Source organism: Alsobacter sp. R-9, from assembly GCF_054612375.1.
The window spans coordinates 275,438-331,956 of record NZ_JBTSWJ010000004.1; the positions used below are offsets into that span (position 1 = coordinate 275,438).

49 protein-coding genes (2 of these 49 running past the window's edge) are annotated in these 56,519 nt (G+C 70.5%); 29 read left to right on the plus strand and 20 right to left on the minus strand.

Annotated features, from left to right (window positions below; all coding sequences use genetic code 11):
• The 3 genes from ACX9GQ_RS09355 to bchJ form a co-directional block, all read right to left on the minus strand.
• Positions 1–1,079 carry the 5' portion of a methyltransferase gene (locus tag ACX9GQ_RS09355; RefSeq protein WP_459629251.1) on the minus strand. It extends 64 nt beyond the left edge of the window, so 1,079 of the gene's 1,143 nt are visible here — the first part of the coding sequence; the start codon lies at positions 1,077–1,079; the stop codon falls past the left edge of the window.
• A 7-nt stretch (positions 1,080–1,086) separates the two neighbouring features.
• Positions 1,087–1,956 carry a polyprenyl synthetase family protein gene (locus ACX9GQ_RS09360; protein WP_459629252.1) on the minus strand — a complete coding sequence of 290 codons (870 nt, stop codon included), beginning with the start codon at positions 1,954–1,956 and terminating at the stop codon, positions 1,087–1,089.
• A 75-nt stretch (positions 1,957–2,031) separates the two neighbouring features.
• On the minus strand, positions 2,032–2,637 hold the full coding sequence (gene bchJ / locus ACX9GQ_RS09365) for a bacteriochlorophyll 4-vinyl reductase (protein WP_459629253.1): 606 nt from the start codon (positions 2,635–2,637) through the stop codon (positions 2,032–2,034).
• A 158-nt stretch (positions 2,638–2,795) separates the two neighbouring features.
• Between bchJ and crtD the strand changes: the two genes are divergently transcribed.
• Both crtD and ACX9GQ_RS09375 read left to right on the plus strand, forming a co-directional pair.
• Positions 2,796–4,334 (plus strand): 1-hydroxycarotenoid 3,4-desaturase CrtD, encoded by a 1,539-nt coding sequence (gene crtD, locus ACX9GQ_RS09370; protein WP_459629254.1) that lies wholly within the window; start codon positions 2,796–2,798, stop codon positions 4,332–4,334.
• Positions 4,335–4,381: 47 nt separating this feature from the next.
• Entirely contained in the window at positions 4,382–5,191 is an 810-nt protein-coding gene (locus ACX9GQ_RS09375) for a hydratase (RefSeq protein WP_459629255.1), read from the plus strand.
• On the opposite strand, the gene ada is transcribed toward ACX9GQ_RS09375, so the two are convergent.
• Positions 5,169–6,281, minus strand: a complete 1,113-nt coding sequence (gene ada / locus ACX9GQ_RS09380) for a bifunctional DNA-binding transcriptional regulator/O6-methylguanine-DNA methyltransferase Ada (protein WP_459629256.1) — start codon at positions 6,279–6,281, stop codon at positions 5,169–5,171. The genes ACX9GQ_RS09375 and ada overlap by 23 nt on opposite strands.
• A gap of 304 nt (positions 6,282–6,585) precedes the next feature.
• Between ada and ACX9GQ_RS09385 the strand changes: the two genes are divergently transcribed.
• Genes ACX9GQ_RS09385 through ybaK form a run of 3 tightly spaced genes read left to right on the plus strand, consistent with a single transcriptional unit; the run spans position 6,586 to position 10,824 of the window.
• Entirely contained in the window at positions 6,586–8,715 is a 2,130-nt protein-coding gene (locus ACX9GQ_RS09385) for a hydantoinase/oxoprolinase family protein (RefSeq protein WP_459629257.1), read from the plus strand.
• Positions 8,712–10,343 (plus strand): hydantoinase B/oxoprolinase family protein, encoded by a 1,632-nt coding sequence (locus ACX9GQ_RS09390; protein ID WP_459629258.1) that lies wholly within the window; start codon positions 8,712–8,714, stop codon positions 10,341–10,343. Before ACX9GQ_RS09385 ends, ACX9GQ_RS09390 begins: the two co-directional genes overlap by 4 nt.
• A 7-nt stretch (positions 10,344–10,350) precedes the next feature.
• Positions 10,351–10,824 carry a Cys-tRNA(Pro) deacylase gene (gene ybaK, locus ACX9GQ_RS09395; protein ID WP_459629318.1) on the plus strand — a complete coding sequence of 158 codons (474 nt, stop codon included), beginning with the start codon at positions 10,351–10,353 and terminating at the stop codon, positions 10,822–10,824.
• 313 nt (positions 10,825–11,137) lie between these two features.
• Here the strand turns inward: ybaK and ACX9GQ_RS09400 are convergent, their stop codons facing one another.
• Positions 11,138–11,530, minus strand: a complete 393-nt coding sequence (locus ACX9GQ_RS09400) for a c-type cytochrome (RefSeq protein WP_459629259.1) — start codon at positions 11,528–11,530, stop codon at positions 11,138–11,140.
• A 238-nt stretch (positions 11,531–11,768) separates the two neighbouring features.
• Between ACX9GQ_RS09400 and bchI the strand changes: the two genes are divergently transcribed.
• The 5 genes from bchI to ACX9GQ_RS09425 are packed head-to-tail and all read left to right on the plus strand — an operon-like array spanning position 11,769 to position 17,390.
• Positions 11,769–12,791, plus strand: coding sequence for a magnesium chelatase ATPase subunit I (gene bchI / locus ACX9GQ_RS09405; protein WP_459629260.1), 1,023 nt, complete (start codon positions 11,769–11,771; stop codon positions 12,789–12,791).
• Positions 12,788–14,524, plus strand: coding sequence for a magnesium chelatase subunit D (locus ACX9GQ_RS09410; RefSeq protein ID WP_459629261.1), 1,737 nt, complete (start codon positions 12,788–12,790; stop codon positions 14,522–14,524). Before bchI ends, ACX9GQ_RS09410 begins: the two co-directional genes overlap by 4 nt.
• A 51-nt stretch (positions 14,525–14,575) precedes the next feature.
• Positions 14,576–16,108: a phytoene desaturase gene (locus ACX9GQ_RS09415; protein ID WP_459629262.1), complete on the plus strand. Its 1,533-nt coding sequence runs from the start codon at positions 14,576–14,578 to the stop codon at positions 16,106–16,108.
• Complete coding sequence (locus ACX9GQ_RS09420) at positions 16,089–17,177, plus strand: phytoene/squalene synthase family protein (RefSeq protein WP_459629263.1); 1,089 nt, start codon at positions 16,089–16,091, stop codon at positions 17,175–17,177. The genes ACX9GQ_RS09415 and ACX9GQ_RS09420 overlap by 20 nt, the downstream gene beginning before the upstream one ends.
• 48 nt (positions 17,178–17,225) lie before the next feature.
• Positions 17,226–17,390 carry a hypothetical protein gene (locus ACX9GQ_RS09425; RefSeq protein WP_459629264.1) on the plus strand — a complete coding sequence of 55 codons (165 nt, stop codon included), beginning with the start codon at positions 17,226–17,228 and terminating at the stop codon, positions 17,388–17,390.
• 3 nt (positions 17,391–17,393) lie between these two features.
• Here the strand turns inward: ACX9GQ_RS09425 and ACX9GQ_RS09430 are convergent, their stop codons facing one another.
• The 3 genes from ACX9GQ_RS09430 to ACX9GQ_RS09440 all read right to left on the minus strand — a co-directional run bounded on the left by ACX9GQ_RS09430 (position 17,394) and on the right by ACX9GQ_RS09440 (position 19,472).
• Positions 17,394–18,281 carry a DMT family transporter gene (locus tag ACX9GQ_RS09430; RefSeq protein ID WP_459629265.1) on the minus strand — a complete coding sequence of 296 codons (888 nt, stop codon included), beginning with the start codon at positions 18,279–18,281 and terminating at the stop codon, positions 17,394–17,396.
• Positions 18,278–18,784: an N-acetyltransferase family protein gene (locus ACX9GQ_RS09435; RefSeq protein WP_459629266.1), complete on the minus strand. Its 507-nt coding sequence runs from the start codon at positions 18,782–18,784 to the stop codon at positions 18,278–18,280. Before ACX9GQ_RS09435 ends, ACX9GQ_RS09430 begins: the two co-directional genes overlap by 4 nt.
• Positions 18,785–18,893: 109 nt before the next feature.
• A complete protein-coding gene (locus ACX9GQ_RS09440; protein WP_459629267.1) occupies positions 18,894–19,472 on the minus strand; it encodes a protein phosphatase CheZ in 579 nt (192 codons plus the stop codon).
• Positions 19,473–19,689: 217 nt separating this feature from the next.
• Here ACX9GQ_RS09440 and ACX9GQ_RS09445 point away from each other — a divergent pair, with 217 nt between their 5' ends.
• Positions 19,690–20,394 carry a L,D-transpeptidase gene (locus ACX9GQ_RS09445; protein WP_459629268.1) on the plus strand — a complete coding sequence of 235 codons (705 nt, stop codon included), beginning with the start codon at positions 19,690–19,692 and terminating at the stop codon, positions 20,392–20,394.
• A 7-nt stretch (positions 20,395–20,401) separates the two neighbouring features.
• Here ACX9GQ_RS09445 and ACX9GQ_RS09450 read toward each other — a convergent pair whose 3' ends face one another.
• From ACX9GQ_RS09450 to ACX9GQ_RS09460, 3 genes are all read right to left on the minus strand, one after another.
• Positions 20,402–21,187, minus strand: coding sequence for an LOG family protein (locus tag ACX9GQ_RS09450; RefSeq protein ID WP_459629269.1), 786 nt, complete (start codon positions 21,185–21,187; stop codon positions 20,402–20,404).
• A gap of 12 nt (positions 21,188–21,199) precedes the next feature.
• Positions 21,200–21,964, minus strand: a complete 765-nt coding sequence (locus tag ACX9GQ_RS09455) for a DUF2076 domain-containing protein (protein ID WP_459629270.1) — start codon at positions 21,962–21,964, stop codon at positions 21,200–21,202.
• A gap of 146 nt (positions 21,965–22,110) precedes the next feature.
• Positions 22,111–24,807: a methyl-accepting chemotaxis protein gene (locus tag ACX9GQ_RS09460; RefSeq protein WP_459629271.1), complete on the minus strand. Its 2,697-nt coding sequence runs from the start codon at positions 24,805–24,807 to the stop codon at positions 22,111–22,113.
• A 276-nt stretch (positions 24,808–25,083) separates the two neighbouring features.
• Here ACX9GQ_RS09460 and ACX9GQ_RS09465 point away from each other — a divergent pair, with 276 nt between their 5' ends.
• The 3 genes from ACX9GQ_RS09465 (at position 25,084) to ACX9GQ_RS09475 (ending at position 26,726) form a co-directional block, all read left to right on the plus strand.
• A complete protein-coding gene (locus ACX9GQ_RS09465) occupies positions 25,084–25,626 on the plus strand; it encodes a response regulator (RefSeq protein ID WP_459629272.1) in 543 nt (180 codons plus the stop codon).
• Between the two features lie 5 nt (positions 25,627–25,631).
• Positions 25,632–26,201 carry a hypothetical protein gene (locus ACX9GQ_RS09470; RefSeq protein ID WP_459629273.1) on the plus strand — a complete coding sequence of 190 codons (570 nt, stop codon included), beginning with the start codon at positions 25,632–25,634 and terminating at the stop codon, positions 26,199–26,201.
• A 144-nt stretch (positions 26,202–26,345) separates the two neighbouring features.
• A complete protein-coding gene (locus ACX9GQ_RS09475; protein WP_459629274.1) occupies positions 26,346–26,726 on the plus strand; it encodes a response regulator in 381 nt (126 codons plus the stop codon).
• Positions 26,727–26,742: 16 nt separating this feature from the next.
• On the opposite strand, the gene ACX9GQ_RS09480 is transcribed toward ACX9GQ_RS09475, so the two are convergent.
• From ACX9GQ_RS09480 to ACX9GQ_RS09495, 4 genes are all read right to left on the minus strand, one after another.
• Positions 26,743–27,228 carry a chemotaxis protein CheW gene (locus ACX9GQ_RS09480; protein WP_459629275.1) on the minus strand — a complete coding sequence of 162 codons (486 nt, stop codon included), beginning with the start codon at positions 27,226–27,228 and terminating at the stop codon, positions 26,743–26,745.
• A gap of 32 nt (positions 27,229–27,260) precedes the next feature.
• Positions 27,261–27,620 (minus strand): response regulator, encoded by a 360-nt coding sequence (locus tag ACX9GQ_RS09485; protein ID WP_459629276.1) that lies wholly within the window; start codon positions 27,618–27,620, stop codon positions 27,261–27,263.
• 203 nt (positions 27,621–27,823) lie between these two features.
• Positions 27,824–28,846 (minus strand): flagellar motor switch protein FliG, encoded by a 1,023-nt coding sequence (gene fliG, locus ACX9GQ_RS09490; RefSeq protein ID WP_459629277.1) that lies wholly within the window; start codon positions 28,844–28,846, stop codon positions 27,824–27,826.
• A 117-nt stretch (positions 28,847–28,963) separates the two neighbouring features.
• A complete protein-coding gene (locus ACX9GQ_RS09495; RefSeq protein WP_459629278.1) occupies positions 28,964–30,730 on the minus strand; it encodes a methyl-accepting chemotaxis protein in 1,767 nt (588 codons plus the stop codon).
• Positions 30,731–30,989: 259 nt separating this feature from the next.
• Between ACX9GQ_RS09495 and aceB the strand changes: the two genes are divergently transcribed.
• Positions 30,990–32,585 carry a malate synthase A gene (gene aceB / locus ACX9GQ_RS09500; protein ID WP_459629279.1) on the plus strand — a complete coding sequence of 532 codons (1,596 nt, stop codon included), beginning with the start codon at positions 30,990–30,992 and terminating at the stop codon, positions 32,583–32,585.
• A gap of 24 nt (positions 32,586–32,609) precedes the next feature.
• On the plus strand, positions 32,610–33,179 hold the full coding sequence (locus tag ACX9GQ_RS09505; protein ID WP_459629280.1) for an NUDIX hydrolase: 570 nt from the start codon (positions 32,610–32,612) through the stop codon (positions 33,177–33,179).
• An 84-nt stretch (positions 33,180–33,263) separates the two neighbouring features.
• Here the strand turns inward: ACX9GQ_RS09505 and ACX9GQ_RS09510 are convergent, their stop codons facing one another.
• The 4 genes from ACX9GQ_RS09510 to ACX9GQ_RS09525 all read right to left on the minus strand — a co-directional run bounded on the left by ACX9GQ_RS09510 (position 33,264) and on the right by ACX9GQ_RS09525 (position 37,951).
• Positions 33,264–33,791 (minus strand): hypothetical protein, encoded by a 528-nt coding sequence (locus ACX9GQ_RS09510; protein ID WP_459629281.1) that lies wholly within the window; start codon positions 33,789–33,791, stop codon positions 33,264–33,266.
• Between the two features lie 97 nt (positions 33,792–33,888).
• Entirely contained in the window at positions 33,889–35,253 is a 1,365-nt protein-coding gene (gene glcF, locus ACX9GQ_RS09515) for a glycolate oxidase subunit GlcF (RefSeq protein ID WP_459629282.1), read from the minus strand.
• Positions 35,254–35,268: 15 nt separating this feature from the next.
• A complete protein-coding gene (gene glcE / locus ACX9GQ_RS09520; RefSeq protein ID WP_459629283.1) occupies positions 35,269–36,456 on the minus strand; it encodes a glycolate oxidase subunit GlcE in 1,188 nt (395 codons plus the stop codon).
• Between the two features lie 43 nt (positions 36,457–36,499).
• Positions 36,500–37,951 (minus strand): FAD-binding oxidoreductase, encoded by a 1,452-nt coding sequence (locus ACX9GQ_RS09525; RefSeq protein ID WP_459629284.1) that lies wholly within the window; start codon positions 37,949–37,951, stop codon positions 36,500–36,502.
• A 144-nt stretch (positions 37,952–38,095) separates the two neighbouring features.
• On the opposite strand from ACX9GQ_RS09525, the gene ACX9GQ_RS09530 reads away from it, so the two are divergent.
• From ACX9GQ_RS09530 to ACX9GQ_RS09540, 3 genes are all read left to right on the plus strand, one after another.
• On the plus strand, positions 38,096–39,016 hold the full coding sequence (locus tag ACX9GQ_RS09530; RefSeq protein WP_459629285.1) for a LysR family transcriptional regulator: 921 nt from the start codon (positions 38,096–38,098) through the stop codon (positions 39,014–39,016).
• A gap of 216 nt (positions 39,017–39,232) precedes the next feature.
• Entirely contained in the window at positions 39,233–39,628 is a 396-nt protein-coding gene (locus ACX9GQ_RS09535; RefSeq protein WP_459629286.1) for a c-type cytochrome, read from the plus strand.
• A gap of 165 nt (positions 39,629–39,793) precedes the next feature.
• A complete protein-coding gene (locus ACX9GQ_RS09540; RefSeq protein ID WP_459629287.1) occupies positions 39,794–42,502 on the plus strand; it encodes a bifunctional acetate--CoA ligase family protein/GNAT family N-acetyltransferase in 2,709 nt (902 codons plus the stop codon).
• Between the two features lie 4 nt (positions 42,503–42,506).
• On the opposite strand, the gene ACX9GQ_RS09545 is transcribed toward ACX9GQ_RS09540, so the two are convergent.
• Positions 42,507–43,787 (minus strand): DUF3422 family protein, encoded by a 1,281-nt coding sequence (locus tag ACX9GQ_RS09545; protein WP_459629319.1) that lies wholly within the window; start codon positions 43,785–43,787, stop codon positions 42,507–42,509.
• A gap of 335 nt (positions 43,788–44,122) precedes the next feature.
• On the opposite strand from ACX9GQ_RS09545, the gene ACX9GQ_RS09550 reads away from it, so the two are divergent.
• The 10 genes from ACX9GQ_RS09550 to ACX9GQ_RS09595 form a co-directional block, all read left to right on the plus strand.
• Positions 44,123–44,932, plus strand: coding sequence for a (Fe-S)-binding protein (locus tag ACX9GQ_RS09550; RefSeq protein ID WP_459629288.1), 810 nt, complete (start codon positions 44,123–44,125; stop codon positions 44,930–44,932).
• Between the two features lie 61 nt (positions 44,933–44,993).
• Positions 44,994–46,424: a LutB/LldF family L-lactate oxidation iron-sulfur protein gene (locus ACX9GQ_RS09555; RefSeq protein WP_459629289.1), complete on the plus strand. Its 1,431-nt coding sequence runs from the start codon at positions 44,994–44,996 to the stop codon at positions 46,422–46,424.
• Entirely contained in the window at positions 46,424–47,089 is a 666-nt protein-coding gene (locus tag ACX9GQ_RS09560) for a LutC/YkgG family protein (RefSeq protein ID WP_459629290.1), read from the plus strand. The genes ACX9GQ_RS09555 and ACX9GQ_RS09560 overlap by 1 nt, the downstream gene beginning before the upstream one ends.
• A gap of 85 nt (positions 47,090–47,174) precedes the next feature.
• Positions 47,175–48,569: a L,D-transpeptidase family protein gene (locus ACX9GQ_RS09565; protein WP_459629291.1), complete on the plus strand. Its 1,395-nt coding sequence runs from the start codon at positions 47,175–47,177 to the stop codon at positions 48,567–48,569.
• A gap of 232 nt (positions 48,570–48,801) precedes the next feature.
• Positions 48,802–49,908 (plus strand): NAD-dependent epimerase/dehydratase family protein, encoded by a 1,107-nt coding sequence (locus tag ACX9GQ_RS09570; RefSeq protein WP_459629292.1) that lies wholly within the window; start codon positions 48,802–48,804, stop codon positions 49,906–49,908.
• The gene (locus ACX9GQ_RS09575) at positions 49,905–51,953 is read left to right on the plus strand and encodes an NAD-dependent epimerase/dehydratase family protein (RefSeq protein ID WP_459629293.1); all 2,049 of its coding nucleotides are present in this window, start codon (positions 49,905–49,907) and stop codon (positions 51,951–51,953) included. Before ACX9GQ_RS09570 ends, ACX9GQ_RS09575 begins: the two co-directional genes overlap by 4 nt.
• Positions 51,950–53,251 (plus strand): TIGR04295 family B12-binding domain-containing radical SAM protein, encoded by a 1,302-nt coding sequence (locus tag ACX9GQ_RS09580; RefSeq protein ID WP_459629294.1) that lies wholly within the window; start codon positions 51,950–51,952, stop codon positions 53,249–53,251. Before ACX9GQ_RS09575 ends, ACX9GQ_RS09580 begins: the two co-directional genes overlap by 4 nt.
• Complete coding sequence (locus ACX9GQ_RS09585; protein WP_459629295.1) at positions 53,248–54,324, plus strand: glycosyltransferase family 4 protein; 1,077 nt, start codon at positions 53,248–53,250, stop codon at positions 54,322–54,324. The genes ACX9GQ_RS09580 and ACX9GQ_RS09585 overlap by 4 nt, the downstream gene beginning before the upstream one ends.
• Positions 54,325–54,333: 9 nt before the next feature.
• Positions 54,334–55,461, plus strand: a complete 1,128-nt coding sequence (locus ACX9GQ_RS09590) for a CgeB family protein (RefSeq protein ID WP_459629296.1) — start codon at positions 54,334–54,336, stop codon at positions 55,459–55,461.
• A protein-coding gene (locus ACX9GQ_RS09595; RefSeq protein WP_459629297.1) for a CgeB family protein crosses the window boundary here: on the plus strand, positions 55,458–56,519 show its 5' portion. It continues 36 nt past the right edge of the window; only the first 1,062 of its 1,098 coding nucleotides appear in the window; it begins with the start codon at positions 55,458–55,460; its stop codon lies off the right edge, out of view. Before ACX9GQ_RS09590 ends, ACX9GQ_RS09595 begins: the two co-directional genes overlap by 4 nt.

Consider the following 56,519-nt stretch of genomic DNA (forward strand, 5'->3'; position numbering starts at 1 on the left):
CTGAAGCCGGCCTGTCGGAGCAGTCCAGCGAGGGCGTCGGGGCTCCGCGACTCGCCGCCTTTCATCGCCATGAGGTAGAAGCCGAAATAGGCGGCTCCGACCGTCTCTGCGCCGGGCGTGGCGGCCATCGGCTCGGCCACGATCAGGGTTCCCCCGGGTGCCAATGCGGCGCGCGTCGCCTTCAGCAACGTGAGCACGCGGTCGTCGGGATGGTCGTAGAGGACGCGCACGAGGCTGACGAGGTCGGCGCCCTGCGGCAGCGGATCGGTGAACATGTTGCCGCCGAAGGCCCGGGCCCGCTGCGCGAGACCGTCGGCCGCGAAGGCCGCGGTCGCCCGGTCCGCGACGGGCGGGACGTCGAAGAGCATGCACTCGAGCGCCGGCGCACGTCGTGCAGCCGCACGAATGAATGCCCCCTCGCCGCCCCCGACGTCGAGAAGGCGACGGTGGCCCGCGACGGGATAGGCGTCGAGAACCTCGCCTGCGATGAACTGCTGCGAGGCGGCCATCAGGCGGCTGTAGTCCGCCACCTTGTCGGCGGTGAGCGTGGCGGGATCCTGCGTGGCGTACGCCCAGTAGGCCGAGAGCTTCGTCGGCCGCGACGGGTCCCGCAGGAGGCCCACGGGATCCTGCAAGTCTTCGTAGAGAATCGCGTGGTGCTCGACCATCGCGAGCACGCCGGCATTGCCGAGCAGCGCTGCGCCGAGGTCCCCCAGCCCGTAGCCTCCCCCGCGCTCCTGCAGGAGGCGAAGGGCTGCGGCGCCGGCGCAGAGCTTGCGGGCCGATGACAGCGGAAGGCCGGTCGCGGCGGCGATGGCACCGAGGTCGACGGGCCCTGCCGCAACGGTCTCCAGAACCTTAAGCTTCACAACGGCATGGAGGATCTGCGCGTACACGAAGCCCGCGACGAGATCGAAGCTCTCTCGGGCTCGGCGGCGCGCGATCCACCGCGTCAGCGGGAAGGCCGCGGCCCGGCGCTGGAAGACAGGATCGCGCAGCAGACGGTCGCGCAGGCGGTACCAGCGCTCCGCGAGGGAGGCGGGCGGCGCCAGGGGCGGCACGGCCGGAATGGTCGTCATGGCGCGGTCAGGCGGCGGCGTGCGCCAGCTCCTTCGGCACGAGGCGCTTGGCCTCGCTGAGAATCAGGGCTTCGAGCTCGCTGGCCCGCGGACAGTCCGGGATCGAGGCGATCGCCGCCCCGACGATCTCGCGAAGATGCGCGAGCGCCGTCGTCGTGCCGAGCGCCGCCACGGCGTTGGGCCTGTGATGGGCGGCATCCTGACCGACGGGCTTGCCGATGTCCGCGGCGCTGCCGACGGCATCGCGCAGGTCGTCGGCCACCTGGTAGGCCTCGCCGAGCCGCTCCCCGAATGCCCGCCAGGGGTTCGGGTCGGCACCGGCCGCGATGGCCCCGGCCATGGCCGCGCCGACGAAGAGCGACCCGGTCTTGGTGCGGTGGTAGGTCCGCATGTCGATGTCAGGCTCCACCTCCCACGCCTGTCCGGCGACGATCCCGAGCGGGAGACCGACGGAACTCGCGACGGTGGTGACGAGACGTGCGAGACGCGCGGGCGCGGCCACCGCCTCGAGGGCGATGGTCTCAAAGGCAAGGACGATGAGCGCATCACCGACGAGGAGTGCCAGGGGCTCGCCGTAGAGAGCGTGCACCGACGGCCGTCCACGACGGGTTGCGGCATCGTCGAAGCAGGGCATGTCGTCATGGACGAGGGAGGCGCAGTGGAGCAGTTCCACCGCAGCGCAGGCCGCGTCTGACAGCGCGGGGGCGTCATCGCCGCAGGCTCCCGCGACGGCGAGGCAGAGCCTGGGCCTCACGCGGGCGCCGCCGGGAAACACCGCATGGCGGGTGGCCTCTGCGATGGCGGGTGGGGCCTTGGCGGCACAGGCCCGGCCGACGGCCTTCTCGAGGGCGGCTTCGATGCGCGACCTGATGTCCATCGGTCTCTCCGGTGCCATGACGGCGTCAATAGAGTTTGACAGTTTGACTGTCTTGTCAACTTGACAGTGGCGCTGTCAGCCGCGCCAGTCCAACCGTGCCCGCCACGTCACGGGCCATCCCTGGGACGCCGTCTCGACGTGTGACCGGTTGTGGACGAGCGACCGGAACAACCCCTCGAACGTGGCAGCGTAGAAGGCCCCAAGTCGTCCTCCGGCCAGCCGAGAGCGGCAGAGAGAGCAACCGGTGAGCGACAGGGCCACGGGTGGGCCCGCGTGGGCCTCGAACCGGGCGCTGCCGGCGAAGGTCCACGCGTGCCGCCGGATCGCGGCCAGCAGGAGCGGTCCCGCCAGCCGCGCGGGAAGCCAGCGCAGGAGCCGGCGCGCGGGCGCGGGAATGCGATGGGCGAGCAGATAGGCAGCCGTTCGCGTGCCGGCCTCGCGCGACACGGACTCGGCCTCGTCGGCTCCCAGTTCGTGGCCGAGGGCAGCGTGGAGCCGTGCGACCTCCCGCTCGGGAACCATGGTGGCCGGCAGGGCGTCGAGGTAGTGCGCGAGCCGCGCCCTGACGAAGACGCTGTCAAGCGCCTGCACGCCGTGTCGCTCGCGCAGCACGGCCGCGATCTGGATGATGGCGTTGGGTCCGATGCGAGGATCGCTCCTGTCGTCGTTCCGCTGCTGCATCGGGAGCCTCCGGCCTTGAGCCGAGGAAAGCGCGGGCGCGACGGGCAGCCATTGATCCGCGTCAACATGTGTCCAGTTTATTTGACACTCGCTTTGTCATCCCGTTTGGACGTAGAGTGAAGAGGCGTCCGCGCAAGGGCGCAGAGGGAGAACGTTCCGTGCGGACAGAGCGGGTCCTCGTCGTCGGCGCCGGCATCGGCGGCCTGTCGGCGGCCGTCGATCTGGCCGCGCGCGGCACCGACGTGACGGTTCTGGAGCGGGCCGCCGCGCCGGGCGGCAAGATGCGCGAGATCCCGGTCGGCCCCGCGAGGATCGACGGCGGACCGAGCGTGTTCACGATGCGCTGGGTCTTCGAGGAGCTCTTCGAGGCCGCCGGAACCACGCTCGGCTCGGAGGTCGCTCTCGAACCGGCCAACCTTCTGGCCCGTCATGCGTGGAGCGCCGACGAGCGGCTCGACCTGTTCGCGGACATGGCGCAGTCGCAGGATGCCATCGCCGCGTTCGCAGGCCCCGAGGAGGGCCGGCGCTACCGCGCGTTCTGCGAGCGGACGCGCGACATCTACCAGACGCTCGAGCGCCCGTTCCTGCGCGACTCGCGGCCGAACCCCGTGTCGCTCACCACCCGCGTCGGATTCAACCGGCTCGACGCCCTGATGCGGCTGAAGCCCTTCAGCACGATGTGGTCCGCGCTCGGAGAGAGTTTCCGGGATCCCCGGCTGCGCCAGCTCTACGGCCGATACTCCACCTATTGCGGCTCCTCGCCCTTCGCCGCCCCGGCGACGCTGATGCTGGTCGCCCATGTCGAGCAGGAAGGTGTCTGGTACGTCCGTGGCGGCATGTACCGGTTGGCCGAGGCGCTCGCCCGCACCGCCGGCCGGCTGGGCGCCGAAATCCGCTGCGGAGCGGAGGTCGCGGAGGTGACGACCAGGGCCGGCCGCATCGACGGGGTGCGCCTGGCGACCGGAGAGCACCTGCGCGCCGACGCTGTCGTCGTCAACGCCGACGCTGGCGCCGTCGGGGCAGGCCTGCTCGGCCCCGGCCCTGCCAGGGCCGTCTCGCGTGTGCCGGTGCGGGCGCGTTCTCTTTCGGCGGTCGTCTGGACGGCCGTGGCACGCACGCGCGGCTTTCCCCTCGTGCGGCACAACGTGTTCTTCTCCCGCGACTACCCCGACGAATTCGACCGCATCTTCCGGCGGGGGCAGTTGCCGGATGAGCCGACCGTCTACGTATGCGCGCAGGATCGAGGCGATGAGCCCCTTGCGGGTGACGCCCCCGAGCGCCTCCTCATCCTCGTCAATGCCCCGGCCGTCGGCGACGTCCGCGCTTTCGAACCCCCGGAGATCGGCGCATGCCAGGACCGCATGACACGCCTGCTCGACCGCTGCGGCCTGAGCGTGGAGATGGACCCGCGGCGCTGCGTGACGAGCACGCCGGAGACGTTCGGACGGCTGTTCCCGGGGACGGGGGGAGCCCTCTACGGCCGGGCCTCGCACGGCTGGTGGGCCTCGTTCCAGAGGCCGGACTCGCGGACCCGGGTGCCGGGGCTCTATCTCGCGGGCGGGAGCGTCCACCCCGGGCCGGGAGTGCCGATGGCGGCGCTGTCGGGGCGGCTGGCCGCCCGCTCGGTGCTGTCGGACCTCGCTTCGACCAGGCCGTCCCGCCAGGTGGCTATGTCTGGTGGTACTGTGACGCCCTGAGCGACGACGGGCGCTTCGGCCTGAGCGTCATCGTCTTCGTCGGCTCGGTGTTCTCGCCCTACTACCACTGGGCCGGGCGGCGCGAGCCGGAGGATCATTGCGCCGTCAACGTGGCGCTCTACGGTCCCGGCGTCGGGCGCTGGAGCATGACCGAGCGCGGACGCTCCCGCGTTTGGCGCGACAGCCGCACGCTGGCGATCGGGCCGAGCGTGCTGCGCCGCGACGGCGACGCCTTCGTCATCGACGTCTGCGAGTGGGCCGTTCCCGTGCCGCGGCGCCTGCGCGGGACGATCCGGCTCGTCCCCCACGCGCTCACCGAGCGCGCCTTCGCCATCGACGCCGCCGGCCGGCACCGCTGGATGCCCCTCGCCCCCTCGTGCACGGCCGAGGTCGACTTCAGCGAGCCGGGGTGCCGCTGGACCGGCCACGGCTACGTCGACACCAACGCCGGAGACGAGCCGGTGGAGAACACGTTCGACGTCTGGGACTGGTCGCGCGCCGACCTCGGCCGAGACGGATCGGCCGTGCTCTACGACGTCGTGGAGCGGGACGGCACGACCCGCTCCATTGCCGCTCGCTACGACCGGCACGGGGCCTGCGAGGACTTCACCCCGCCGCCGCGTGTCCAGCTGCCGCGCACGCGCTGGTTGCTCCGCCGCCGCACGCAGGCGGAACCGGGCGGCCCGGTGAAGGTCGTCCGGACGCTCGAGGACACGCCGTTCTACGCGCGGTCCGAGCTCGAGACCCGGCTCTTCGGACGACAGGTGGCCGCGGTGCACGAGAGCCTCTCTGTCTCGCGCCTCGACACGTCCCTGGTGCGGCTGATGTTGCCGTTCAGGATGCCGCGCCGGCGCTGACGGCATCGTCGACAGCCTCCCGGTCGAGCAGGGCCCTCTTCCGCTCGACGCCCCAGCGGTAGCCGGAGAGGCTGCCGTCGGTCCGCACGACACGGTGGCAGGGAATGGCGACCGCCGCGGGGTTCGCGGCGCAGGCCTGCGCCACGGCGCGCACGGCCGCTGGTCGGCCGACGCGCGCGGCGATCTCCGCATAGGTCGCGGTCCGTCCTGGTGGAATCTCCCGCAGGGCCTGCCACACGCGCTCCTGGAACGCGGTGCCCCGGACGTCGAGAGGCAGGTCGACGCGGCGCTGCGGGTCTTCGACCAGCCCCACCACCAGCGCCACCGTGCGCTCGAAATCGGGGTCGGCACCGACGAGTTCCGCGCGCGGAAAGCGATCCTGCAGATCGCGCAGAAGCGCGTCCGGATCGTCCCCCAGCGTGATGGCGCAGACACCGCCCTGCGTAGCGGCCACCAGGATGGCGCCGAGCGAGCACTGGCCCACCGCGAAGCGGATCACCGTGCCCTCCCCGCCCCTGCGGTAGGTTGCCGGCGCCATGCCGAGGCGGGGCGCGGCGGCGGCATAGAAGCGACTCGCCGAGCCGTAGCCTGCGTCGTAGATCGCTTCCGTCACGCTTCCGGCTGCCTGCAGGCGCTCGGCGGCGCGACGCGCCCGGCGGGCGGCGGCATAGGCCGCCGGCGTCAGGCCCGTCACCTGACGGAACACCCGGTGGAAGTGGAAGGGCGAGAGCCCCGCGGCAGTGGCGAGGGCGGCCAGCTCGGGCGCCTCATCCGCTTCGTCGATCATGCGACAGGCGCGGGCGATGCGCGCGGAATTGACCGCCTCCGTATCCTCCTCGTCCGGTCGACAGCGCTTGCAGGCCCGCAGCCCGGCGGCGCGCGCCTGCGTCCCGTCGGCATAGAAGCGGACGTTCTCGCGCCGCGCCGTCCGCGAGGGGCAGCTCGGGCGGCAATACACGCCCGTCGTGCGCACCCCGTAGACGAAAGTGCCGTCCGCCGTGCGGTCGCGGCGCACCACGGCCGCCCAGCGGGCGTCGTCGAGTTCCCGATCGGCGCGGGCCGGTGCGATGGACGTTGCGAGGCGAGGCATGGCGGTTCTCCAGGACGCCGCGACGGGTCCGCGGTGGTCCTCGTGTGCCACGGCGGGGACGCAACGGCATCCCGGCCCTTGCTCCCCAATCCGGCGCCGGCCACCCATGCCGCGGGCGGCTGGCGAGGCGATGGCACGACGTTAGAGCATGCTGGGCTTCTGCAGAAGGGCAGCATGCCTGTCGGTGGTTGCGCACTCTTCGCGAAAAGCCGGTTTCCACCTTTTCGCCGCATGCTCTAACAATCGCTGCGCCGCCGTCCAGATCGGCCGGCGCATCCGTCCGTTCTCCGCCAAGGACTGCTTCGTGCCCCCTGCCGCCTCCGATCCGCGCCATCGCCTGTCCGTCGACATCGGCGGAACCTTCACCGACGTCGTGCTGGAGGGCGGCGGCCAGCGGCTGACTCTCAAGGTGCTGACGACGCCGCGCGCACCGGAGGAAGCGGTCATCGCCGGTTCTCTGTCGCTCATCGAGCGCGCGGGGCTGTCGCCGGCCGACATCGCGGTCTTCGTGCACGGCACGACGCTGGCGACCAATGCCATCATCGAGCGCAAGGGCGCCCGGGTCGCGCTCGTCGCGACGCGCGGGCACCGCGACATCATCGAGGTGGCGGACGAGAGCCGCTACGACCAGTACGACCTGTTCCTCGAACGGCCCCGCCCGCTGGTGGAGCGGCACCTGCGCTTCACGGTCGCGGAGCGCATGGACGCGCGCGGCGCCGTCGCCCTGCCGCTCGACGAGGCCGACGTTCGCGCGGTCGGACAGTCGCTGGCCGGCCTCGGGATCGAGAGCGTCGCGGTCGCGCTGCTGCATGCCTATGCCAATCCGGCGCACGAGCGCCGCGTGCGTGAGATCCTCGCAGAGTCCCTCCCCGGCGCGTCGATCAGTCTCTCGAGCGAGGTGTCGCCCGAGATCCGCGAGTACGAGCGGACGTCCACCGTCGTCGCCAACGCCTACGTCCAGCCGCTGATGGCGGGCTACCTGCGGCGGCTCGACTACGAACTCGCCGCGCGCGGCTTCCGCTGCCCCGTCTACCTCATGACCTCGGGCGGCGGCCTGACGACGCTCGAGGCCGCGGCACGATTCCCCATCCGCCTCGTGGAGAGCGGGCCGGCCGGCGGAGCCATCCTCGCGAGCCACCTGGCGCGCGGCAACGGCATCGCCAAGGCGCTGTCCTTCGACATGGGCGGCACGACCGCGAAGATCTGCCTCATCGACGACGCAACGCCGCAGTCCTCGCGCGCCTTCGAGGTCGACCGGCGCGACCGCTTCAAGAAAGGCAGCGGCTTTCCGCTGCGCATCCCCGTCATCGAGATGGTCGAGATCGGCGCGGGTGGCGGCTCCATCGCCAGGGTAGATGCGCTGCGGCGCATCACGGTGGGGCCGGACAGCGCCGGCTCCGAGCCCGGCCCGGCCTGCTACGGACGCGGCGGGGAGCGGCCCACGGTGACGGATGCCGACGTCGCGCTCGGGCGCATCGACGCGGCCGGCTTCGCCGGCGGGCGCATGCCGCTCGACCCGACCCGCGCGGAGGGGGCGCTGCTCGCCCATGTCGGCCAGCCGCTGGGCCTCGATGCTCCGCTTTCGGCCTATGGCGTCGCCGAGATGGTGGACGAGACCATGGCCAACGCGGCCCGCGTGCACGCCGTCGAGCGGGGCAAGGTCGCGGCGGACTACACGCTCATTGCCTTCGGCGGCGCCGCGCCGCTGCATGTCGCAAGGCTGGCGGAGAAGCTGGGCACTCCGTCCGTCGTGATCCCGCCCAACGCGGGCGTCGGTTCGGCCGTCGGCTTCCTGCGCGCGCCGCTCTCCTTCGAGGTGGTGCGCAGCCGCCGCATGACGCTCGGCGCCTTCGACGCAGCGGAGGCGAACGCGCTCGTCGCGGCCATGCGCGAGGAGGCCGAGGCCGTGGTGAGGCCCGGCGCAGGGGAGGATGCCGTCCTCACCGAAACCCGCGCGGCGCTGATGCGCTATGTCGGCCAGGGCCACGAGATCGTCGTGGCGCTTCCGGAGGGGACCTTCGGGCCGCAGACGCCGGCCGTGCTCGCCGAGCGTTTCGCGGCCGCCTACACGGCCCTGTTCGCCCGCACGATCCCCGACGCCCCCGTCGAGATCCTCTCCTGGACGCTCGCCGTCATCGGCCCGGCCGAAACGGGGCCGACCGGCGATCCCGTTCTCGCTCCTGTCCCCGCAGCCGACGCCGTGCCGTCGGGCTGGCGGGACGTGTATGACGCCATGACCGGGGTGACGGCACGCTGGCCCGTCCACGAGCGCGCGGCGCTGCGCCCGGGACACCGGGTCATCGGCCCGGCCGTCATCGCCGAGGACGAGACGACCACGCTCGTGACCGCGACCTTCGACGCCGGAGTGAACACGCTCGGCTGCATCGTCATGACCCGCAAGACTGCTTCCGAAGAGAACTGGGCCGCCGCATGACCGCTCCCGCGACCGCCGCCGGCCTCGCCGGCCTCAGCCACCAGATCATGTGGAACCGCCTGCTCGCGATCGTCGAGGAGCAGGCCCAGACGCTCCTGCGCACGGCGTTCGCGCCGATCGTTCGGGAGTGCGGCGACCTCTCCGCCGGCGTGTTCGACCTCAGGGGCCGGATGCTGGCACAGGCCGTCACCGGGACGCCCGGCCACATCAACTCGATGGCGGCGTCGGTGAACCACTTCATCCGGCACTTCCCGCTGGAGACGATGCGCGAAGGCGACGTCTACATCACCAACGACCCCTGGATGGGCAGCGGCCACCGCAACGACCTGGTGGTGACGACCCCGGTCTTCCGCCGCGGCCGACTCGTGGCGATCTTCTCTTGCACCAGCCACCTGACGGACCTGGGCGGCATCGGCTTCGGGCCGGACGCGACCGATGTCCACATGGAGGCGCTCGGCATTCCCATGCTGAAGCTCTTCGACCGCGGCGTTCTCAACGAGACGCTGATGGCGATGGTGAAGGAGAACACCCGCCTGCCGATCGAGTGCGAGGGCGACATCTACTCGCTCGCCAACTGCAACGAGATCGGGGCGAGGCGGCTCGTCGAGATGATGGACGAGTTCGACCTCGACGACCTCGGTCCACTCGCCGACCACGTCGTCGACAGCTCTCGCGCCGCCGTCATGGAGGCCTTCGCCGCGCTGCCGCGCGGCACGTGGACCAACAGCATGACCTGCGACGGCTACGACGAGCCGGTGACGCTGACGGCGACGCTCACGATCGCCGACGACGGCATCCACGTGGACTACGCCGGCACGTCGGGACAGTCGCGCAAGGGCATCAACGTGCCCCTCACCTACGCCACGGCCTACACCGTCTTCGGCCTCGCCAGCGCGCTGGTGCCTCAGGTCCCCAACAATGCCGGCTCCCTGTCGCCCTACACGGTGACGGCGCCGCCGGGCTGCATCGTCAACGCGCTGAAGCCGGCACCCGTGACCTGCCGGCACATCATCGGCCAGATGCTGCCCGACGTCGTGTTCGGGTGCCTGAAGCAAGCCCTGCCCGACCGGGTCCCGGCGGAAGGCACGTCGTGCCTCTGGAACGTCACCTTCCGCGGCCACGACCCGCTGGCGGAGCGCGAGTTCGTCTACACGGTGGTGACCAACGGCGGCACGGGGGCGCGGCCGGGCCGCGACGGCCTGTCGGCCACGGCCTATCCGAGCGGGGTGCGGGGCACGCCGATAGAGATCGTCGAGGCCATGACGCCGCTTCTCTTCTGGCGCAAGGAATTCCGCGTCGGCTCGGGCGGCGCGGGGGCGTTCCGCGGCGGCCACGGGCTCGACATGGAGATCGAGAACCGGTCCGGCCGCAGCATGGACCTGCTCGCGTCCTTCGACCGCATCGAGCACCCGCCGCGCGGCCGCGACGGCGGGGGCGACGGGCGCGCGGGCGAGCTGCTTCTGCGGGGTAGCGGCGAGCGGCTGCGGGGCAAGGGCACGCAGCACATTCCGGCGGGAGAGCGCCTCGTCGTCCGCACGCCCGGCGGCGCGGGGCTCGGACGCCCGTCCGACAGGCAAGCGGACCTCGTCGCGCGGGACCGGCGCGACGGGCTCGACTCCTCCGGCTGAGATCGCGCTGATGGCGCGGACCCGTGCGACGCAGGCGCTCGAGCGCCTCGGGATCGCCCACGAGGTGAAGACCTACGCCTACGACCCCTCGGCCGACCGGATCGGCCTGCAGGCGGCGGAGGCGCTCGGCGAGCCTCCGGCGGTCGTCCTGAAGACGCTGATGACCGAGGTGGACGGCAAGCCGGCCTGCGTGGTCCTGGCCTCCGATGCCGAGGTGAGCATGAAGCGCCTCGCGGCGGCGCTCGGGGCCAAGGGCGCCCGGATGATGAAGCCGGAGGCGGCGGAGCGAATCACCGGGTACCACGTCGGCGGGATCAGCCCGTTCGGGCAGAAGCGGGTCGTTCCGACCGTTGTCGACGCGTCGGCGCTCGGCCACGGGCATGTCTACGTGAATGGGGGCCAGCGGGGCGTGCAGATCCGTTTGACGCCAGCCGACCTCATGCGCGGATTGGCGGCCGTCGTTGCGCCGCTGGCGGCCTGAGGGCCGACGTGCACATTTTTGCACCATGTTGCACTGCAGTGTGGCACGTCATGCCTAGAACGTAGGCGATACGGGCCTAAGCCTTTCGTTTGTCAGCACAAACACGAAAGGCAGAAAATCTTTCTCGAAACCCTTGTCATGCTGCGCTGCAACATCTATATAGGGGTCGTGGCGTTCGCGCCACTTGCCCTCCTTGGGCGTTTCCTCCCTAGACTTGGGCCGGCTCGTGAGCCGGCCTTTTTTCTTGCCGCGGCGTGCCCCCTGGCCAGACGCCGCGTCGCCCCCGTCTCTGGGAAACCTGACGCCTGGCGCGTCAGAGCTTCTTTCCGTCCGGACCGAACGACTTGAGGTACGCCACGAGGTCGTTGACCTCCTGCTCGTTCGTGATGCCGGCGAAGATCATCTTCGTGCCGGGCACCTTCGCCTTCGGGTTCTTGATGTACTCACGGAAGGTCGCCTCGTCCCAGGTGATGCCCGAGCTCTTGTTGGCCTCCGAGTAGTTGTAGCCCTCATAGGAGCCGGCCTTGCGGCCGATCACGCCGTTGAGGACCGGTCCGACCGCGTTCTTCGCGTTCTCGCCGATCTGGTGGCAGGCGCGGCACTTGAGGAAAACCTTTTCCCCGGCGGCAGCGTCCTGGGCCAGAGCCGCAGCCGATGACAGCGCGAGAGCCGCAGCTGCGGCCAGCACGGTGTGAATCGTCTTCATGTTGGATGTCTCCTGCGTGGGCCGGTTTTCGGCCGCTCATTTTACGCCGGGGACGTGTGGATGGATCGCAAGACCTCTCGTCCTCGTGAATGGCGGCACCCGGATGTCAAGGCAGCGTGACACTTTGTGACGCGCAGGCTAAGGTCCGTCGGCGCGCGACTGCGCTCATGCGCGTCGCTTCGACGTCTCCTCCGGCCCGGCCGCAGGGCGCGCGCCTGGCGGTGGGGCAATTTGGACGATGGCAGTCGCGTTTCCTTTCTCGGCGATCGTGGGCCAGGACGAGATGAAACTCGCCCTCATGATCGCGGCCGTGGATCCTTCCGTCGGCGGCGTTCTCGTCTTTGGTGACCGCGGCACCGGCAAGTCGACCGCCGTGCGTGCCCTCGCGGCGCTCCTGCCTGCCATGCGCGTGGTCGATGGCTGCCGCTACGGCTGTGATCCGGATGGCGCCGGCGGGCGCTGCGCCGACTGTGCCGACCGGATGGGCGAGAAGCGCAAGACGCGGCTGGCTCCCGTGCCGGTTGTCGACCTGCCGCTCGGCGCCACCGAGGACCGCGTCGTCGGCGCCCTCGATCTCGAAAAGGCACTGGCAAGCGGCGAGAAGGCCTTCGAACCCGGCCTCCTCGCCCGCGCACACCGGGGCTTCCTCTACATCGACGAGGTGAACCTGCTGGAAGATCATCTCGTCGACCTGCTGCTGGACGTCGCCGCGTCCGGCGAGAACGTCGTCGAGCGCGAGGGTCTCTCCGTGCGCCACCCGGCCCGCTTCGTCCTCGTCGGCTCCGGCAACCCGGAGGAAGGCGAGTTGCGGCCGCAGTTGCTCGACCGGTTCGGCCTTTCCGTCGACGTCAGGACGCCGACCGACATCCCCACGCGGGTGGAGGTGGTGCGACGTCGCGACGCCTTCGAGCGCGATCCGGCGGGCTATGCCGCCCAGTGGGAAGGCAAGGACAAGGCGCTGCGCCGGCGCATCGCAGCCGCGCGCAACCGGTTGCAGACGGTCGACGTGCCCACTGCGACACTGGAATCGGCCGCTCGGCTCTGCCTCGCGCTGGGGACCGACGGTCTCCGTGGAGAGCTCACGCTGCTGCGGACGGCGCGGGCGCTGGCGGCGCTGGAAGGCGCCGACAGCGTCGGGCTCGCGCAGTTGCGGCGCATCGCGCCGCCGGCGCTCCGGCATCGGCTGCGCCGCAACCCGCTCGACGACGCGGGCTCGGACGTGCGCGTGGAGCGTGCCATCTCCGAGGTCCTCGCCGCATGAGCGAGGCCGCCGCCCCGTCGGCGTGGGCGGAGGCTTTGGCAGCCGCCATGCTCGCGGCGGTCGATCCCTGCCATCTCGCCGTCTGCGTGAAGGCCCGGCCCGGCCCGGCGCGAGAGCAGTGGCTCGCCGTCCTGCGCGGGTCCCTGCCGGCGGGAACGCCCTGGCGAAAACTGCCGTCCCACGTCACGGACGACAGGCTTCTCGGCGGGCTTGATCTCTCCGCCACGCTCTCCGGCGGCCGTCCCGTCCTCCAGCGCGGCCTCCTCGCCGAGTGCGACGGCGGCTTTCTCGTTGTTCCGATGGCCGAGCGGCTCTCCGCCGGCACCGCCTCCCGTCTCTCGGCGGCGCTCGACCGCGGCGAGATCGCGGTGGAGCGCGACGGCCTCGCCGCCCGTCTTCCGGCACGCATCGGCCTCGTGCTTCTCGACGAGGGCATCGATGACGAGGCGCCACCCGCGGCCCTCCTCGAGCGCTGCGCCATGCTCGTCGACATCGACGCCATCACGGCGGGCGAGGCCGCCGAGGGCGAGGCCGACCCGGCCGGCGTTGCGGCCGCGCGCGCCGTTCTGCCGGGCGTGACCGCGACCGAGGCCGACGTCGCGGCGCTCGTCGAAACCGCGGCCGCGTTCGGCGTTCCGTCGCTACGCGCGCCGCTGGCCGCCTTGCACGCTGCGCGTGCATCCGCGGCCCTCGACGGTCGGGATGCCGTCACGCGCGACGACATCGTCCGCGCCGCCAGACTCATCCTCCTCCCGCGCGCGACCCGACTGCCGCAGGAGTCCGAGCAGCCCGACGAACAGCAGCAGCCCGAGCCGCCCCCGGAGGATCCGCAGGCCGAGAACCAGCCGCGCGAGGACGGGCCGCTGGAGGACCGGATCGTCGACGCGGTCGCCGCCACGATCCCGGCCGGCCTGCTGGCGCGGCTGCAGGCGGGCATCGCCGCGCGCCAGCGCGCGGCGTCCGCGGGCAAGGCCGGCGCGGCGCAGTCGTCCGCTCTGCGGGGGAGGCCGCTCGGCAGCCGTCGTGGTGAGCCACGAGCCGGTGCAAGGCTCGACGTGGTCGAGACGCTGCGTGCCGCGGCTCCGTGGCAGCGGCTGCGGCGAGCGGCTGGGTCCGGCCGGGTCCAGGTGCGCAGCGACGATTTCCGCATCCGTCGCTTCGCGGAGAAGCGGGAGACGACCACCATCTTCGCCGTCGACGCGTCAGGATCGTCGGCCCTGCACCGCATGGCGGAGGCGAAGGGCGCGGTCGAGCTGCTGCTCGCCGACTGCTACGTGCGCCGCGACAGCGTCGCGCTGGTCGCCTTCCGGGGCACGCAGGCCGAGCTGCTGCTGCCGCCGACGCGCTCGCTCGTCCGCGCCAAGCGCAGCCTCGCCGCCCTGCCCGGCGGCGGCGGCACGCCGCTCGCGTCGGGCCTCGACGCGGCCCTCGCGGTCGCCGAGGCGGCGCGGCGGCGCGGCCAGACCCCGGTCATCGTGGTGCTGACCGACGGGCGCGCCAACATCGCGCGCGACGGGCGGCAGGGACGCGGGCCCGCGGCGGAGGACGCGCTTGCGGCGGCGGGTCGGATCCGCGCGACCGGCATCGCCTCCCTCCTCATCGACATCTCGCCCCGCCCCGCCGAGCAGGGCGCCGGCGTTGCGGCGGCCATGGGCGGGCGTTACCTGCCGCTGCCGCATGCGGATGCGGCCCGGGTCTCGTCCGTCGTCCGTTCGATCGCCGCGAGCGGTTGAGGACAGCGCTCGACGGCTTGCCAATCACGTTGACACTGATAGTGTCAGTATATGTTGACACTCGATCCCGTCCGCTCCAGCCCGCCGGTGGCGGAGGACCGGCGACCGCTTGCGGTCGTCGTCGGCAGCGGGTTCGGCGGGCTCGCCGCCGCGGTCCGGCTCGGCGCACGGGGCTACCGGGTCGAAGTCCTTGAGCGGCTGGAGCAGCCGGGCGGACGCGCCAGCGTCTTCCGGCAGGACGGATTCGTCTTCGACGCGGGCCCGACCATCATCACCCTGCCCTCGCTGTTCGAAGAGCTGTGGGCCCTGTGCGGCCGGCGCCTGGAAGATGATGTCGACCTGCGGCCCCTGGATCCCTTCTACCGGATCATCTTCCCGGACGGGTCGAGCTTCGCCTGTTCCGGCGACGACGTCGCGATGCGCGAGGAGGTGCGGCGGATCAATCCGGCCGACCTCGACGGCTACGAACGCTTCCTGCGGGTGAGCAAGGAGATCTACGGCTTCGCATTCGAGCAGCTTGGCCAGATCCCGTTCAACACACTGGGCACGATGGCGAAGGCGGTCCCGGGCTTCGTCCGGCACCGCGCCGATCGCTCGGTCCACGCGCTGGTGAGCCGCTACATCCGCGACCCCAAGCTGCGCATCGCCTTCAGCTTCCACCCCCTCTTCATCGGCGGGAACCCGTTCCGGGTGACGTCGATGTACGCGCTCGTAAGCTATCTCGAGCGGCGCTTCGGCGTGCACTTCGCGATGGGCGGCACGGGCGAGCTGGTCAAGGGCCTCGTCGGCCTGATCGAAGGCCAGGGCAACCGCGTCCGCTGCAGCACGGAGGTCGCCCGCATCGACGTCGTGGAAGGCCGGGCGACGGGCGTGACGCTCGCAAACGGTGATCGCATCGCGGCGGACGTGGTGGTGTCGAACGCCGACTCGGCCTGGACCTACACGAAACTGCTGCCGCCCGGCGCCTCGCGCCGCTGGTCGCCGGAGAAGATCGCGAAGGCCGACTACTCCATGTCGCTGTTCGTCTGGTACTTCGGCACGAAGCGGGTCTACCCGCACGTCGACCACCATACGATCCTGCTCGGACCGCGCTATCGCGGGCTCCTCGACGACATCTTCCGCCGGAAGGTGCTCGCCGACGACTTCAGCCTCTACATCCACCGGCCGACCGCGACGGACCCGTCGATGGCGCCTCCGGGCTGCGACACATTCTACGCGCTGTCACCCGTGCCGCACCTGCAGGCCGGCGTCGACTGGGAACGCGAGGCCGAGCCATACCGGCAACGCATCGAGGCGGCCCTGTCGGAACGGCTGATGCCGGGCCTGAAGGATGTCGTGGTGTCCTCGAAGGTGATCACGCCGATCGACTTCCGGGACCGGCTGTCCTCCATCCACGGCGCCGCCTTCGGGCTCGAGCCGACGCTGCTGCAGAGCGCGTGGTTCCGCCCGCATAACGTCAGCGAGGACATCGCCAACCTCTACCTCGTCGGCGCCGGCACGCATCCGGGCGCCGGCGTGCCGGGCGTGATCTCGTCCGCGCGCATCCTCGACCAACTGGTGCCCCATGGCGCGACGCTCCGCTGACCGCCGCGCCGAGGCCGACTACGAGGCCTGCCGGGCGCTCATCCGGCAGGGATCGAAGACCTTCTTCGCCGCCTCGCTGCTGCTGCCCGACGAGGTGCGGCGCTCCTCCTACGCGCTCTACGCCTTCTGCCGCCTGTCCGACGACGCGGTCGACGCGCCGGATGCCCGGCGCGACGCCGTGGAGCGCCTGCAGCGACGGCTGGACCGCATCTACGAGGGTCGGCCCGGCGCGCACGCGGCCGACCGCGCCTTCGCGGACGTCGTGGCCCGCACCGCGCTGCCGCGCGCCCTGCCCGAGGCGCTGCTCGAGGGACTGGCATGGGACGCCGACGGCCGGCGCTACGAGACGCTCGCCGACCTGCGCGCCTATGCGGCCCGCGTCGCTGCCACGGTCGGCGCCATGATGACGGTGCTCATGGGCGTGCGGCACGGGCCGACGCTGGCGCGGGCCTGCGACCTCGGCGTCGCGATGCAGCTCACCAACATCGCCCGCGACGTGGGCGAGGACGCCCGCAACGGGCGGATCTACCTGCCGCTCGACTGGCTGCAGGAGGAAGGCCTGGACGCCGACGGCTTCATCGCCGCCCCCTCCCCCTGTGCGCGGACCGCCCGCCTCGTCGAGCGCCTGCTCGCGGCGGCCGACGCGCTCTACGAGCGCGCCACGGGCGGCATCGCCGGCCTGCCGCCGGCCTGCCGGCCCGCCATCCATGCCGCGCGCCTGATCTACCGCGAGATCGGCCGGGAGGTGGCACGCAACGGCTTCGACTCGGTGACGCGCAGGGCCGTGGTACCGACCTCCCGCAAGCTGACGCTCGTCGCCGCGGCGCTGGCGGGCGCTGCCACGGCGGGCGGACGCGGCATGGCCGTGGACCCGCTGCCAGAGACGCGATTCCTCGTGGAGGCGGCGGCGGCCGGCGTCAGCCCCGCCGAAGCAGACGTCACGGGCGCCGGGCCGCTGCAGGCGGTCGATCAGCGGATCGGCTGGGTCATCGACCTGTTCGGCAAGATCGAGGAGCGCCAGCACGCCATGCCCGGGCCGGCGGACCGCGGGCGCGTCCTCGCTCCCTGACGGGCATCCGGTGCGGCGCAACGCGCGTATCGACCGCGGAGGGTCTCCATGGACGACGCGACGCCGCTGATCCTGATCGAACTCGTGCTCACCTTCGGAGGCGTGCTCGCCTTCGCGTGGTGGCAGCTGCGTGAACTCAACCAGCGCGCTGCTGCGCGAGAGGCCGCCCGGCGGGAGGCCGAAGCGCGCGGCGAGCCGCCGCCGGAGGGCTGACGCTCACGGCTTGCGCGGCTTGAGCAGCAGCAGGAGCGAGCCCGAGACGATGAGAGCGGCGCCCGCCAGCGCGCTCCACGTCGGCCACTCGCCGAAGCCGAGGATGCCGATGAGCACGGCCCAGACGAACCCGGTGTACTCCACCGCGCCCACGCGCGCGGCCGGGGCACGCTTGAAGGCCTGCGCGAAGAGGAAGTGGCCCAGCGTGCCAAGGATGCCGATGACCGCGACGGACACCGGCTCGGCCCGCATGAGTGCGAAGGGCGCCGAGGTCGCGGCCGCGAGCGGCAGGGCCATGCTGGCCGTGAAGAGATTCTGCGTGGCGACGATCCAGGTGATGTGGTCGCTCGCCGTGCGGGCGCGCAGAAGCACCATGGCCAGCGCGTAGGTGAACGCCGCCGCGATGGCTGCCGCCACACCCTTCGCGTCGTGGCCGAAACCGTCGCGACCGAGCCCCTTGCCCACGGCGATGACGAGCACGCCGGCGAAGCCGAGCACGATGGCGAAGCCGGTCGCCGGGCTCACCCGCTCGCCCAGGATAACGCGGCCGAGGAGCGCCATGAAGAGTGGCGCCAGGTAGCCGAAAACCACCGCCTCGACGAGCGGCAGCTGCGAGAGCGCGTAGAAGAAGAAGACCGCCGTGGCGAGGACCGTCACCGAGCGGACGGCATTGGCCCTGATCATCTCGCGCGTCGGCCACGGGGGGCGCTGGATGAGCAGCAGCGGGATGCAGCACAGCGTGCCGACGACGTAGCGGGCGGCGACGAGGTCGAACGTGCTCCACTGCGCGGTCAGGCTCTTGATGACGGCGTCCATCGCCGTCAGCACGATCAGCGCCAGGACCGCGAGCAGGATCGGCAGGGCCGAGGGGTCGTTGCGGTCGGTGCTCACGCCCCGGCACGCCCGGCGATGGCGCGGGAGAAGCCGAACTCGAGCGAGCGGGCGGCATCATGCAGCGCGCGGGTGCCGGGAAAGCGCTCGAACCCGTGCCGCTGGTAGAAGCGGTGGCCGGCGGTGAACCGGGTGTCCGACCACAGCACGAGGCGGTGTCCGCCCCGCGCCCGGGCGTGGTCCTCGGCGAGGCCGAGCAGGGTCGCCGCGAGGCCGCGCCCCCGCATGCCAGCGGCCAGGTAGACCTTGAAGAGCTCGAAGACGTCGGGGCGGACAGTGCGGGCCACGGCAAGCGAGCCGATGACGCGGTCTCCCTCCGTCACGACCCACAGCGCTCCGTCGTGCGCCGCAAAGTGGGTGGCTGGCGCCGCGAGTTCAGGGAACTCCGCGTCGACGAAGGGGCAGTCCTCGTACTCGGCGAAGACGCCGGCGATGAGAGCCCGGATGCCGGGCCCGTCGGCGTCGACGGCCGTTCGGATGGTGAGAGAGGATGTGGCTGACATGGGTCGGGGGACAGGCCGCGGCGGGGCTACCGCTTCTCGCATGAACGACGGGCGGGGAGAAGGGGGCAACCGCCGGGATCGCCCCTCCTCGGGCCGGCCCACGACCGGGTCAGCCGCCGCGCTCGTCCTCGTCGGCGAGCATCCGGTCCACCTGGGCCTGCGTGAGATGCCCGTCGTCCGACTGCAGGCGAGGTCCGTTCTCGAGGGTGCCGGCATTGGCGCGGCGGGGCCGCACCTCCTCCGCGAGCCGATCCGACACATCGGCGGGAGTGTCGACCACGGCGCGGACCGCCGCCAGCCGCGACTCGAGGTCGGCCAGCAGTCCGACCACGTTGCCGATGCGCTGGCCGGTGAGATCCTGGAAGTCGCAGGCCTGGAAGATCGCCAGCGCCCGCTCGGAGATGTCGTCGATGGCGTCGGCTGCCGGGCCGCGGCCGACGAGTACGCGCAGGCGCTCGGCCGCGCCGTCGATCTCCTCGCTCGCGGCCAGGATGGCATGGGCGGCGCGGGCGGCGTCCGCCACGACGGCCTCGAGCTCGGTCATGGCCCTCCGCAGGCCCGTCCCCGCCACCAGCGCGGCGCGAACGACCCCGACCGACCGGTCGGACACGGCAGGCGACGGCTCGACCGGGCCCGGGCGGGAGCCCGCGCTGCGCTCGATCCGGTAGAGCCTGGTGGTGACGGCCATGCTGGAGACCCCGGCGCCACGGATCCGGCGCCGTCGGGGAGTGTGCCGCACAGCGGCGAAGAGCGCGTTAACGCCGGCGGCGCATGGCGCCGGCCCGTCAGCCAGGAAGCGCAACCGCAAGTATTCGTTCACCACGGTCGTTGACCGGCGGATAACCCTGCCCGCCGATGATCGCGGCCGTCCGGACAGGAGGTCCGGGCCGATCGCGAGGACCGTCATGAACAAGACCCTGCTCCTCGGCCTGATGGCCGCAGCCCTTGCCGCCGCGGCCCCCGCCGCCGCGCAGACCCGCCCCAATCTCGGCGGCGGCTTCATCGAGCTGCTGATGACCGGCCGCGACCCCACCCCCTCGCGCGGCGCCTCACCTGCGACCGGGATGATGCAAGCACCGTCTGCACCGGCGACGGTGAGCACCGCGGCGCTGGCCGGCCCCGCGACCCGCATCCCGTCAGGCTCCGGGCAGATCGAGCAGGCGTTCGACCCCAAGTTCGCGCGGCAACGGGTCGACTTCGAGGGCACCTACGCCCCGGGCACCATCCTCATCGACATCGAGGAGAAGTTCCTCTTCCTCATCCTCCCCGGCGGACAGGCGATCCGCTACGGCATCGGCGTCGGCCGGCCCGGCTTCCTCTGGACCGGCACGAAGAACGTGACGCGAAAGGCCGAGTGGCCAGACTGGACGCCGCCGCCGGAGATGCTGAAGCGCCGCCCGGACCTGCCGCGCTTCATGGAGGGAGGGCCGGACAACCCGCTGGGCGCGCGAGCGCTCTATCTCGGTTCGTCGCTCTACCGGATCCACGGCACCAACGAGCCGAACACGATCGGGACGAACGTCTCGTCGGGCTGCATCCGCATGCTGAACGAGGACGTGATCGACCTCTACAACCGCGTGAAGGTCGGCACCCGCGTCGTCGTGATCTGAGGGGGCTTCAGCCGGACGCGCCGTTGGCCCGGCCCGCGATGACGAGGCCGAGGTCGACGAGCCTTCGCCAGATGGCCTCGGCGTCGTCGGCGAAGCTGAACAGCGACAGGTCGGCGCGCTCGACGACGCCGGCCTCTGCCATCGCCTCGAAGTTCACGATCCGCGTCCAGTAGGCGCGGTCTGCGAGCACGATCGGAACGCGCGGCGCCTTGCCCGTCTGGCGCAGCGTCAGCATCTCGAAGAGCTCGTCGAGCGTCCCGAAGCCGCCGGGGAACACGACCAGCGCGTTGGCGCGCATCGCGAGATGCATCTTGCGCATCGCAAAGTAGTGGAAGTTGAAGGTGAGGTCCGGCGTCGAGTAGGGGTTGGGCTCCTGCTCGTGCGGCAGGGTGATGTTGAAGCCGATGGACGGCGCGCCGGCGTCGCGGGCGCCGCGGTTGGCGGCTTCCATCACGCCCGGACCACCGCCGGTGGCAATGACGTTGTCCCTCAACCCGCCGTTCTGCGTCAGCGCGCCGCCGCGCTGCGACGCCAGTTGCCCGAAGCGGCGGGCCACGGCGTACCAGCGGGCGCCGTCCGCGCCGAGCGGGCCGGCCCCGTCCTCCCGGGCGCGAGCGGAGCCGAACACCACGATCGTGGAGCGGACGCCCCAATGGCGCAGATGCTCCTCCGCCTTGGCGTACTCGAGCATGAAGCGCACGCCGCGCATGCTGTCGCCGAGGAGGAACTCGGAATCGAGCGCCGGCAGCCTGAAAGCCGCCGACGCCTTCTGGGGTGCGTTGTCGTCGGTCACGGACGACGGGTATCAGGCCCAGTCGCCGCCGTCATCGCCCATGTCGCCGCCGTCGTCGAAGGCGGCAGTGTCGTAGCCGCCATCGTCGGCCATGGGGTCGTCGGGCGCCGCATGGCTCGCCGGGCTCGCCTCGGGCGAACCGCCGAGCGCCTGGCCCACCTGATCGCCCAGCGAACCGTCGCTCAGGCTGGTCACCGGGTCGGTGAGGCTCGAGGCGAGGTCGCCGCCGTGGCTCTGCATGAGCGACTGGATGCCCGAGAACAGCAGCGCGCCACCGGCGACGCCGGCGGCCGTGGCCATGGCGCTGCGCAGGAAGCTGCCGCCGGCCGGTGCACCGCCCATGGCGGCCTGCTGGCCGCCCCACGGGCCGGCCGGCCGGGCCGGCATGCCCGGAACGCCCATGGGCGCCGCTGCCTGCCGCGCGCCGAAGGAGGGAATCCCGCTCGCCGAGCGCTGGGGCGCGGCGGGCTGGGCCGGACGCGGCGGCTCGCCGCCAAAGAGCGACTTGCCGAAGCCGCCGAGGAAACTGCCGGCGCCCTGCTCGGCGGTCCGGCGGGCCTCGGCGAGTTCGGCCTCGAGTTCCTGGATGCGGGCGGCGGCGGCCTTGAGCCCCTCCTCCTGCACGATGACGGCCTGTGCCAGCAGATAGGGCGCGTAGGGCTGCGCACGCACGGACTCGGCGATGAGGGCCTCGGCGTCACGGTCGCGCGGCGCCGCTGCGTTCTGCCTCACGCGGTCGAAGAGACCTTCGAGCAACTGACGTTCATCGGGGGTCATGATCGATCCTCGCTGGTGGCGCCGGCCTCCGCGCCGGCGTCGCAGCCGGTATGTGGGAAGCGCGGGGCCGTTCACCAAGGGCCAACCCATGCGAAGGGCGCCCGCCTCGCGGCGGACGCCCTGCCGAACGACGACGTATGCGCCGATCAGAACTCTTCCCAGCCGGCCCCTCCGCCCGCGGCGCGGCGCGGTTGCGGGGCCGGGCGTGCGGCCGCGGGCTTCGCCGCCAGCTTCGGCGCCGGCTTGCCGGCTCCGGCGCGGGCGGCTCGCGGTTCCTCGGCGAAGGCATCCGCGGCGAGACGCCGCAGGCGATCCGGCTCGCTCGTCGCGGCCGGGGTCCGGGCCGCCGCCGCATGGCTCGTGCGGAACGTCGCGACGAGGTCGTTGAGCCGCTGGATCTGGCTGGAGAGGGAGGCCGCGGAGGCGGCGCTTTCCTCGGCGAGCGCCGCGTTCTGCTGGGTCATCTCGTCCATGTGGGCGACGGCCTGGCTCATCTCGTCGATGCCGTTGGCCTGCTCGCTCGAGGCCGCCGAGATTTCGCTCACCGTCCCCGCCACCTTCTGCGAGGCCTCGACGATCCGGCCGAGCGCATCCCCCGCGGAGCGCACCAGCTTGACGCCCTGGGCGACCTCTGTCGTCGACGTGTTGATCAGCGCCGTGATGTCCTTGGCGGCGTCGGACGAACGCTGGGCGAGCGTGCGCACCTCGCTGGCGACGACCGCGAAGCCCTTGCCGGCCTCGCCGGCGCGAGCCGCCTCGACGGCGGCGTTGAGGGCGAGCAGGTTCGTCTGGAACGCGATGTCGTCGATGACCGACGTGATGTCGGTGATCTTCTGGCTCGCCTGCTCGATCCGGGTCATCGCGTTGACGGCCTGGGTGACGATGGAGCCGCCGTTCTCGGCGACCTTCATCGCCTCCTCGGCGAGGTCGACGGCCTGACGGGACGACTGAGCGGAGGCCTTCACCGACGCGGCGAGTTCCTCCGTCGTGGCGGCCGTCTCCTCCAGCGAGGAGGCCTGCTCCTCGGTGCGGCGGGAGAGATCGTCGGCACCGGCGTTGATCTCGCGGGCGGCGCCGGCGACGTCGACAGCGGTGGTCTGGATGGTCGCCACCGTGTCGGAGAGGCGTGCGATCGTCTCGTTGAGGCTCGCCTGCAGCTCGCCGAAGACGCCTTCGTACGAGCTGGTCACGGTGCGGGTCAGGTCCCCGTGCGACAGCGCCGAGAGAGTCTGGGCGAAGTCCTTCATCACGACCTCGACCGTCTCCGACACGCGGTTCATGCCGGCCGCGATCTCGCGGACGAAGCCCTGCTTGTCGTCCATGGCAAGCCGGCGCGTGAAGTCGCCGCGGCTGGCCGCATCGACGACGCCGGCGACCTCGGCCTCGGCCTCGAGTTCGGTCGTGACGTCGCGCCACTCGAGCGTGTGCCCGATCCGCTCCTTGGCTGCGTTGTAGATGTAGGCCATGTCCACCATGATCGTGCGGCCGCCGACGACGTAGCGCACCTTGCGCGTCTCGCCGTTGTCGCTGATCAGGTCGCGCTTCAGCGCCGGGTTCGTGCGATAGCAGTCGATGTGCTGCCCCTGCATCCACTCCAGGCTGAAGCTGGGGTTCGTCGTGCGGAAATTCGGCTCGAGCTGGCGGATGAGCCGCCCGAGCGCGCTGCTCATGTAGATGATGCGCTCGTCGGGGTCCGTGATCATGAGCATCGTCGGCGAGCCGTCGAGCGCCGCGAGCGTCAGCGTCTGCTGTGCTCCGAGGCCCTGGAACATCTTCAGCGCCCGGGCGATGTCGCCGATCTGGTTCCGGTTCTCGGTATAGGGGACGAGCTGCTTGTAGTCGCCACCCTGGAAGCCGCGGATGACGCCGATGAGGTCGGCGATCGGCCGCTGGATGGTGCGGGCGAAGAGCACGGCAAGGCCGAGCACGAGCAGGATCACGATCGCCGCCGCCCCGAGGTTGCGCCCCATCTCGGTGCGCATCTTCACGATGCGGTTCTGAAGGACCGTCACGAGGGCCTTGTCGGATTCGGCGCTCAGCGTGGCAACCTCGGCCACGATGCCGTCGAAGGCGGTCTTGAGCGCCTGCCGGTCCGCCGGGGTGACGGGCGAGCCTTCGGCGCCCTTGCGGATGAGGCCTTCCCCGACGGCATCGAATGCATCGATGCGCGAGAGCATGGGAGCGAGGAGGGGACGGAGCTTCGCCGCGAGCTCGCCATCCATCGCTGCGAGCGCCGAGGCATAGGCCGCCTTCAGGCCGTCGCGCTGGTCGTCGAGATGACCCATGGCGACGCGCATCCGGCCGTAGTCGGCCATCGTGAGCTTGCCCTGCGTGAACAAAGGCTCGGCGCCGCGCAGGAAGTCCACCGTCGCTGCGGTGACACCGGGAAGGCGGTTCGTGATCGCATCGATGAGGTAGAAGGAATCGAGGTCCGGATCGAGCGTCAGGTTCGAGCCATCGGCCACCTTGCGCAGCGCGAGCTGGCCGCTCTCGAGAGCTTCGGCGACCTTGCCCGCCGCGAGGTGGCCCACGAAGGCCGCAACCGTCTCGCCGCTGCCGAACAACGCGTCGTTGGCGGGCGCAACGGACTTCAGCGCAGTGGCCGACGCCGCCATGCGCGAGGCGTCGCCGCTGGCCGCGGCGGCATAGGCCTGCAGGATCTTGTCGACATAGGCGACGCCGGCGATCTCCTTGCGGGCGAAGGCGTCATCCTTCAGCACCTGGTTCACGTACAGGAAGGTCAGCAGCGCCAGCGGGGCGGCGACGAGCGCCAGCAGGACGGCAATCTTCGGGCCGATATTGAGATCGAGCGTGCGACGGACGATCGACAGTCCGGACTTCATGGGTGGCCTCACGTGCTCAAATAATGCAGGCGGACCCGTCGTCACTCGCCCGAATGACCTATCCGGCTGCTTGCAGGACTTTTTGTATGCAATTTGGAATAAACATCAGTTAAGCCCACGCTGCGCAAAATCAAGCTTCGACCCCGCTTTTGTAATTGTTTTGCTGACACTGCCAGAACCTGGCAGTGCAATCATTGCGAGTATGTCGGCCGACGGAAACGGAACATTTACGGTGCCGGATCATCATGGGGTCGGTTTCCCACGCTCCGGTCGAGCATGTATCGCGTCGAGTACCACCGTCTCCGCTTCCTCGTCGTCGACGACAACACGTACATGCGGCGCATCGTGAAGACGCTGCTGCACGGGTTCGGCGCGCGCGAGGTCTTCGAGGCGGAGGACGGCGCCGCGGCGCTCGACGCCTTCGCGTCCCACTACCCCGACATCGTGTTCACGGACTGGGAGATGCCGCTCATCAACGGCATCGACATGGCCAAGCTGATGCGCTGTTCCGACAACAGCGTGAACCCCTACGTGCCGATCATCATGGTGACGGTGCACTCCGAGCGCCACCGCGTCATCGAGGCGCGCGATGCCGGCGTGACGGAGTTCCTCGTGAAGCCGTTGTCCGCGCAGGTGGTGCACCAGCGGATCCTCAGCGTGATCGCCCAGCCGAGGCCCTTCATCCGGACGGCGACCTATTTCGGACCTGACCGCCGGCGCACCAAGACCGGCGAGTACAACGGGCCGGAGCGCCGCTCCGGAGGCAACGCCGAACTCATCGCTCCGCGCAAGCTCGCGGCAGGACTCGTGCAGGAGTGACGGGCATGATGAAGAAGCTCAACAACCTCGAGCCGCAGCGGACGGTCCATGCGGACCATTCGGTGATCGTGCCGCCGAACACGCTGCGGGCGAAGGCACTGGTCAAGGTGAAGAAGGGCCAGCAGGAAATCGACGAGATGATCGAGCGCGCCGACAGGGCGCTCGAGTCCCTTGCGCCGAGCTTCACCGAGTGGATGAACAACGAAGTCCTGCGCCTGTTCGAGTCCATGGACACGTTCGACGCCAGCGACCAGGGCGAGGAGGCGAGCAAGGCCTTCTACATCGTGGTCCACGACATCCGCGGCCAGGCCCTGCAGTTCGGCTATCCCATCGCAGGCCAGCTCGCCGGGGGCCTCTGCTCCCTTCTCGAGAGCCGCCACGAGGCGCCCATCCCGGCGATCATCATGCGCCGCTACGTGGAGGCGATCGCCTCCATCGTGCGCGCCGGCATCCGCGACGAGGCGAACTCGCTCGCCGTCGAACTCGCCCGCACCCTCGCGCATGTCGTGACGGAGTACCGCTCCCGCGTCGCGGAAGGTCGCGCCGTGGCCCTGCGCGAACGCGCGGGCGACTGAACTCCGATCCGTTTCCAACCGACGCTCGTCCGCCCTTCGCGTTCGCCTCGAACGCGGAGAGAACAATTTTAAGGGTTGCCCATTATCAAGGTGTAGTTCCCGAATGGGACAACCTTAGGTCGGCTATCTGGAGAAGGGTTGCCCTTGCCGTTCGACCGTTCCCGCCCCGTGCTGGTCGTCGACGACAATTTCGCGATCATCAGGATCGTGAAAACCCTGCTCGGTGCGCAGGGCGTGCGCGAGGTCGACGGAGCGGGCAGCGGGCCGGAGGCGATCCGCCTCCTCGCCAAGAAGCCCTACGGCCTCGTGATCTCGGACTTCTTCATGATGCCGATGAACGGCATCGACCTGAAGCTGGTGATGGATCGCCGCCCCGACTGGAAGGCCATCCCCTTCGTCATCATGACGACGAAGGAGGAGACCTACGACCGCACGAAGTTCGAGCGGGCCCACATCCACAACATCCTGCTCAAGCCCTTCACCGCCGAGACGCTCATCGCCGAGGCGGACCGGGCCGCGGGCTGACACACGCCCGGACGCGTCAGCGGCTCTCCCGCACCACCGCCTGGAGATCGAGCAGGGCGACCACCTCGTCCCCCTTGACCAGCAGCGCCTGCAGCACGTCGTCGCCATCGCCGGCCACTTCGGGCGCCGGACGCAGATCAGACGGAGACACGTCGACGATGTCGGAGACGGCATCCACGAGAATGCCGCCATAGCGCTCGCCGAGATCGATCACGATCACCACTGAGGAGCGGGACACGGGCGACGGGCCGAGGCCGAGGCGCACGCGCAGATCGTAGACGGCGATGATCGCGCCCCGAAGGTTGATGACGCCGAGGACATGGGCTGCCGCGTTGGGCAGCGGTGTCGTGGGCTGCCAGCCCTTGATCTCGCGGACCGATGAGACGTCCACGCCGAAGGAGCGTCCCTCGACCCTGAAGGTGACGACCTGCTGCAGGCGCGCGAGCCCGCCCACGACGGCAGCAGGCGCCGGTGACATCGTGGCTTCGACGGACAGCGTCATGGCGTTCTCCAATCCCATCCTGCCGGCACCGCTCAGCGCGGCAGCCGGCCCAGCATGTCGAGCAGGCGCTGCGGGTCGAACGGCTTCACCATCCATGCCGTCGCGCCGGCCTTGCGACCCTCGGCCTTGATGTCCGAGCTGCTCTCCGTCGTCAGGATGATGATCGGAACGTCGCCGCCATCGGTGCGCTGGCGGACGGCGCGCGTGAACTCGATCCCGTCGAGTACCGGCATGTTGAGGTCCGTGATGACGACGTCGGGACGGTCCTCGGCGAAGCGGGCAAGGCCCTGCTCGCCGTTCTCGGCCTCCACCACCTCGTATCGTGCCGCGCGAAGCGTGCGGCACAGAAGTTCGCGCAACGTGCGCGTGTCGTCGATCGCAAGGATCCGCACCAGTCTTCTCCCTCGCCGGTCGTTGCCGGCTGCCTGCCCTGTTCCGGCGCCATGGCCGGTTTCGCGCGCGACCATGCCGCGCGGGCGTTAAGATTCGGTGGGATGGACGCTCGAAAGCCGGGCGACGAAGCAAAAGCTCCGTCAACGACAGGCACGAGGGGCCCGGAGAGACGGCCGGCGGCGCCGGAGGCTCCGCCCTGCCCTCACTCGAGGATCATGTCGTCCTCGTTGCCGGACTTGGCGATGATGATCTCGCCCTTGTCGGCCAGGCCCTTGGCGATGGCGATGATGCGCTGCTGCGCCTCGTCCACCTCCTTGAGGCGGATGGGACCGAGGCCGGCCATCTCGTCGAGGAAGACTGTCGCCGCGCGCTGCGTCATCTTGCTGGTGAAGAACTCCCGCGTCGCCTGGGACGCGCCCTTCAGCGCCTTGGCGAGCTCCGCCTTGTCGACGTTGCGGATCAGCACCTGCGCCGAATTGGGATCGAGGCGCGTAATGTCCTCGAACGTGAACATCAGGGCACGGATGCGCTCGGCCGACTTGAAGGCCGCCTGCTCCAGCGCCTCCATGAACTTCGTCTCGTTCTGGCGGTCGAAGGAGTTGAAGATCTCGGCCAGCAGGTCATGCGCGTCGCGCCGCGACGTCTGTGACAGGTTGGCGATGAAGTTCGTGCGCAGGCTCTCCTCGATCTGGTCGAGGGTCTCCTTCGACACGGTGTCGATCTGCAGGATGCGCAGCATGACGTCGGTGGCGAACTCCTCCGGCAGGAGGGCCAGAACCTTGGCAGAATGCTCGGCCTTGATGCGGGACAGGATGAGCGCGACGGTCTGCGGGTGCTCCGTCTTCAGGTAGGCGGCGAGCAGGTTGTCCTGCACGTTCGACAGGCGCTGCCAGATCGTGCGGCCGGCGGGACCGCGGATCTCCTCCATGATGGGGTCGACACGCTCCTTGGGCAGGAGCTTCAGCAGCAGTTCGTGCGTGCGGTCGAAGTCGCCGACGACGGTCAGGCGGTTGTACTGGTTGGCGAGGTCGCCGAGCACCTGCTCGACCAGCTTGGAACTCACCGTGCCCAGCGTCGACATGGCGAGCGTGACCTTGCGGAGCTCGTCGTCGTCGAGGGAGGACCAGATCGGGCTGCCATGGTCCTCGCCCAGGACGAGCAGGAGGACGGCGGCCCGCTCGGGGCCCGTGAGTTCGGAAGCGCGGCGTTCGTCGACGTCGGCCATGGAGCGATCCCGCGTGGGCGAAGCAAATCAGTGCGGCAAATCAGTGCGCGGAAGGTACAATCAACAGGAGTCTGGACAAAGATTTTTCGATCAGGACGCGAAACGGCGCCTTGTCGGCTATAGCGGCATGCCGAGAAGCACATTGCCCCACAGCCGATCCCGCACCACCACCGGGACGGCGATCAGCTTCGCCGCCCGCCAGTGGCCGTCAGGCATGAGCCGCATGAAGGCGCTCAGCTGGAACGACGCCTGATTGCGGGCCGCGATCATGACCTTGGACCGATCGAAGAGGCGCCGGTTGCGGGCATGCCGCTCGTTCCAGAGGCTGTCACCGGGACGCTGGGGCTGCGACGTGGCGGGCTCGTGAACGGGGATGTAGCTGTTGCGGTCGCATGCCACGAGAAAAAGCCGCTGCGGGCACAGCGACCGGTGCCGCTCGAGGATCGGCGGCAGGATGCGCTCGTAGAAGGCGAGCGCCTTCGATTCGTACTGCAGCGGATCGGTACCGGGGATCGGCCGGTACTCGGTCGTGACGAGGTCGTCGTCCGCGACCGCACCTCCGAGAAGCGCGTCCGTGAAGGCCGTCGCGATCTCGGCCGCCGTATCCTGAGCCAAGCGAATGAGCGGCTGGTTCTCCCGCTCCGCCTCGGCGAGCCGGGCCTGGAGCACCGCCATCGTCTCGGGGGTCACGCGGGGGAAGGCGAAGTGGATGCCGTCATCCATGACCGACCGCACGACCGCCTCGACCGTGCCGATTCCCTCGATGACGAGGGTTCCCGCATCGCCCTCGTGCAGCCCGACCTGCGCCGGCTCGACCAGCCCCCCGCCGACGGAGAGATCGAGCGTCTGCAGTTCGGCGGCAGGGCGGTTGCTGCCGGAGGGCGGCAGGAAGCGAGCTGGGAGCCGCACCGGGAACCGTGCGCCCTGGCGCCGGTCTCGCCCTTCCGCGTGGTGGAGAAAGGCGGTCGAGCGTTCCGACAGGCGCCGCACGGTGGGCGCCATCCGGGCCGCGGTATCGCCCACGCGGCGCGTCGCATCGGCCGCCTCGGCCGTCATGCGCGTCATCGCCTCGGCCTTGCGCGAGACGATGCTGACGAACTCGAGGCTCTCGCCCGCGCGCGACGCCACCTCGCGGGCGCCCTCGATCTGGGTGCGCACGGCGTCGCGGACGGAGCCCATGACGGGACCGACCCGCTCGAGCAGGTCGGCGATGTCGGTGACCGTCTCACCGCTGCCGCGCGCGACCGCCTGGAGGCCGACGATGTGGGAGGAAATCTCGTTCGTGGCCGCCTGTACCTGCCCGGCAAGGGCCTTGACCTCGGTCGCCACCACGGCGAAACCCCGGCCAGCCGCGCCCGCCCGCGCCGCTTCGATGCTGGCGTTCAGGGCGAGCAGATTGGTCTGCCGTGCGATGGCGTTGATGATGGCGACGACGCCCGCGATGCGCTCCACCGCCGCGGAGAGCTGCGTCATGTCGGCCGTTACGGTGCCGGCGAGCGACTGGGCGTCTGCGATGAACTCGTCGCTGCCGGCGACATGACCCTCGATGACCTCCCCGGTCTGCTCGAGGTGACGGGTCGTGTCGGCGAGACCCGAAGCGACCTCGAAGGCCGCGCCCGACAGCGAGGAGAGTTCGTGGCTCGCCTCGCGCATGCTCTCCATGATCTCAGTGGTGCGGTCGATCTTGCCGCGCACGTCCTCGGCGGCGTGGCCGACGACCCGCATCGTCAGGATGACGTCCTCCTCGACCTGCCGAAGCACCTCCGACAACGGCTCGGACTGCGCCGGCGCGGGCGAAGCCGGTGGCGGCGCCGTTTCAGGAGGCGAGGCCGGCGGTCCCACAGGCGCCTCGGCGCGCCGCCTCAGCAGGCGGGCGAACAGCACGGTGCACTCTCCGGGGGGATCAGGGCTCGGTTCGTCACGCAGGGAGAGTATCGCCTGCATATTAACAATTATGAGTTGTACACCCTGTTCCTGAAGGGAACGGCCGATCGCACCAGGGCCGGGACGCGAACCCCGAAGTTTTGGGGCGATTATTTCCGTTTCGGAAAGACTGAATGGTATTGCTGTCTGCTTCCGAAAAGCCGGGGTGCTTGCGAGAGTGCCCGCCGTCATGAGCCGCATTGCCCAGGGGAGGGTTCGCATGTCCGTCGCAACGTTGTCCGGTCTGGTCATCGAGGGGCCCGTCGCGGGGCGGGCCGCGGAGATCCTCAATCCCGAGGCGAAGACCTTCCTCGAAGGCCTGCACCGCAGCTTCAACGAGACCCGCAAGCGGCTGCTGAAGCTGCGCGAGGAGCGGCAGAAGCGCTTCGACGCGGGCGAGCTTCCCGACTTCCTCGAGTCCACCCGGCACGTCCGCGAGGGCGACTGGCGCGTCGCGTCCATCCCGGCCGACCTGCTCGACCGCCGCGTCGAGATCACCGGTCCGGTCGACCGGAAGATGATCATCAACGCGCTGAACTCGGGCGCGAAGGTGTTCATGGCCGACTTCGAGGACGCGTCGTCGCCGACGTGGGAGAACATGCTCGAGGGCCAGGTCAACCTGAAGGACCGTTGGCAGGGCACGATCGACTTCACCGACGCGACGACGGGGAAGGCCTACCGCCTCTCCGAGAAGCCCGCCGTCCTGCTGGTGCGCCCGCGCGGCTGGCACCTGCCGGAGGCCCACGTCACGGTTGACGGCGAGCCGATGTCGGCCTCGCTTTTCGACCTCGGGCTCTACGCCTTCCACAACGCCAAGGCGATCGTCGGAAAGGGCTCGACCCCGGCCTTCTACCTGCCGAAGCTGGAGAGCCACCTCGAGGCGCGGCTATGGAACGACGTGTTCTCGCACGTCGAAGAGAAACTCGGCCTTGCGCGCGGCACGATGAAGGCGACCATCCTGATCGAGACGCTGCCGGCGTCGTTCGAGATGGACGAGATCCTCTACGAGATGCGCGAGCACATCGTCGGCCTCAACTGCGGCCGGTGGGACTACATCTTCTCGTTCATCAAGCGGCTCGGAAAGAACGCCCGCTTCCTCACGCCGGACCGCTCGGCGATGGTGATGGGCTCGAACTTCCTCGCCGCCTACTCGCTCCTGCTGATCAAGACCTGCCATCGCCGGGGCGCCTTCGCCATGGGCGGCATGGCGGCGCAGATCCCCGTGAAGGGCGACCCCAAGGCCAACGAGGTCGCCTTCGAGAAGGTGCGCAACGACAAGCAGCGCGAGGCGGCCGACGGGCACGACGGCACGTGGGTGGCCCACCCGGACCTCGTGCCGGTGGCCATGGAGGTCTTCGACCGCCTGATGCCGTCGCAGAACCAGCTCAACAAGATGCGCGAGGACGTCAACGTCATCCGCGACGACCTGCTGTCGGTCCACCCGGGTCGGCGCACGGAGGCGGGCCTGCGCGAGAACATCCGCGTCGGCGTGCAGTACATCGAGGCGTGGCTGCGCGGACGTGGCGCCGTGCCGCTGTACAACCTCATGGAGGACGCCGCGACGGCCGAGATTTCCCGCGCTCAGATCTGGCAGTGGCTCTACCACGGCGCCACGCTGCACGACGGGCGCAAGGTGACGCCGGAGCTGTTCAAGGAGATCATGGCCGACGAGATGGCCAAGGTCCGCGAGGCCATCGGCCCGGCGACCTACGACAAGGGCCGCTTCGCCGAGGCGACGAAGCTCTTCGCCGAGATGTCGCTCGCCAAGGAGTTCGCGGAGTTCCTCACGCTGCCAGCCTACAAGCTGCTCGGCTGAACAGAGCCTGCAGCCCGGCATCCCATGCTGACGGGTGAGGCCTTCCGGACGGCGTTGGCGGACGTTCTCGCCCGCTACCGCGCCGCCTTGGCCGACGGAACGGACGACCTCGGCCTCCTGCTTGAGCGGATGGAGGCCGGCGACGCGCTCGACAGCCGGCGGACCTTCCCCGGTCACGTGACGACCAGCGCGATCGTGCTCGATCCGTCGGCGCGCCGGGTGCTGCTGGTCCATCACCGGGCGACGGGACGCTGGCTGCAGCCGGGCGGCCACTGGGAGCCGGCGCCCTCCTTCGCCGCGTCGGCGCAGCGGGAAGCCGAGGAGGAGACGGGCGTGGCGGGCCTGCGCCCGCACCCCTGGCACGCGGCGAACGCCAGCCTGCCGATCGACGTCGACACCCACGCCATCCCGGCCCGGCCGTCGAAGGACGAGCCGGACCACTGGCATTTCGACCTGCGCTACGTCTTCGTCGCGGACGACTCAGCGCGCCTGTGCACCCAGGCAGACGAGGTCGCGGCCGCAGAATGGCGCAGTGCCTGCGAACTGCGCTCCATCTGCCCCCGCGTGTGGCGCCGCCTCAGCCTCGGTGCGTGACCTCTGCCATGTGGGCATGGCGCCGCCGCCGCTCCCTTCGCCCCCGCAGGGGGAGAAGGGAAGGACGGTCGGGGCTGTATCGGGTCATCCCTTCAGCTTGGCGTTGCACTGGCTCCAGTAGCCGCCGCCGGTCTGGATCCACTTCAGCTCGCCGTTGGCGTTGCGCTCCTTGTTGGCATTGTACTGGTCGGCGCAGGTCTTGAGGCGGGCCTTGCCGGCGGGCTCGTCGGCGTACTTCGACGACACCGCCTTCGGGAACACGGCGGCCCGGGCCTTTCCAGCGGAGGCGGCAGCCGTCGCGGCCGGCTTGGTGGCGGAAGCGGCAGCCGTGGCCGCGGGCTTCGCGGCCGAGGCCGCGGCGGGCGCAGCAGGCTTGGCGGGAGCCGGATCGTCCTTCACGGCGGCGGCGGCGTCGGCCTCGGACGCATCGTCGTCACCGCACTCCGCCTTGCGGAAGTCGTTCCACTTCATGCCCTTCAGCTTGTTGGCCGCCTTCGCCTCCTGGTACTTGGCGCTGCATTCCTTCATGGTGAGCGCGCTCGCCGGAGCCGGGGCGAGGATGGCGGCGCCGAGCACGGCGGCGAGGGCGGGGAGGACTGCTGATCTCGACATGGCGTTCTCCTGCGAGCGGCAAGTACAACCGCTCGATCGAACGCCTCTCAACTCATGATTGCAAGTCTCAACAGGCGGCCCGGAGGCGGTCCGCCGATCACTCCGCAGCGATCGCGGCCGGGCGGGGCTCGGCGATTCCCGCCTCCACGAGCGGTTCCGGCATGTCGCCGCCATAGGCCCAGTCGAGCAGTTCGGCCGTGTGGACGATGGGCACGGGGCTGCCGGCGTCGGCCAGTCCCTTCCCGATCTGCTGCATGCAGCCGATGTTGCCGGTCGCGATCACCTGCGGCCGCGTACGGCCGATGTTGGCGACCTTGCGGTCGCGGAGCTTCCCGGCGATCTCCGGCTGGAGGATGTTGTAGACGCCCGCCGAGCCGCAGCAGATGTGGCCCTCCGGCACGTCCTTCACGACGAAGCCGGCGCGCCGCAGCAGGGTCTTGGGAAGGTCGGTGATCTTCTGGCCGTGCTGCATCGAGCAGGCCGAGTGGTAGGCCACGGTGAGGCCGGAGGGCCGCTCGGGTTCCGGCAGCTCCAGGGTGGCGAGGTACTCGGTCACGTCCATGGCCAGCGACGAAACGCGCGCAGCCTTCCCCGCCATGCGCGGGTCGTCGCGGAACATGAAGCCGTAGTCCTTGATCGTCGTCCCGCAGCCGGACGCCGTGATGAGGATGGCGTCGAGTCCCTCCCCCTCGATCTCGCGCGTCCAGGCCTCGATGTTGCGGGCGGCGAAGGCGTGGCTGTCGTGGTCCTGGCCCATGTGGTGGACCAGCGCGCCACAGCATCCCTCGCCCTGCGGGAGGACGACCTCGACGCCGAGCCGGTTGAGCAGGCGGATCGTGGAGTCGTTGATGGACGGCTTCAGCACCGGCTGGGCGCAGCCCGAGAGCAGGGCGACGCGCCCCCGGCGCTGCCCCGTTGGCCTGTGCGTGCCCGGCCCCTCGAGCGTCGAACGGGGCTCGATGCGGGCCGGGGCGAGGTCCAGCATCGCGGCGAGCCGCGGGCCGACGAAGGGGAGAGGCCGCAGCAGCGGCTTCAGCGGACGGCCGAACACGCTGGCGAGCAGGGCGAAACGGAAGCGGGTCGGGTGCGGCAGCACGAAGCCCAGCACGCGGCGCATCAGCTGGTCGTGCCAGGGTCGCTTGTAGGTCGCCTCGATGTAGCTGCGCGCATGATCGACCAGGTGCATGTAGTGCACGCCCGAGGGGCACGTCGTCATGCAGGACAGGCAGGAGAGGCAGCGGTCGATGTGCTTGACGACCTGCGGCGTGGCCGGCCGGCCGTTCTCCAGCATGTCCTTGATGAGGTAGATGCGGCCGCGCGGGCTGTCGAGTTCGTCGCCGAGCAGCAGGTAGGTCGGGCATGTCGCCGTGCAGAAGCCGCAATGCACGCAGGTGCGCAGGATCTTCTCGGAGGCCTGCATGGCCGGATCGCGCAGCTGCTCGGGCGAGAAGTTGGTCTGCATCGGAAACTCCCGCCGTCAGATGCCGGCGTACATGCGGCCGGGATTGAAGAGGCCGCGCGGATCGAGGCTCGCCTTGAGCCCTGCGGAAAGGCGCCGGACGGGCTCGGGCAGCGGCTCGAACACGTCGACGCTGGCGCGCAGTTCGACGGGCGCGCGGACCAGCGTCGCGTGGGCGCCGGTGCCGGCAAAGGCGCGTCGCACGAGGCCAGCCCCGGCGTCGTCGTCCGCCGGGAGCGCCAGCCACACGAGTCCGCCGCCCCAGTCGTAGAAGTGCCGCAACGGGACCGTCTCCGACAGGCTCGCGACAGCCGCCGCGGCCTTCGAGGCGGCCACCGACACCCGCCAGACGACCGCGTCGGCGGGTTCGGACAGGAACATGGCGTCGCGCACCGAGCGCCACAGGCCGGCGGAGATCTCGCCTTCCAGCCTGTTCGCGGTGCCGAAGCGCGCCAGCCGCTCGGCCAGGCGGCCAGCCCGGTACGTCACCGACGCGGCGAAACCCTCCAGCCGCAGCAGCGTCTTGGGCACGCGTTCGACGGTGCCGGGCAGGTGCGCCGCGGCGCTGACCTCGAAGGGCGAGCCCAAAGCGGACGACATCGCCTCTACCGCCGCGGCGTCGGCGAGCCCATGCAGCACCAGCGTCGCCGCCGTCTCGGGCGTCGGCAGCACCTTGAACGTCACCTCGGAGAAGGCGGCCAGCGTGCCCCACGAGCCGCAGACGCCCTTCACGAGGTCGAGGCCGGTCACGTTCTTCATGACCCGGCCGCCGGCGCGAATGACCTCGCCCCGGCCGTTCACGAGCCGCACGCCGATGAGGCTGTCGCGGCAGGCGCCAGCCACGACCCGGCGCGGGCCGGAAAGGTTGGCGCCGACGACGCCGCCGACCGTCGGCTCGCCGCCGGCGCCGAGCAGCGCCCGGTAGTCGAGGGGCTCGAACGGCAGCATCTGGCCCTTTCCGGCCAACGCCGCCTCCACCTCCGACAGCGGCGTCCCCGCACGGGCGGCGATGACCATCTCGGCCGGCTCGTAGAGCGTGATGCCGGACAGGCCCGACAGCGACAGCGTCCGCGCCGCCTGGACCGGCCGGCCGATCGCATCCTTCGTGCCGGCCCCATGCACGGAGAGGGGCGTGCCCGCATGCGCGGCGTCGGCGATGGCGGCGACGAGGTCGGCCTCGTCGCGTGGCTTCAGGGCATCGCTCATGCGCCGGAACCGTGGCTTTCGGGGATCGGGGCGGAGGACGGCATCACGCCGCCGCGTCCTGCGGCAGCCAGCGGTCATCCAGCGGGAAGACCTTGGCGGGGTTGAGGCGCCACGCGGCGTCGAAGACGGCACGCACGCGCATCTGCTGCTCGAGTTCGGCCGGCGTGAACTGCGAGCGCATGAGGTCGCGCTTCTCGATGCCGACGCCGTGCTCGCCCGTCAGGCAGCCGCCGACTTCCACGCACAGGCGCAGGATGTCGTTGCCGGCCTCCTCCGCCTTCCGTGCCTCCTCCGGATCGTTGACGTTGTACATGATGAGGGGATGGAGGTTCCCGTCCCCCGCGTGGAAAACGTTTGCCACCCGCAGGCCGTAGCCCTTCACGATCTCGTCCATACGGCGCAGCACCGCCGGCAGCTGGCCGGTGGGAATGGTGCCGTCCATGCAGATGTAGTCCGCGACGCGGCCGGTGGCGCCGAAGGCCGACTTGCGGCCCTTCCAGATGGCGGCCGTCTCCATGGCCGACTTCGACTCGCGCACCGTCTTCACGCCGTGCTCGCGGGCGATGGCGACGATGCGGGCGAGGGCGGCGTCCATCTCGGCATCCGAGCCCTCGACCTCGATGATCAGCAGGGCCTCGACGTCCAGCGGGTAGCCGGCCTTGGCGAAAGCCTCGCAGATCTCGATCGCTGGCTTGTCCATGAACTCCATGGCGACAGGGACGATGCCGGCGGCGATGATCGCGGCCACCGCGGCGCCGGCCTCCTCGCTGGTGGGGAAGCCGAACAGCACGGGCCGGGCCCCCTCGGCGAGCGGCAGGATGCGCACGACCGCCTCGGTGACGACACCGAGTTGTCCCTCGGACCCGACGACAAGGCCCAGCAGGTCGTAGCCGGGGGCGTCCATCGCGTCTCCGCCGATGTCGACGACGGTGCCGTCGATGAGCACCATGCGCACGCCGAGCACGTTGTTCGTGGTGACGCCGTACTTCAGGCAGTGGGCGCCGCCCGAGTTCATGGCGATGTTGCCGCCGATGGTGCAGGCGAGCTGCGAGGACGGGTCCGGGGCGTAGAAGAAGCCTTCCGCGCCCACGGCGCCGCTGATCGCGAGGTTGGTGATGCCCGCCTCGACGCGCATCGTGCGGTCGGGGAAGCTGACGGCGAGCACACGGTTCATCTTGGCGAGGCCGATGACGACGGCGTCCTCCTGCGGGATGGCGCCGCCGCACAGGGATGTCCCGGCACCGCGCGGAATGACGTTCACACCCGCGCGGTGGCAGTAGGACAGAACCGCCGAAACCTCGTCGGTCGAGGTCGGCAGGACCACCGCGAGAGGCATCCGGCGGTACGCGGTCAGCGCGTCGGTCTCGAAGGCGCGCAGTTCGTGCTCGCTGGTCACGAGCGATTCGGCCGGGACGAGCCGGGAAAGGGCCGAGAGGATCTCCGCACGCCGGGCGAGGATCCCCTGATCGGGCGCAGGAAACGCAATTCCGCCCATGGTCTTGATCCTCCGTACCGCCTCTTCCACCCCGTCATCCGCATCCTAGCCTAAGCACCCGGCCGCTTGCAGGATCAAGAGAGTCGCAAGATTATTTCCCCCAGGGAACAAATCACTGCCACTCTCGCTGCGGACTGCAGGACGATGGAATCGCTCGCCGACCTCGACGTGTTCGCCCGGATCGTCACGGCCGGTTCGATGTCCGCGGCGGGGCGGGAGCTCGGGCTCTCCCCGGCCGTGATCTCAAAGCGCATCCGCCGGCTGGAGGAGCGGCTGGGCACGCGTCTGCTGCAGCGGACCACGCGCAAGATCGCGCTCACCGAGGCGGGACAGGGCTTCTACGAGCGGGTGGTGGCGATCCTCGCCAGCGCCGAGGAGGCCGAGGCCTGGGTTTCGCGACGCTCATCCGCCGTCCGCGGGCTGCTGCGCGTGTCCGCGCCGACGTCGTTCGGGCGCCTCCACATCGCGCCGCACCTCGCGGCATTCCTGGACGCTCATCCGGACCTGACGGTCGACCTCGTCCTGTCGGACGCCTTCGTCGACATCGTCGGCGAAGGGTTCGACGTGGCGGTACGGATCGCGGACCTTCAGGATTCGAGCCTCGTCGCACGCCGGCTGGCGGCCAATCACCGGTTGCTGTGCGCCGCTCCTGCGTACCTTGCGAGCCAGGGCGAGCCCAGGACGCTTGCCGATCTCTCCTCCCACAGGCTGATTGCCCACAATGCCGACCAGTGGCGCCTGGAGGGGCCATCGGGCTCTGCGACGGTGCGAATCGAAAGCCGGCTGCGGACAAACTCCAGCGAGGTGGTGCGCGAGGCGCTTCTTGCCGGGATGGGAATCGCCCTGCGCTCCACGTGGGACATCGGGCCCGAACTGCGCAGCGGGAAGCTCGTCAGGGTGCTGCCGGAGTGGGGCGGCTCGCGGAAGGTCGCGATCCACGCCGTCTATCCCAGCCGGCGGCACCTGGCACAGAAGGTGCGGGTGTTCATCGACTACCTGGCGTCGCTCTACGGTTCGACGCCGGCGTGGGACGAAGGCCTGGGCTTCATGCCGGCCGCCGCCTGAACTGCGACAGCCCGCCCCCTTCATCCCGGGTTCACCCTGCACCAATTATCACCATCACGCACTGACGCCGGGCAGCGGGCCGTGATAAGGGACCCACCGCCGGTTCCATTGCCCGTTGTGTGCGAGAGAACAAGGAAACCCTCCGACGGCCGGAGCATTCTCCAGCCTGCAAGCCTCGTGTTCCACGATCCACCACCCGAGAGAGAAGGTTCAACGATGATCAAGTCACTGCCTGGCCTGGCTGCCGCAGCCGCGCTTCTCGCCCTCTCCGCCGGCTCCGCCATGGCGCAGGACGCCGCGGCCGGGGAAAAGGTCTTCCTCAAGTGCCGCGCATGCCATCAGGTGGGCGAGAACGCCAAGAACGCCGTGGGTCCCGTCCTGAACGGCCTCATCGGCCGCAAGTCCGGCTCGGTCGAGGGCTACAACTACTCCGACGCCAACAAGAACTCGGGCATCACCTGGGATGAGGCGACCTTCAAGGAGTACATCAAGAACCCGAAGGCCAAGATCCCGGGCACGAAGATGATCTTCGCCGGCATCACGAACGACAAGGAGATCGAGGATCTCGTCGCCTACCTCAAGACGTTCGGCCCCGACGGCAAGAAGATCTGATCCGGTCTGCGGACTGGTTTGCGAGGGCGGCCCCGGAGGCCGCCCTTTTTCGTTCCTCAAGGGAACGTCGCGCCGGATGCTGCATTGCGATATCGCAGTGCAGCATCCATGCTTCCGACTCATTCTCGGGCGCTGATGGCCGCTCGCGGCCTGGGCGGAGGACGCATGAGCACCTATCGACTGGACAGCCTTTTCGCCCCGCGATCCGTCGCGGTGGTGGGTGCGAGCCCGAAGGAGGGCTCGCTCGGGCGGGCCGTCATCGCGAACCTGCGCCGCGCCGGGTTCGCGGGACCGCTCATGCCGGTCAATCCGCGCCATGCCGTGATTGACGGGCTGGTCTGCGTGCCCTCGCTGTCCGACCTGCCGTCGGTCCCCGACGTCGCCATCGTTGCGACGCCGGCCTCGGCGGTGGAAGGCGTGATCGACGAGGCCGGACGCCTCGGCGTGCACGTGGCTGTAGTGATCACCGCGGGACTCGACCGTGGGCCGGGTTCGACGGAGGAACGCGTTCGCGCCTCCGCCCGCCGCCATGGCCTGCGGCTCGTGGGGCCGAACTGCCTCGGCGTCATGGCGCCGCGGGCGAAGTTCGACGCCTCCTTCTCGGCCACCCCGGCGCGGGCTGGCGATCTCGCCCTGATCTCGCAGTCGGGTGCCATCGCCGCGGCCCTGCTCGACTGGGGCGAGCGGCGCGGCGTCGGGTGGTCCGGCATCGTCACCCTCGGCGACAAGATCGACGTCGACTTCGGAGACTGCCTCGACTGGTTCGCGCAGGACCGTGCGACGCGCGCCATCCTGCTCTACGTCGAATCCATCAATGACCCGCGCAAGTTCATGTCGGCGGCCCGCGCCGCGGCTCGCACCAAGCCGGTGATCGTGGTGAAGGGCGGCCGGCACCGCGCTGGAGCGCGGGCGGCGAACTCGCACACCGGCGCGCTGGCCGGCGCGGACGAAGTGTTCGAGGCTGCGTTCCGGCGTGCCGGGCTGCTGCGCGTCTATGACCTCGACGAGCTCTTCGCCGCGGTGGAGACCCTCTCCCGCGTGGCGCCGTTCCGCGGCGACCGTGTCGCCGTGCTGACGAACGGCGGCGGGCTCGGCGTCCTTGCGGTCGACCGGCTCATGGACCTCGGCGGCACGCTCGCCCGCCCGACGGACGAGACCCTCGCGCGTCTCGACGCCGCGCTGCCGCGGGGCTGGAACGGGCCCAACCCCGTCGACATCATCGGCGACGCCGACGCCGCACGCTACGCGACGGCGCTGACGGCGCTGCTGGACGATCCCCAATGCGACGCCATCCTCGTGATGAACTGCGCCACCGCCTTGGCGCCGAGCATCGGCGCCGCTCAGGCCGTCACGGAGGTCGTGAAGGCGCACAGGGCGTCGCACATCCGGCCGAAGCCGGTCTTCGCCGTCTGGCTGGGCGACCACGACGAGGCCAGCGCCCTCTTCGACAGCGCCCGGATCCCCAGCTACCAGACCGAGGCGGACGCGGTGCAGGGCATCACCCACCTCGTCGCCTACCGCAAGGCGCAGGATCTCCTCATGGAGATGCCGCCGAGCCTGCCGGCGGACTTCGCGCCCGACCGTGAGGCGGCCCGCGCCATCGTGCGCGGCGGGCTCGCCCGCGGCCAGCGCTGGCTCGATCCGGTGGCGGTGACAGGCGTCCTCGAGGCCTACGGCGTCCCGGTGGCGCCGGTTCGATCGGCGGCCACGCCGGAGGAGGCCGCGCGGATCGCCGAGGGATTCCTTGCCGCGGGCTCGGCCGTCGCGGTGAAGATCCTGTCGCAGCAGATCACCCACAAGTCGGACGTCGGCGGCGTCGTCCTCAACCTGTCCAGCGCCCGGGCGGTGCAGGAGGCGGCGCGCACGATGCTGGCTACGGTTGCGGCAGCGCGACCCGACGCCGTCATCGACGGCGTCACCGTGCAACCAATGATCCACCGGCCGCGTGGGCGCGAACTGATCGCCGGCCTCGCCGACGATCCGACTTTCGGCCCGGTCGTGGTCTTCGGGCGTGGTGGCACGGCGGTCGAGGTCATCAACGACAAGTCGCTGGCGCTGCCGCCGCTCGACATGAGCCTCGCGCGCACGCTGATGGCCCGCACCCGCGTGCACCGGCTGCTGCTCGGGTATCGCGACGTTCCGCCGGCCGATCTCGACGCAGTCGCGCTGACGCTGGTGAAGCTGGCGCAGCTCTCCGCCGACGTGCCGGAGATCATGGAGCTCGACCTGAACCCGCTCGTGGCGGACGAAACCGGCTGCATCGCGCTCGATGCCCGGATCGGCATCGCCGCTGTCCCGCCCTCGCCGCGGCGGGAGGGCCTGAACCCGCGCTTCGCCATCCGGCCCTATCCGGTCGAGTGGGAGCGCCAGCTGACCCTCAAGGACGGCTGGCGAGTCGACGTGCGCCCCGTGCGGCCGGAGGACGAGGCCCTTTATCCGCCGTTCTTCGAGAAGGTGACGCAGGAGGACCTGCGGCTGCGCTTCTTCGCCAAGGTGAAGGACTTCAGCCACGCCTTCATCGCCCGGCTGACCCAGATCGACTATGCGCGCGCCATCGCCTTCGCGGCGATCGAGCACGACACGGGGGAGTTGCTGGGCGTCGTGCGCCTGCACGCGGACGTCAACCACCAGGAGGGCGAGTACGCCATCCTCCTGCGGTCCGACCTGAAGGGCCGCGGGCTCGGCTGGGCCCTCATGAAGCTGATGATCGAGTATGCCCGCGCCGACGGCCTCGACCGCGTGACCGGCCAGATCCTGCGCGAGAACACCACGATGATCTCGATGTGCAAGGCACTGGGCTTCGAATCGCGCCCCGACCCGGACGACCAGGACATCCGGATCGTCGAGCTGGACCTGTCGAAGGCGCTGGCCTGACGGATCAGACCTCGGTGCGGTTGCGGATGCGCCGCACGATCAGCGCCACGCCCGCAATGACGATCGGCACGGCCACCGCCGTGGCGAGGCCGGGGTCGACGGGCAGCAGACCCACGTCCTTGGCACCCTTGAACACGTAGGACGCGAGGCCGATCACGTAGTAGCTGATGGCCGCGACGGAGAGGCCCTCGACGGTCTGCTGCAGGCGCAACTGCAGGCGGGTGCGCTCGTTCATCGCCGACAGCAGGTCGCGGTTCTGGCGCTCGATCTCGACGTCGACGCGCGTGCGCAGCAGGTTCGACGAGCGGCTCAGCTTCTCGGAGAGGCGGGCCTGCCGTTCCTCCAGCATGGTGCAGGTGCGCATGGCGGGCGCCATGCGGCGCGCGAGGAAGTCCTCGAAGGTGGGCCAGCCCTCCACGCCCTTCTCGCGGATCACCGCCAGACGCTGCTGCACGATGCCGTCATAGGCGCGGCTGGCGCCGAAGCGGTAGCCGGACGTCGCCGTGTCGGCCTCCATGGCCGCGGCCAGCGAGGTGAGTTCGTCGAGCAGGCGGTGGTCGGCCTCGAGGCCCCCGCCCTCGTCCATGCCCTTGGCGATGCGGGTCAGGGCCTCCTCGATCTTCTTGACGCGCGGCGCCATGACCTGCGCTTCCGGCAGGCCCAACAAGGCCAGCGTACGGTAGGTCTCGATCTCGAGCAGCCGTTGCGTCAACGCGCCGGCGCGGGCCGGGCCCAGCCCCTCGTCGATGACGAGCAGGCGCACGAACCCGGCCGCATCGGCGCGGAAGTCGGACGCGATGATCGCCGCGTCGCCGTCGACGCGCGACACGGCGAGGCTGGCGGGATCGAACAGGCTGTCGAGGTCGGGCAGCCGGCCGTCGACCTTCCGCAGGTGCAGGTCGACCGCCGCGAGCAGCGGGCCCGGCTGCGGCAGAGCCTTCATGACGAAGGCCAGCATGCCGGAGGGCGGCTGGAAAGGATCCCCCTCCCCGTCGAGCTCCCACGTGTAGGTGGTGAATTCGGCATGCGACTCCCAGCGCAACGAGCCCTGGGGGATGGTGATGCGGTGGTGACGGGCGGTCTCGCCCGGAACGGGAAGGCCGCGGGCGACGCAGAACGCCGTCAACGCCGCGCGGTCGGCGCCCGGAACGGCACCAGCCGTCATGAAGGCGAAGTGGAGGAACCGCCGGGGCGTGAGAATGGGATGGAACGGGCGGGCATGCACCTCGCCCAGCACCGCGTCGCGCGACGGGTGGGGCAGCAGGGAAAAGGTCCCTGGCCCCACGTCGAGGCCGATGTCGCGTGCGGCGTCGGCGCCCGGCCCATCGGCGGAGGCGGCGAGGGCGGAGGTGCTGCTGGCGTTGCTCACGTCGGGCCGTCCGGGGTCGGGCCGCCATTCGCGGCGACAGGAGAAGGGCGCCGCGTCGGATTGCCGCGGCGCTTCATTATGCGCAGCAGGGCCGCCCCCGGATCAACCCGGCGTCGCGCCGCGACGGCTTCCGATAGGCCATGCGCTTGTTTTCGCGTCGGATTTGGGCAGGGGACGGTTTCCCTCCGCCTCGGACATGCGCTAGGGTCCGCCGCGACGCATGGCGCGTCGCTGAGGAGACGCCGAGGCCCATGGCCACCGTTCTGCTGGACACGTCCGCCCGCACCCCGCGCCCCGTGCGCCCCAGGGTGGGGCTCTTCGTCACCTGCCTCGTCGACCTGATGCGGCCGTCCATCGGCTTTGCTGCGGTGAAGCTGCTCGAGGATGCCGGCTGCGTGGTGGAGGTGCCGACGCAGACCTGCTGCGGCCAGCCCGCGTTCAATTCCGGCGACCGGGCGACCGCTCAGGCGCTGGCCGAGAGCGTGATCGATGCCTTTTCCGGCTGCGACTTCGTCGTGGCGCCCTCCGGCTCCTGCGCCGGGATGATCAAGGCGCACTATCCCGAGCTCTTTGCCGGCGACCCCAACCTCGCGCCCAGGGCCGAGGCGCTGGCGGCGAAGACGCACGAGCTCACGAGCTTCCTCGTCGACGTGATGGGAGTCACCGCCGTCTCGGCGAAGGTCGACGCGACCGCTACCTACCACGACAGCTGCTCGGGGCTGCGCGAACTCGGCGTCAAGTCGCAACCGCGCACGCTGCTCGCCTCGGTCGAGGGCCTGACGCTGACCGAGATGAACGAGAACGAGGTTTGCTGCGGCTTCGGCGGCACCTTTGCCGTGAAGTACGGCGAGATCTCGGATTCCATCGTCTCCAAGAAGACCGGCAACATCACGCGGAGCGGCGCGCACCTGTTGCTGGCCGGGGACCTCGGCTGCCTGATGAACATGGCCGGCAAACTGATGCGCGAGGGCAGCGACGTCGAGGTCCGTCACGTCGCGGAGGTGCTGGCCGGCATGACCGACGAGCCGCCCATCGGGGTGGCGCGCGAGGCGGCGGAGTGATCCGGCCGGCCCGTCCCGCTGCTGAACCCCTTCCCTGCCCGCTCCGGCCCGAGGGTCGCCGATGACCGCCCACATCACCTCGCCCCAGTTCAAGCAGAACGCCTCCCGTGCGCTCATCGACGAGCCGCTGCAGAAGGCCATGTCGAACGTCCGGGTGAACTTCATCGAGCGTCGCCGTGCGGCCGCCGAGAAGCTTCCCGAGTTCGAGGCGCTGCGCGACAGCGCGCGCGACATCAAGAACCACACGCTGGAGAACCTCGACCTCTATCTCGAGCGCTGGGAGGAGAAAGTCACCGCCGCCGGCGGCCACGTGCACTGGGCCCGTACGGCCGAGGACGCGCGCGCGGCGGTGCTCGACATCTGCCGGAGGGTGGGCGCGAAGACGGTCACCAAGGGCAAGTCGATGATCTCCGAGGAGATCGCCCTGAACGCGGCGCTGGAGGCGGCGGGGATCACGCCGGTCGAGACTGATCTCGGCGAGTACATCATCCAGCTGCGCGGCGAGCTCCCGTCGCACATCATCGCGCCGGCGGTCCACCTCAACGCCACGCAGGTGGAGAGCGATTTCCGCCGGGTGCATACCCACCTCGACCCGGCCCGCGACCTGTCCCAGCCAGTGCAGCTTCTCACCGAGGCGCGCGGCGTGCTGCGCGACCGCTTCCTCGCCGCCGACGTCGGCATCACGGGCGCCAACTTCCTGATCGCGGAAACCGGCACCTCGGTGATCGTCACCAATGAGGGCAACGGGGACCTGACGCAGATCCTGCCGCGCGTGCACATCGTCATCGCCTCGATCGAGAAGGTGATCCCGACGCTGGAGGACGTGTCGCAGGTGCTGCGCGTCCTCGCCCGCTCGGCGACCGGGCAGGAGATGAGCGTCTACACGACCTTCTCCACCGGGCCGCGGCGTCCTGGCGATCCGGACGGGCCGGAAGAGTACCACGTGGTGGTGCTCGACAACGGCCGCTCCTCGATGCTGGGAACGGCCTACCAGGACATGCTGCGCTGCATCCGCTGCGGCGCCTGCATGAACCACTGCCCCGTCTACCATGCGGTCGGCGGGCACGCCTACGGATGGGTCTACCCGGGACCGATGGGCGCGGTGCTGTCACCGTCGCTGATTGGCGTCGACAAAGCGGGCCACCTGCCCAATGCGTCCACCTTCTGCGGGCGGTGCGAGAGCGTGTGCCCCGTTCGCATCCCGTTGCCCAAGATGATGCGTCACTGGCGCGAGCGCGAGTTCGAGCGGCACCTGTCGCCCGCCACCGTGCGCTCGGGCCTCGCGGTGTGGGGCTTCTTCGCCCGCCGGCCGACGCTCTACCGCTGGGCGACACGCGCGGCGATGGGCGTGCTCGGCTGGATGGGCAACCGGAAGGGCGGCCGGTTCCGCTCGCTGCCGCTCGCCGGCGGCTGGACGAAGTACCGCGACTTCCCGGCCCCGCAGGGCCAGACGTTCCAGGCCCAGTGGAAGGCGAAGCGGGGAGGCCGCTGATGTCGGCGCGCGACGAGATCCTCGGCACCATCCGCCGCTCGCTCGGCGTCACCGGCACCGAGCGGCCGCGGCGCACGGCTGTCGACGACCGTCTCTCGACGGCGCCGAAAGGCCTGGTGCCCGAGCGGGGCCAGCTCGCCGGGGAGGCGCTGGTCGAGCTCTTCCGGACGCAGACGGGCACGGCGCTGGCGACGCTGGAGGAGGTCGACACGCTGGAGCAGGTGCCGGCGGCCGTGGCCGACTACCTGCGCCGCGGCAACCTGCCGGCGCGGGCGCGCATCGGCGACGCGCTGCAGGACCTTCCCTGGGGGTCCACGGCCGTGGAGGTTTCCGCGGGCGCGAGCGACGGCCGCGACCTCGTCGCCGTCAACCGGGCATTCGGCGGCGTGGCGGAGACGGGCACGATCGCCATGGTCTCGGGCCAGCCGAGCCCGACGACCCTGAATTTCCTGCCCGACTACGCCATCGCGGTGCTCCGGCGCAGCGAGATCGCGGGCGACTACGAGACGCTCTGGGCGCGGCTGCGCGAGCGCTACGGCAAGGGGGTCATGCCTCGCACGGTGAACTGGATCACCGGCCCTTCGCGCTCCGCCGACATCGAGCAGACGATGCTGCTCGGCGCGCACGGCCCTCGCAGCCTTCACATCGTGCTCGTGCGCGACTGAGCCCCCCTGCGCGGCGCTGGCTCTGCCGTCGCCGCAATTGGTTAACCAGTCTCGTTCACCATGGCGGGGTCACCGGGCCCCGTCCATGCCGTCCTCGTCGCGTATCCCCCGCCGTACCGTCGCCCTGCTGCTGACGGGGCTCCTCTCCGCGACCTCCGTCCTCGCGCAGGAGCCCTTTGCCCTGCCGCAACCGGAGCAGGCCTTGCCGCCCGCCACCCCGGCAACGGCGCCCGCGGGGCTGCCACCGTCGACGCAGGGCGCGACCGTCCCGTCGGGGGGGCCGGCCTCCTCCGCGCCTGCGCAGGCGACGGCCCCCGCACCGACGCAGCGGGTCGCGCCCGTCGCGGCGAAGCCCCCTGCCCCGCCGCCCGAGGCGAAGATCTCGCAGGATCCGCAGCCGACCTTGCACGCCGGGAGCCTCGCCTTCACCGCTGCTGCCGCACGCCGCTATGCCGAAATCGCCGCCCGCGGCGGCTGGCCTTCGGTTCCGGACGGGCCTCCGGTGAAGCCGGGACAGGACGCACCGTCGATCGCCGCGGTCCGGGCGCGCCTCGCGGCCGAGGGGGAACTCCTCGCGGACCTCTCCTCCACGCGGCTCGATCCCGGCCTCGTCGCCGCCGTGCGGCGCTTCCAGTGGCGGCACGGGCTCCCGGATACCGGCATCGTCGGGCCGGCCACGGTTCGGGAGATGAATGTCCCGGTCGAGCGGCGCCAGCAGGCTCTCGCCTGGTCGGCCCAGCGTCTCGCCGACACCGAGTTCTCGTTCGGCCCGCGCCACGTCGTGGTGAACCTCCCCTCCGCGGCGGTGGAGGCGATCGCCGACGGTGCCGTGGTCCGGCGCTACGTCGCCGTCGTCGGTGATCCGAAGCATCCCAGCCCGACCGTCGTCGCCCGCATCGGCGCGGTCAACCTGAACCCGACCTGGACGCTGCCCGTCTCGATCGTGCGCAACGAGATCATCCCGAAGATGCGCAAGGACCCGACGACGCTCGCCAAGCAGCGGATCCGGATCTACGGCGCATCGGGACAGGAGATCGACCCGGCGCGGATCGATTGGTCGACTACGGCAGCCGTCAACTACACGTTGAGGCAGGACTCCGGGACGGCGAATGCGCTTGGGCAACTGCGCATCGCCATGCCGAACAGCCACGACGTGTACATGCACGACACGCCGTCGAAGCGACATTTCGCCAACGACCGGCGTTTCCTTTCCCATGGCTGCGTCCGCGTCTCAGGAGTCGTCGACCTCGCGGCCTGGTTGCTGGAGGCACAGGGCTTCAGCAAGGCGACGGTCGAGGCGGCGCTGGCGTCCGGCGAACGGAAGGACCTCTCGCTGGCGCGACCCGTTCCCGTGGCGTGGGTCTACCTGACCGGCTGGGTCACGGCCGACGGATCGGTCCACTTCCGCGACGACGTCTACGGGCTGGACCGCCCGGACCCGCTCGACGAGCTCGTGACGGCGACGATTTCGGCGCGCTGAGGCGTCGACCCGGGAAGGGCCGGTGCGGCCGGAACCATTTCGCTTCCGCAACCGTTCGCAGCGTGACCTCGCCGTCGTAACACCGTCTGCGAGGCGGCTTTCGTACGATTGAACTCCCGCGTCTACTTCGTGGACATCGTGCCTTTCCGAAACTGGAGTGATTTTTTCCGGAACCCGACCTCCCCGGGCGGGTTCTTCTTCAATCACATCTTCTTCCGGGGAGTGCGTCACCATGGCCTTGACCTACGCGATCACGGGTGGCGCTGGATTCATCGGACGTCATCTGTGCGAGAACCTTATCGCGGCAGGTCATCATGTCCGGATCCTGGACTGTCTCGTTCCGCAGGTGCACGGCGCCGACCCGCCGGCGCTCCCGGATGGGGCGAGCCTCATCCTCGGTGACGTCCGCGACCCCGGCGCCGTGCGCGAAGCCGTGAGCGGGGTCGACGGCGTGTTCCACCTCGCAGCGGAGGTCGGAGTCGGGCAGAGCATGTACGAGATCGAGCGCTATGTCGGCGCCAACGACCTCGGCACCGCCGTCCTGCTCCAGACGCTCATCGCCTCTCCCGTTCCGCGCATCGTCGTCGCTTCGTCGATGAGCGTCTACGGCGAGGGACGCTACCGCGACGCTGCGGGTCGCCCGGTGCCTTCGGCGCGGCGGCGCGGGGAGGACGTCCAGGCGGGGCGCTGGGAGCCGGTCTCGCCGGATGGAGAGGCGCTGTTGCCCATCCCGACGGACGAGGACAAGCCCGTCGATCTCGCCTCGATCTACGCGCTGACGAAATACGTGCAGGAACGGGCGGTGATGCTGTTCGGCGAGGCCTACAGGGTCGACGCCGTCGCGCTGAGACTCTTCAACGTCCACGGACCGGGGCAGGCGCTCGGGAACCCCTATACCGGCGTGCTCGCCAACTTCGCCGCGCGGCTCGCGGCCGGCGAAAGGCCGATGGTGTTCGAGGACGGCCTGCAGCGGCGGGACTTCGTCCACGTCGCCGACGTCGCGGAGGCATTCCGGCTCGCCATGGAGTCGCCCCGCGCGCCGGGGCACGTCTTCAACATCGGCAGCGGCCAGTCGCATGCGATCGCAGACGTCGCTCGAGCCCTGGCGTCCGCCATGGGCCGCGAGATCGAACCCGAGATCCTGCGTCGGGCCCGGGCCGGCGATATCCGGCACTGCTTCGCCGACATCGCCAAGGCCCGCGACCTTCTCGGCTATGCGCCCCAGCGCCGCCTCGTGGACACGCTGGGCGAACTCGCGACGTGGGTGGCAAGCCAGTCCCCGGTGGACAGGGGCGCGGAAATGCGACGGCAGCTCGAAGCGCGAGGGCTCGTGTCATGACGGTCCGCGCAGCGCCACCCTCAGTACCGAAGGGGCCGCCGGGAGGCTTCGGCTTCGTGGAATGGTTCCGACCCGGCGAGCGGGACCGCGTCATCCGTTCGCTCGAAGCGATGGCGAAGACGCCGGCGACCCGCCTGCGGATTCACCTGTCCTGGGCGGACTGGCACGCCCCGGGTGGGCGCGATTGGTACGACTGGCTGCTGCCGACGCTAGCAAGAAGGATGGAGGTGCTCCCCTGCATCCACTACACGCCGCCGTCCCTGTCGCGAACCGGCCGCACCAGCGGCCCTCCGCGCGACCTGAAGGCCTATTCCGACTTCGTCGACCAGGTGCTGACGCTCTACGGACACTGCATCCGCGAGGTCGAGCTGTGGAACGAGCCGAACAACCTGCTCGACTGGGATTCCCGCGTCGATCCCGACTGGCTGATGTTCTGCGAGATGATCGGCAACGCCGCGTGGTGGATCCGTCGGCGCGGGTTCCGCTGCGTGCTCGGCGGTCCGTGCCCATACGATCCACACTGGCTCGGAATGATCGGCGAGCGGGGCGTGCTCGGCGAGGTGGATGCCGTCGGCCTCCACGGCTTCCCCGGAACGTGGGACAGCGAGGCCGGCACGTGGACGCCGTGGCACGAGCAGGTGGCGTCCGCACGCTCCATCCTCGAACGCTTCAACCCCGCCGCGGAACTCTGGATCACCGAAGCCGGCTATTCGACCTGGCGGCATGACGAGGCCGGTCAGGTCGCCTGTTTCCTCGATGCGCTGCGGGCCCCCGTCGACCGCCTCTATTGGTACGGATGGCAGGACCTCGCCACCGACGTGCCGGTGCAGGAGGGCTACCACTTCGACGAGCGCCACTACCACCTCGGCGTCCTGACGGAGGACGCCCGTCCGAAGCTCCTCGGACGGGCGTTGACGGCGGCGACCTTCGCGCCGGTCGCGCGGATCGCCAGCGTCCTCGCACCCCGGGTGGCCCGGCCCGCCCATCCCGTGGTGGTCGTCGGCGGTGCCGGCTTCATCGGCTGCAACCTCGCGGACAGCTACCTCGCGGAAGGGCGCGAGGTGGTGCTGGCCGACAGCCTGCAGCGACCGGGCGTGGAGGCCAACGTCGAGTGGCTCCGGGAGCGCCACGGTGAGCGGGTCCACCTTGCGCCGGTCGACGTGCGATGCCGCGATGCCCTGCGGGAGGTCGTGCGGCCGGCGGCGGCGCTCTTCCACTTCGCCGCGCAGGTCGCGGTCACCACCAGCCTCGAGGTGCCGGCCGACGACTTCGACGTGAACGCGGCAGGCACCTTCAACGTGCTGGAGGCCGTGCGTGCGTCAGGACGGCCGATCCCCGTGCTCTTCGCCTCGACGAACAAGGTCTACGGCTCCCTCGCCGATGTCGCCGTGACGCCGTTCGCGGACCGCTACCTCCCGGTCGATCCCGCCCTGCGGGAGGCCGGCGTCGGGGAGGACCGGCCCCTTTCCTTCTGCACGCCTTACGGGTGCTCCAAGGGGGCGGCAGACCAGTACGTGCTGGACTTCGCTTCATCCTTCCGCATTCCTGCCGCCGTGATGCGCATGAGCTGCATCTATGGCCCCCGGCAGTTCGGCACCGAGGACCAGGGCTGGGTGGCGCACTTCCTGATCCGGGCCCTGGCCGACGAGCCGATCATGCTGTTCGGCGACGGCCGCCAGGTGCGGGACGTCCTCCACGTCTCCGACGCCGTGGCCGCCTACCGGATGGCCGTCGAGCGCATCGGAGAGGTGCAGGGACGGGCTTTCAACCTGGGCGGCGGACCCGCGAACGCCGTCAGCCTGAGGATGGTGCTGGAGGAGATCGAGCGCCTCGTCGGACGCCGTCCCCGCACCGAGACGTCGGAATGGCGCGCAGGGGATCAGTTGTGGTTCGTGGCCGACACCACGCGCCTGCAGGACGACCTGGGCTGGAGCGCGCGGATCGGCTGGCGACGGGGACTGGCCGACCTCCACCAATGGCTTGCCGGGATCACCCACAGCGTCGCCGAGCGCCGCCCTGCCGCCGGCGGGAGGCGCAGGGCATGAAGGTCGCTCTCGTCAATCCGCCGTGGACGTTCGAGGGCAGCATCTACTTCGGCTGCCGTGAGCCGCATCTGCCGCTCGAGTTGGGCTACGCCGCCGCTCTGCTCGAACGCGGCGGCCACGATGTGCTGCTGATCGATGCGCCCCTCGAGCGTCTCGACGAACGGTCCGTGGTGGACCGGGTCGTTGCCTTCGGTCCCGAGATGACGGTGGTGACGACGGCGCCGACCTATCTCTTCTGGCGCTGCGCACCGCCAGAACTGCGCGTGCCGGCCTCCTTCCTGCGGACCCTCGGCCGACGGGGCGGCCTGACCGTGGCGGTGGGACCGCACGGAACCGCAACACCCGCTCCGACGCTCGCCAAGCTCGGTGTCGACCTCGTCGTGCGGGGCGAGTGCGAGGAGGTCATCGCCGAGCTCGCGGATGCTGCCGACCGCCATGCCGTGCCCTCCGTCGCGTGGCGGGACGGGGACAGGCTCCATGTGGCCGGCCCGCCGCGCGCGAGCCGGTTCGTGGACCATGCGCCGCTGGTCTGGCCGCAACGTTTCATCGAGGCCCACCGCCACCACCATCACCGGTTCGAGAGGGGCTTCCACGAAGGCTTCGGTGCCGAGGTCGAGGCCTCGCGCGGCTGCCCCTACACCTGCTCGTTCTGCGCGAAGATCGACTTCCGCGACGCCTACCGGCGACGCCGGCTCGACCTTCTGCTGGAGGAGATCGACGGACTCTTCGCGCAGGGCGTGCGCTACCTCTACTTCATCGACGAGATCTTTCTTCCGCAGAAGGCGCTGCTGGAGGCGCTCGCGGAACGACCGGTCCGGTTCGGCATCCAGACGCGGATCGACCTGTGGAAGCCGGCGCTGCTCGAACTCCTCGGCGCGGCAGGCTGCGTCTCGATCGAGGCCGGGCTGGAGAGCCTGACCGAGGAGGGTCGCGCGGAACTCGACAAGCGGTGCCGGCTGGACACCTCGGCCCTGGCGGCCCTGCTGGTGACGGCGCGGCGCCACGTGCCTTTCGTCCAGGCGAACCTGATCGGGACGCCGCATGACGGCCCCGACGAGGTCGCCTTCTGGCGGCGGCACCTGCTCGACCGGGGCGTCTGGGCGAACGACCCCGTGCCGCTCTACCCCTATCCGAGTTCGCCTCACTACAGGGCGCTTTGGGGAGAGCCGGATGACCATGCGTGGGAACGCGCCCACGAGCACTACCTGCGGTCGTTCGCGCGGTTCAGCGACCTGCAGGAGGACCGCCCCCTTCCCTTGCCGGCGCTCGAAGCCGGCTGCTGCAGTCCTGCTCCATGAGGACGCCGTCGCGGATCCTCATGACCTGCGATGCCGTGGGCGGCGTCTGGACCTATGCCCGGCGGCTTGCCGACGCGCTTGCCGAGCTAGGGGTCGAGACCGTCCTCACGGGCTTCGGCCCCCGGCCCGACGGGGAGCCTCTCTCCGATCGAGCCCCCACTCGCGAGATCGTCTGGACCAACCTGCCTCTCGCGTGGATGGAGGGACCGGCCGACGTCCGTTACCGGGTCCGGAGTGAACTGGAGCGGCTCGCCTGCGCACGTGGCATCGAGCTCCTGCACCTCAACCAGCCGTCCGACGCGGCCGACCCGGTGGCGTCCCTGCCGACCATCGTTGTCTCCCATTCATGTCTCGCCACATGGTGGGACGCGGTCCGCGGGGGCGCCCCGCCGCCCGACTGGCGCCAGCGGATCGCCTGCGACGCCGCAGGCCTCTCGCGCGCTGATGCCATTGTCGCGCCCAGCGCTTCGCATGCGCGGGCTGTCGTCGCCGCCTATGGGATCACGGCGCCGCGGGTGGTGCCCAACGCCGTCGACCCGGCTCCGGTCGGGGCCGTCGAGAAGGACCTCGTCGTGCTGGCGGCAGCCCGGTGGTGGGATGACGGCAAGAACGCCGCGACGCTGGATGCCGCAGCCGGACGATCGAAGGTGCCCGTGGTGATGGCCGGCCCGACGACTTTTGCGGCGCAGGAGACGCGCCTTGCCCATGCGACGCGCTTTGGTGCGTGCGCCCACCATGAGCTGCGAGCCCTGATGGCGCAGGCCGCGATCTTCTGCTCGCCCTCGCTCTACGAGCCATTCGGGCTGACGGCGCTGGAGGCGGCGCAGGCCGGCTGCGCGCTGGTCCTCTCCGACATCCCGACCTACCGCGAGATCTGGGACGGCGCGGCGATGTTCGTTCCGCCCCGGGACGCCGCGGGCTTTGCTAGGGCCTTCGATGCCCTCGCCGCCGATCCCGCCGACCGACGACGCCTCGGCGTCGCGGCGGCCGAGCGGGTCCGTCGCTTCACGCCGGAGGCCCAGGCGAGGGCGATGCTGGCCGTGTACCGCGATGCCCTCGCCGCGGCCACATGAGGGCGAGAGATGCGTTTCCTTTTCTACAGTCACTCCCTCGTCTCCGACTGGAACCACGGCAACGCACACTTCCTGCGCGGCGTGATGCGGGAGCTTCTCTCGCGGGGGCACGCGGCGACCGCACTCGAACCCGACGGCGGCTGGAGCCGGGACAACCTGCGGCGTGAGCACGGCGACGCTGGCGAAATGGCCTTTGCCCGCACCTTTCCCGAGCTTGTCTCCGACTGCTATGGGCCGGATTTCCCACACGAGGGAGCCCTCGACCAGGCGGATGTCGTGGTCGTGCACGAGTGGACCGAGCCGGAGCTCGTCGCGCGGATCGGCCGTGCGCGGATGGAGGGAGGACGCTTCACCCTTCTCTTCCACGACACGCATCATCGCGCCGTGTCGGACGAGGCCGGAATCGCCGGCCTCGACCTCGCCGGCTACGACGCCGTGCTCTGCTTTGGCGAGACGCTGAGCGAGCGCTACCGCAAGCGAGGCTGGGGGCGACGGGTCTTCACCTGGCACGAGGCGGCCGACACGAGCCTCTTCCGGCCCCAGCCCGCGCCCGAACACAGGCGGGACCTCGTCTGGATCGGCAACTGGGGCGACGGGGAGCGAACTCGCGAACTGGACGCGTTCCTGCTCGAACCGGCGCGACTACTGCGGCTTTCGGGCACGGTCCATGGCGTTCGCTATCCGGCGGAAGCGCTGGAGCGGGTGTCGGCGGCTGGCCTCGACTATGCCGGCTGGCTCCCGAACGCCCGGGTGCCCGCGGTCTTCGCGCAGCATCGGGTGACCGTGCACGTTCCTCGCCGACCTTACGTCGAGCGGCTGCCGGGTATCCCGACCATCCGGGTCTTCGAGGCGCTGGCCTGCGGCATACCGCTCGTCTCGGCACCCTGGACCGATGCGGAGGGACTCCTCCGGGTAGGCCGCGACTTCCTCATGGCGCCGGACGCCGACGCCATGACGGCGGCCCTGCGCGACCTGCTCGCCGATCCGGCGCGGGCCCGCGAGCAGGCCGCCCAGGGCCTCGCGACCATCCTCACACGCCACACCTGCCGTCACCGTGTCGACGAGCTGCTGCTCATCCTCTCGGGGCTGGGAGCATCGCAGCGAGAAGAACAACCAGAACGGGAGGCCATGCCATGAAGATCGCCTTCTACGGGTCCAGCCTCCTCTCCTCCTACTGGAACGGAGCAGCGACCTATTATCGCGGACTGCTGAAGGCGCTCGCCGCCCATGGCCACGCGATCAGCTTCTACGAACCGGATGCGTTCGACCGCCAGTCACACCGCGACATTGACCCGCCGCCCTGGTGCAGGAGCGTCGTCTACCGCGCGAGCGAGGCGGGCCTGCGCAGCGCGGCGGCCGAGGCCGCGCAGGCGGATGTCGTGATCAAGGCGAGCGGCGTCGGATACGGTGACGAGGCCCTGCCGGGCCTTCTTCTGGCGGCCCGGCGCGGGGATGCAGTGGCCGTGTTCTGGGACGTCGACGCGCCGGCGACGCTGGCCGAGTTGCGGACCCAGCCGACGAATCCACTTCGGACGGTCCTGGGCTCCTTCGACCTCGTCCTCACCTATGGTGGCGGCGAACCGGTGGTGCGCGCCTACGAAGGCCTCGGTGCCCGGTTGTGCCGGCCCGTCTACAACGCGCTCGATCCACAGACCCATCACCCCGTCGCGCCGCAGGCCCGGTACGCGGCCGACCTCGTATTCCTCGGGAACCGACTGCCGGACCGCGAGGCGAGGGTCCACCGCTACTTCTTCGATGCGGCATCGCGTGCCCCTCGCCGACAGTTCCTCCTCGGTGGCGCGGGCTGGGATGCGGCGACGGTTCCCCGGAACGTCGAGGTCGTCGGTCACGTCCCGACGGCGGACCACAATGTTCTCAACGTGTCGAGCCGGCTGGTCCTCAACGTGAGCCGCGAGAGCATGGCGGAGAACGGCTGGTCCCCGGCGACACGCGTGTTCGAGGCGGCCGGGGCGGGGGCGTGCATTGTCACGGACGCCTGGGAGGGGCTCGAGGCGTTTCTGACGCCGGGACTGGAGATCCTCGTCGCGCGGGACGGCAGGGATGTCGCAGCGATGGTCGAGAGCATCGACGTGCAGGAGGCCCGTACCATCGGCCGCCGCGCCCTTGCGCGCGTGCTGGCCGACCACACCTACGACCGCCGCGCCGTGGAGGTGGACACCATCCTGCAGCAGGCG

Bases quoted from the DNA above. Each gene is read 5' to 3' on its own strand.
- ACX9GQ_RS09415 (WP_459629262.1), top strand. From the start codon at position 14,576: ATGTTGACACTCGATCCCGTCCGCTCCAGCCCGCCGGTGGCGGAGGAC.
- ACX9GQ_RS09585 (WP_459629295.1), top strand. From the start codon at position 53,248: ATGAGGACGCCGTCGCGGATCCTCATGACCTGCGATGCCGTGGGCGGC.
- ACX9GQ_RS09550 (WP_459629288.1), top strand. From the start codon at position 44,123: ATGGCCACCGTTCTGCTGGACACGTCCGCCCGCACCCCGCGCCCCGTG.
- ACX9GQ_RS09530 (WP_459629285.1), top strand. From the start codon at position 38,096: ATGGAATCGCTCGCCGACCTCGACGTGTTCGCCCGGATCGTCACGGCC.
- ACX9GQ_RS09510 (WP_459629281.1), bottom strand. From the start codon at position 33,791: ATGTCGAGATCAGCAGTCCTCCCCGCCCTCGCCGCCGTGCTCGGCGCC.
- ada (WP_459629256.1), bottom strand. From the start codon at position 6,281: ATGCCTCGCCTCGCAACGTCCATCGCACCGGCCCGCGCCGATCGGGAA.
- aceB (WP_459629279.1), top strand. From the start codon at position 30,990: ATGTCCGTCGCAACGTTGTCCGGTCTGGTCATCGAGGGGCCCGTCGCG.
- ACX9GQ_RS09410 (WP_459629261.1), top strand. From the start codon at position 12,788: ATGAGCGAGGCCGCCGCCCCGTCGGCGTGGGCGGAGGCTTTGGCAGCC.
- ACX9GQ_RS09470 (WP_459629273.1), top strand. From the start codon at position 25,632: ATGATGAAGAAGCTCAACAACCTCGAGCCGCAGCGGACGGTCCATGCG.
- ACX9GQ_RS09580 (WP_459629294.1), top strand. From the start codon at position 51,950: ATGAAGGTCGCTCTCGTCAATCCGCCGTGGACGTTCGAGGGCAGCATC.
- ACX9GQ_RS09555 (WP_459629289.1), top strand. From the start codon at position 44,994: ATGACCGCCCACATCACCTCGCCCCAGTTCAAGCAGAACGCCTCCCGT.
- ACX9GQ_RS09540 (WP_459629287.1), top strand. From the start codon at position 39,794: ATGAGCACCTATCGACTGGACAGCCTTTTCGCCCCGCGATCCGTCGCG.
- ACX9GQ_RS09360 (WP_459629252.1), bottom strand. From the start codon at position 1,956: ATGGACATCAGGTCGCGCATCGAAGCCGCCCTCGAGAAGGCCGTCGGC.
- ACX9GQ_RS09445 (WP_459629268.1), top strand. From the start codon at position 19,690: ATGAACAAGACCCTGCTCCTCGGCCTGATGGCCGCAGCCCTTGCCGCC.
- ACX9GQ_RS09535 (WP_459629286.1), top strand. From the start codon at position 39,233: ATGATCAAGTCACTGCCTGGCCTGGCTGCCGCAGCCGCGCTTCTCGCC.
- ACX9GQ_RS09525 (WP_459629284.1), bottom strand. From the start codon at position 37,951: ATGGGCGGAATTGCGTTTCCTGCGCCCGATCAGGGGATCCTCGCCCGG.
- ACX9GQ_RS09575 (WP_459629293.1), top strand. From the start codon at position 49,905: ATGACGGTCCGCGCAGCGCCACCCTCAGTACCGAAGGGGCCGCCGGGA.
- bchJ (WP_459629253.1), bottom strand. From the start codon at position 2,637: ATGCAGCAGCGGAACGACGACAGGAGCGATCCTCGCATCGGACCCAAC.
- glcE (WP_459629283.1), bottom strand. From the start codon at position 36,456: ATGAGCGATGCCCTGAAGCCACGCGACGAGGCCGACCTCGTCGCCGCC.
- ACX9GQ_RS09420 (WP_459629263.1), top strand. From the start codon at position 16,089: ATGGCGCGACGCTCCGCTGACCGCCGCGCCGAGGCCGACTACGAGGCC.
- ACX9GQ_RS09435 (WP_459629266.1), bottom strand. From the start codon at position 18,784: ATGTCAGCCACATCCTCTCTCACCATCCGAACGGCCGTCGACGCCGAC.
- ACX9GQ_RS09465 (WP_459629272.1), top strand. From the start codon at position 25,084: ATGTATCGCGTCGAGTACCACCGTCTCCGCTTCCTCGTCGTCGACGAC.
- ACX9GQ_RS09455 (WP_459629270.1), bottom strand. From the start codon at position 21,964: ATGACCCCCGATGAACGTCAGTTGCTCGAAGGTCTCTTCGACCGCGTG.
- ACX9GQ_RS09565 (WP_459629291.1), top strand. From the start codon at position 47,175: ATGCCGTCCTCGTCGCGTATCCCCCGCCGTACCGTCGCCCTGCTGCTG.
- bchI (WP_459629260.1), top strand. From the start codon at position 11,769: ATGGCAGTCGCGTTTCCTTTCTCGGCGATCGTGGGCCAGGACGAGATG.
- ACX9GQ_RS09400 (WP_459629259.1), bottom strand. From the start codon at position 11,530: ATGAAGACGATTCACACCGTGCTGGCCGCAGCTGCGGCTCTCGCGCTG.
- ACX9GQ_RS09560 (WP_459629290.1), top strand. From the start codon at position 46,424: ATGTCGGCGCGCGACGAGATCCTCGGCACCATCCGCCGCTCGCTCGGC.
- glcF (WP_459629282.1), bottom strand. From the start codon at position 35,253: ATGCAGACCAACTTCTCGCCCGAGCAGCTGCGCGATCCGGCCATGCAG.
- ACX9GQ_RS09390 (WP_459629258.1), top strand. From the start codon at position 8,712: ATGACCGCTCCCGCGACCGCCGCCGGCCTCGCCGGCCTCAGCCACCAG.
- ACX9GQ_RS09480 (WP_459629275.1), bottom strand. From the start codon at position 27,228: ATGACGCTGTCCGTCGAAGCCACGATGTCACCGGCGCCTGCTGCCGTC.
- ACX9GQ_RS09460 (WP_459629271.1), bottom strand. From the start codon at position 24,807: ATGAAGTCCGGACTGTCGATCGTCCGTCGCACGCTCGATCTCAATATC.
- ACX9GQ_RS09570 (WP_459629292.1), top strand. From the start codon at position 48,802: ATGGCCTTGACCTACGCGATCACGGGTGGCGCTGGATTCATCGGACGT.
- fliG (WP_459629277.1), bottom strand. From the start codon at position 28,846: ATGGCCGACGTCGACGAACGCCGCGCTTCCGAACTCACGGGCCCCGAG.
- ACX9GQ_RS09505 (WP_459629280.1), top strand. From the start codon at position 32,610: ATGCTGACGGGTGAGGCCTTCCGGACGGCGTTGGCGGACGTTCTCGCC.
- ACX9GQ_RS09440 (WP_459629267.1), bottom strand. From the start codon at position 19,472: ATGGCCGTCACCACCAGGCTCTACCGGATCGAGCGCAGCGCGGGCTCC.
- ACX9GQ_RS09590 (WP_459629296.1), top strand. From the start codon at position 54,334: ATGCGTTTCCTTTTCTACAGTCACTCCCTCGTCTCCGACTGGAACCAC.
- ACX9GQ_RS09425 (WP_459629264.1), top strand. From the start codon at position 17,226: ATGGACGACGCGACGCCGCTGATCCTGATCGAACTCGTGCTCACCTTC.